Below are 57,671 nucleotides of genomic sequence, written 5' to 3'. Positions count from 1 at the left end.
TCGGTCGCAGCGTGCATATAGAACTTGATCTTCCCCTCGTCGAACCAGACCTCGAAGGAGTGGTGGTCGCTCGTGTTCTTCCCCCGGAAGTTCGTCGTCACGTCGTGAACTGACTGGAGCAGTCCGGCACCGTCGACGACTCCCTGATTCTCTTTGAACGGACGAATCCTGAGCAGGATACCCGGCGCACTCTCCGGGTGCTGGACGAACGGCTCTTCGAACTCCAGCTGTGTTGCGTCGTACTGCGGGTTGCCACCCAGGAGTTGACTAAACATCGTCGGTGCCCTCCTCATTGGACTGGACAGCGTCGTCTCCACCGTCAGCGAGGGCGGACGTCTCTACCGTACCGTTCCGCCGTGCGTTCGCGACGACCGCTTCGATGAGCTCGTCCTCGGTGAACCCCTCATCAAGAATGCGAGTGGCCTCTTCCTCGCAGAGGTCGTAACGGTTGGTGAGCGCGTTCATCTGCGCCTGATCCTCCACGAACCCCTCGAAGTCGACGAGGTCCTCGGGCTCAGCACTAATGGTCTGCTGGATGAACTCGCGATCGTCGGGTTCGTAGTCAATGACGCGCTTTTCGAACTCGTCAGCGACGACGTGCAGCGGGTACGTGCCGTGTTCTTCGACACGGACGAGTGCCTGACTGTATCCGAGGTCCTCCTTGCCTGCGTCGGCCCCACGGACGTACTGGCGCTGTTCGCGCGTGAGCCCGACCTTGTCGGCTGTCTCGTCGTCCAAGTCGGGCAGTTTGTGGAAGACTTTGATGGGGCACATACCGAGAATCTTCTCGGCCTGGTCGGTCTCGTAGAACTCCTGGGCAGTCTGGGACAGCAGTACCATCCGCAGGCCGGCGTGGCGCTGGTGGCGGAACGCCGTTTCGAGGAAATCGAGATTCGCCTGATCCTCGAACAGATAGTGGGCCTCGTCGATGGCGAGTTCGACGTTTCGATCGGTCTTTTTCGCCTGCTGGTAGACCGTCGACAAGAGCAGCTGCATCAGGAACGTCTGGCGGTCGATTCCCGACGCACTCCCCTCGATCTGCCCGAGATCGATGTAAACGACCTTGTTGTCGCCTTCGAGGATGTCGATCTCCGACCGTTCAGAGAGGTTGGCGTACGCGCCACCATCACGGAACGGCTGGAATGCAATGGCGAGCTCGTCGGCGTACTTTGCGGCGCGCTCGCGGGCAGATTCGGACGCTGCGATGTTGTGCTCGTCGGGATGGTCGGCAACATCCGCGAGGATACGATGGACGTCCGTCATCGTCGGCGAGTTCTCCGGGGTGTGAGTGCTGACGTCGTCCTCGACGACACCGGCCTGTCGGTACGCCTCGTCGATGACGTACGAGAGAACGCCCGTTTCGGTTCCGAGGTTGATATCGCGAGCGGTCAGGAAGTTCTCGAGGACGGCGTAGATCTCGTCTTTCTTCGCGGACAACGGTGAGATACCGTCCTCGGATTCGAGCACCTCCTGGGGCGTCTCACGGATCTCCAGGGGATTCAGCTGTGTGTCGCCCCCGACAGAGATCGTCTTCGCGTTCAGCGCGTCGGCGATGCCTTTGAACCCACCAACCGGGTCGATCATCACGAGCATCGTCTCCTGCTGGCGCTTCATCATCCGCAGGTGGCGCATGATATCCCCGAACGTCTTCCCCGCACCGGGCATTCCGACGACGAGTTCGCTATGGCCGGTTTCGAGCTCCCAGGGATTGATCTGGACGGGTGACCCGTTGTGGCCGTGGTAGCCGTACTCGACGCCCTCGTCCATCATCATGTAGTTCGATGAGAAGGGGAACATCGCGCCGACCGCCTGATTCGTGAGTGTCGACATCCGATCACGACCAAGCTCATTCCGACCGAGGGGTGAGACAGTCGCAAGGCCCTTCTCTTGCCAGCGGTTCGCCACCTTGAGCGTACAGTTCGCTGGCGCGTCCTTGACAATCGAGCGCAGGCGCGTCGATTGGTTATCGAGTTCCTGCTTGCTCTCGGCAGAAAGCCGGATGAAGACGCCGCCACGGTAGAACGACGCTTTGTTCGCCCGGACGAGTGACCGCATGAATTTCCCACGGTCGATGTCGTCTTGGAGGTCTTCGGCTTTGAGGCTGTTCGAGTCGTGCTGGTTGACCTTCAAATCCGAAATCCAGTCGGCCATCATGTCCTCGGCCGACTGGTTGTCAAACGGATCGAGATGGATGCTGATGTCCGTCTGTAGGTCAGTCTCCAGCAGCAATCGCTCGAGCATCCCGTCGGCAGGTTTCTCCGGGAACTGCTCGATCCAGAACGTCCGGACGTACGTTTCGCCGTTGATGACGGCGTAGGTCGTTTCCCAGTCGACTGTCGACGGCGCGATAATTGATTGGTGAATCGTCGACGTGTCGTCAAGCCGGTCCTCGTAGGCGATATCCGTCTCGTCATCCGTTTCTGACGCCTTGCTGTCCTCACCATCAAGGTCATCGACGGAGACGTCCCACTTGTCGCTCTCCTGGTCGTGACTGTTGGTCGTAGTGTCGCGTTTGCTGTACTGGCCGTTGTCAATTGCATCGACGACGTCATCCGGGTCGGGCGTCGACGGCACGTCATCGCTGATGCCGTGTGCGACGACCGGGAACGTGCCGATTGCGTCAGTGATATCGCCGTATTCCTCGGTGTGCCCCGTCCAGTATTCCTTGGTCACACGAGTGAGATCGTAGGCGTCGACCGGGCTGACTGAGCAGCGGTAGAGCGAGGACCCCCCGCGGCGAATCTGGCCGAGGCGGGACTCTAGCTTGTCTTCTTTGAGGCGGTCGCGTTCGGCCTCGGAGAGACCGTCGGACTGGAATCGACCAAACACGCGCCCCAGGACAGGGATGTCGGCGAGGTAGGCGAGGACGCTGTCACCGGTTTCGTCGAGCTGTTCGACGTCGGCGTCGCGAACGGCGGTGATGATGTAGTATTCGCGGATGGTCGTGCTTTCGGAGTCGATATCGCCGTTCTGGTCAGTGTTGGTGGTGATGTACTCTTCGAGTAGCCGTTTGAGGACGGGCCGCGAGCGGACGTCGGCGTCACCGAGGCGACGCTGGTGGTCGCGGACGACATCGTCCTGGTCGACTTCCCGGCTAGTGAGATAGAACTTCACGGGGAAGTCGATGGTCGCGTTGACAAACTCGGAGAGTGATTGGACGGCTTTCGCCCACGCCTCGTCGTCTTCGAGCGCCATATTCGCCGGTTCGACTTTCATTGCGCCGACGAGCGCGCCGTCTGACCGCTCGATGGCGTGCGGGAAGACCTGCCCAACGCGGGTCAAGTAGCGGACCTCGCTGTTATTCTCACCGTGCGTGTACTCCTTGTTCTTGACCGCCCAGCCGAGCCGGGCGGCCAGCCACTCGGTCAGCCAGAGGTAGGAGGGCTTCACCTTGTGGAGTAATCCCAGGAGGAGTCCGAGCATAATACCGAACCCGAGGATTGGGATCGTGAAGGTAGCCGGGACGAGTGCTGCGCCGATGAGCGTGACGAACGCCACGCCGACGAACAGCATGATCTCGCCGATGGTATACCCCTGGAAGAACGCGGTCGTCCCGCCGAGAGATTGATGAATTCGTCGTGCGCTGTACTCGTGATCGTCAGTGTTTGTACTCATGAATCGTCACCACCGCGAAACCTTGTTTTTCGTGTTCCTGAACGCCTGCTTCGACCGGGCCTTCGCCGCCTGTGTGGCCTGATTCACGTCTTCTTTCGTCTTATCGCGCATACGCCCCGTCCTCGATTTCCGGAGGTTGTTGTAGCGGCCTGCGTGGTCTTTCGTTGACTGCGCAGACGAGCCGAGTTTGTAGGCTTTTGAGTCACCGCTACCGAGCTGGGTCTGCCCGCTCTTTGTCACCGGCCCGTGGCCGTTCTGCGCGTACCCTCGATGGACGTTGCGGGCACCGCGAACCGATTTCCCGGTGCCTTTCTTCGCAGCTGAGGCGGCAGCCACGGGGTTCGTCTTTCCCGCTCCCTGTCGGGCGATTGTCTGGACCGCAGGGGCAGACCAGTAGACGGTCATTATCGAGGCGAGACAGGCCGCCGGGATGAGCACGAGCCCGAGGAATAGCGAGAAGATTCCGTCTGCACTCGCTGTGAGATTCATCTGCCAGCCGATTCGGAAGAGGACTGCAGCAGGAAGTCCCGCGAGAACGAGACCAGGATAGATGCCAGCAGCGCGGCGAGCGATCTCCGAGGCCGGACTGAGCGGCCACACGTCGAGGGCCCAGAAGACGCCGAGCAACGGCATCAACGGCGTCAGTACGAGGATTCCCAGCCAGCGAAGACCGTAGACGATGGCAGCGACAATGAGCAGAAAGTTCGAGATGATCACCATGGCGAGAACGACGAAGAGGCCACCGACTGCTGATTCGATGAGACTCCCGAATCCGGCCGACATACTGTCGATCGGGGCAAGCGTGAGTCCCAGTGCATCGACAAACTGGAGCGGGAGCGACACAAGCGGGAACCAGACAAACGTGCCCATGAACACGAGACCGATACGTCGGAGGAGCCGCTTGCGACGGTAGCTACTGATCGATCCCGACCGGAGGCCGATGTACGCGAGCCCGACGACCAGTAACATAATCGTCAACGGCAGGATGTACGATACGTAAAAGTCCGCGTACAGGCTCTGCCATGGATCATTATCCGGTGTGCCAACGACGATGTACCGGGAGCTGGATTCCGGCGCAGGGACACCGACAATCGGATTGAGAAGTGCCTCGAAGATGTCATTCGCGAACCCAAGGAGCGCTTCTTTAATGCTCGTGAGTACATTCTCGATGGCGTCCTCAACCTGCTCTTCCATCCACCCCATTCAGGTATCACTCTCGTTCGATGTCGTTTGGGACGATTCAGTCGGGCTGCCGTCCACGATGGTTAGTTCACACGAGTATTTCGCCCCACCATACTCGATTGTCTGTGAGTACGACGGATTCGTCCCGGCCTGGACGACTCCTGTGACGGTGAGCGTATCCGTTTCCAGGTTGCCACAATCGATGGCCCCGTGAACACCAGTAGGATCTTCCGTCTGATATATCGGAGCGGCAGAGTAGATAGTTGTCTCTCCAGGAGGTATGAGGGTAGTAGGATTGTGCGTCAGCGTCTCCGACGGAGATACCTTGGTATGCGGCGAATTTGCCCACTGAAGTGCCGTGAGATACGTCGGCGCATTCCCTGTGTTCTCGACAGTAAGAGCGGCGAATTGCCGCCACGTTGACCGGTCTTTATCCCAGTTTAGATCTGGGTGGTTCTGCGCCCACATGACATCTGTAATCGTGACCTCGGGCTGGAGGGAGATCGTCGTCTCGCCGATTGTCTCGTCATCAGCGACAGCGACGACGCGGTAGTCACCAGGCGTGTACCCGTCTTCAGCTTCACCGAGCAGCTGAAATGTGACCTGTGTCGCTCCCTCTTGGACCCGCTGAAGCGAATTCATCTCACCATTCGGGTTGATGAGATTCACCGAATCCACGTCGGTGTCGCTGGCGAGTTCAACGACGAGGTCGGTTTCGTTCATCGCGACGCTCGCAAAGGTATCGGTTTCACCTTCGGGAGGTGGCGATGTCCCGGAACTAGGGCTGTTAGTATCGGATGGCGAGGAGGAACAGCCAGCGAGCGCAACGAGGACTCCGCTGAGTCCACTAAGGACTGTTCGACGGTCGATACACCTCTCGTGACTGGATGAGCTTGTATTTTCGTTCATGTTCGGTTTGTGAGTCCAAGCAGCGCGCCTCCGGTCATATAGTCAAAGCCGAAGACCAGGACTACGACGGGGATGAACCAGAGAATTGTCACGACGACGAGCTGGATAAGGGTCTGGACGTCGGGGAAGTTCGCAGGGGTCTTCGCGACATCTTCCGACGCTGCATAGGGCTGGTCAGTCCGCCACCAAGCATCCGAGGTGTACTGGCCTCGAACGAGCAGGGACGGATTCGAGATGGTAACGACGGCCATTCCGCTGCTGTTGAGCGCCGCGGTCTGGTTCCGAATTGTCACGCGGCCAGTCGTGACAGCGTCATCGGTCGCGTTCTCCGTGACCATCGCCCGGACGACCGCGTGGGTAGCGTTGGCTTCGGTGACGGTCAAGGTGAGATTCGTCTCGCGGACGGTCTGTTGTTCGGAGAGCGAAACCGTTCGTGATTGCCCGCGGACGATGCCCTGGACCGTAACCTCGCTGAAGGCGCTCTTGTCGAGAGTTGTAGAACTCACAGCTATCGAATCTGCGTTCACGTACGGATTGGCAGACTCGAGGTCAATATTCGCCGGCAGCGATGGCCCTGACTGCTCTGTCCCCCACGTTTCCTCGATGGCGAGTGGTCGCTTCCCGGCGTCGGTCGGTTCAGTCGGCACGTACGGTGCTTGCTGGCTCGGGAATGCGTGAACTTGGACGGGACGTACCGACGACTCAGCACGCGACGTGTTGGTCGCGGTGCTTGTGACCATCGTCTGCCAGCCGGCTCGGCCGGCCGTGTAGAACCACCAATTGCTTCGGGCCCGAACGTTGCCGTCGACCGTAATCGTCGACCATTCAGTGTTTGGATGGACGACCGCGCCGACCTGGTTCTCGTGTGCCTCGAACTGGACGCGGTTCCCAGAAATACCGGAGAGCTGATTAACAACGACTGTCTGTGATGTCGACACCGTTTTCGATGCTTCAGGGGTTTCGACATCGCGATTCCAATTCCCGTCACAACTGGATATCGAGGAGTTCCAGTCTGGGCAATCCAGCGTGACGTGACGGAGTTGTACCGTGATATTGGCCTCGACGGTCAGCTGCGGCGAACCCGAGAGGCCGGTATACTGGAGCGTTGCCTGATGGCCGCTCCCAGTGTCGATGGTTCGTCCATCAGCGGAGAGCTCAACAGACTCGATACTAGTTTGGTCGATCGACCAGTGTTCTCGCTGTGACCCGTTCTGATCACCCTGGGGAACAGCAACGCGGTAGTCACTGAGTGCGCGGACCTGGCCGTCTGGGGCAACGTATTGCGTCGTCTCGTTCCCTTGGTGGAGGATCGTCGACGGTTGGGTGGCGAAGATGCTAACATACGCATCCTTTATGTACACACCGTCTTCGAGGGTTGCGCTTTCAGGATGGATAGATGAATCTCGGCTACCAGGACTGTAATCACCGAAATCTCCATTATTCCAGTCCTCAGCAGCCTGTGGTGGCTGATCGAACGGGATGTCCGTCGACCGAGCAAGTCGGTGTGCGAACTCGGCACGCGATGAAACGTTTGCACCGTCGAAATCGTCGGCTGAGAGATTGCCGTTGTCGGCATCCTCGGACCAGAGGCGCTGAAACGTACTGTTATTCACGCCGTAGTCGGGACCATCATCAGGAACAGCGGATCCGGAATCGGGTGTTGTGGCGGGAGCCATGCCTCCCGCAACGACAACTACAGCGCTGCTGCTCACGAGAAAGAGGGCAAGCACGGCAGCCATCGTGCGGAGGGAGTACATGATGTACGGGGCAAGGGACGCGGGGATAGTTCGCTGTCGATCTCAGATGGGCCTAAAATGGTTTGACGCAGTCTGAGAAGCCGAATCCCATCTGGCTACCGACCTTGTCGATGAGTTCTGGCGAGACGAGTGCGAGGGTGACGATGCCGAAGCCGATGCCGGACATGACGAGCTTTTCCTTGGCATCGTTTTTCTTCTCGGGGTTACCGCCGGCCCGCATGTACGAAAGGCCAGCCTTCCCGGTGTAGAAACCGGTTGCGGGAAGGCCGAGACCAGCGACCGCGCCGAACACGAGGTCAATCCCTGTCGCGACGCCAGTGTTACAGTACACGTCGCCGACCTGACTCTGTGCGGCAGCCGGGCCAACAGCGACGACGAGGAACGCGAGCCCCATCGTGAGGGAGACAAACCGCGGGGGCGCTCGGGCGAGGACTGTTTTGAGACGGTGGCTGATCGTCGACTCGGCGGTCTGGTCGTCAGTAGGGGCTGTTTCAGTTGACGGTGCATCGCTCGCGGGGTCAGAGGGTGCTTGACTCATAGACGTTTTCTGGGGAGCTAGTCGGTGGAAGGGTCTGCTTCGAGCAGGGCGTTCATATCCTCCATGCTGGAGGTCTGTTCGAGGAGATCATCGAGGTCTCGGTCAGTATCGGTGAGCGCCTCCTCGGTGAGCGTCGAGAGTTCGTCGCGGTCGATATCTCGGTAAGCCATCTGCTCGGCCAATGCCTCACGGAAGAGCCCGGATGCGTTGATGCCGGTTGCCCAGCTGAGGAATAACGCATCGGCGGGCATGATCGACACAGTGGTGTTGACGGTGTTCCGTGACATTCGTCAGTTTGTTATGTGCGATTGACCGATAATCTGTGATGTTGATTGGCCCTGTATATGCTTTCTGTACGAGAAAGACTTCGGTGAATAAATTTATTGAGGCTTATATAACAATCGTCTATTGTGTTCTCTCGAATAGCGGAATAGCAATACGGAAATACGATGTACGGGGTACCGAATCCTATAGCGGAGGTATTCTACACCGGAGGTTAAGACGCTCTAGAAGAAATGCGTCATACAATGGATAGATGCGGTGATTGTGGTGGTGGAATCTTCGACGGCTATCGCTGCGATAATTGCGGCGACTACACCTGTGAGGACTGTTTCGAATATCTTCCCTCGAAGGGTCTACTCGTCACCAAGCACAAATGCCCTCACTGTGATGAATGGGCACTGCTCGATCACTACGCGTAATACGGTAGTCGCGTTCAAATCACGGATCACCAAGGAAGTGCTCTGTTTAGTAGACTTCCAACGATCGGATCCCCGCTGGTATCATTCCAGCATCAGCCCACGTCCCGTCTGCATCGCGGCTGATGAGTCGACCGTCGTTCGTCCCCGCTAGCACGCGCCCGTCGACGGCAGTCCACGCGAGGATGACCTCGGCTGGTTCACCGGAGTAAGAGACGGTCTCAATCGTCTCGCCGAAATCCGTCGACTCCACCAGTATCGCGTCAGCACCATTTTCGCCGCTCCACGTCCCTGGTGAGTTTCGGGCTGCCGCAGCATAGAGGCGGCCGTCGAACGCGAACGCCTCGCGGAAGTACCGATGATCGAGGTCGGTGTCGAGTCGCGTCCACGACTGCCCGGCATCACGCGTTCGGTAGAACCCGTCGCCACACGAGGCAACGTACTCGTCTGGCCCGAGGACGAGCACGTGATGGACGTCGTCGTGGACGCCGTCGCGACGCTCTGTCCACGTCTCGCCCTGGTCCTCGCTGATGTGGACGCCACCGACCTCGACGCCGGCGATCACGCGGTCAGGCGTCTCCGGATGCACGCTGAGACTCCGCACGTGGGCTTCATTGCGGTGGCGCGGCGTATGCCACTCGTCCCGTGACGGAAGCTCCTGAAAGCCTTCAAGCTCGTCCCACGTCTCACCGCCATCGGTCGATACGTAGAGATGTGCAGGATGGGTGCCCGTATAGAGCCGCTCACCATCTGGACTGGCGACGACCGAGTAGACCTCCTCCTGCGGGACGCCGAGATCCGCCCACGTTTGTCCCTCATCCATCGATCGAAACAGCCCCGTCTTGGTGGCGGCGAACACGCCGTCGACTTCCGGAAACGTCCGGACTCTCGGGACGTCGCCGCTATCAAGTACCTGTTCGACGTCGTCGACGGGGATGGTCGTTGCGCGGAATACGCCATCACGAGTACCGATGAGTACTGCCATGGCTGGCTTACGTTCGCCGTCTGATTAACCTCCGGGGAGTTTTGTTGGGAGTCGTTCCTCGAATGTGGACCGAGTTACGGTGGTGTCAGATTAACCAACAACCGGCTCTGGAATTCGTTTGTGTTGGTTAACACAACCGCGAATTAGAGGATCACTCGTCCGCAAGTAGCGCTTCGATTGATTCACGGAATGCCGAGAAGGCTGCTTCAGCCGCAGCAATCTCTGGAGCGCCAGTGATCACTACTTTGCCAGTGGCAAAGACCAGTAGTACGCATGCGTGGTCGTGGGGTCGGTACACCAGGCCGGGGAACTGCTCAGGCTCGTATTCTGTCACCTCAAGCCCTAAACCGATCGCAAGGGCTGACAGATTGAACGATCGCTCCATATTCGCCATACACACGTAGTTCTGGACTGTGAACCATGCATCATCAGCATCCGATACGATCCCGTGGCGATTCAACAAGGCGAGGAATTCATTCCGGAATCTTCCAGCCTCGGCTTCCGATGACGCTCCGGTGATGATGTACTTCCCGGTGCGGTACAGTGTTATCAGCGGCGCGTCGTCATCGAACCGGAAGTAGGCGCCAGGGTATAGCTCGGGATCGTAGTTGACGATATCGACAAGGTCTCGGGCGACTACCTCCAGATCGAGTTCGACGTCTAAGGCCCCCGACGCAACGACGTTGACGACTTGTACCATTGTGAAAACCTTCGTGGTCGAGAATACTTCTATCGCCCTATATAATGTGTCAGTCGTTGGTTCACTCTATTCGGTCTTAAAACGTTCTGGCAGCCCAGTATAGAGCAGTTGAACTGCAAGCTCGTTCACATCGCAATCGTTCTCCGCCTCTGAGAGGTAGTTGAGGGAGGAAACAATACTCCCTGGAAGTGTCAACGTTAGCTCTTGCATCTCTGAAGCTTCGAATCCAAGTTCCGAATGGAGTGCTCTGACGACGAACTCCTCTGCTGTTTCCACTCTTGGCGTCGTTTCGACTGCCGTCTCGACCATTGCAAGCAGATTCTGCGGTAGTGATATATCGAGGGATTCCCTGTCGTTGAATTCGGCCATACGTAATGGTTCTCCGTCAATGACCTGTTTGAGAAGCCCTCGGGTTGAACGTTCAATTAACGAGTTTAGCTTTTCACCCTTGTTCTCGGCTTCGAATTTAGCGACCTGGAGGACAAGGGGTTCGATCTCGATAGTAAGTGTGCCAAGTTCATCGTCGGGTAACGTGGACTGAGCTGGCTTACTGGCTGTAACACCATCCACGTCGTCAAAGCGGCTCGGGAACAAACTGTAGAACTCGGCCTCGGTGAGAGTCGAGATATCGTGGTCATCGAGGAATTCGATTTTCTCAGTGCCTGGATTCTCCCCAACGACGAGAACGTCGCTCTGACGAGAGATGTTGTTCGTGACCTTTCCGCCGTGGTTTTCAACAAGGGTCTTCACTTCAGATCGAGTGACTTCTGAGAGTCGACCGGTGAATACGACCTTGCATCCCTCAAGTTCAGACGCACGATGAATGTCAGCACCACCAATATTGTCTGGTTCCTCAATGCTCGTCATCGATATATCTACTCAGATTTCTTGCACGGTTTTATAATTTTATCTCGTTGATGTCGGTTGACGTCCAGCGCAACCGTATGGAACCGATAAATCTCGGTGCGCGAAATAATATCGTCTTTGGGGTTTGTGAAAGTTGTAGAACAACCATAGGACGACATCCAGTTACTGAATCGGTGGCCGAATGTCACGCCACCGAATGTCAAGTATTTCTCCAGATTCTAAGCGCACCCGGTAGAGATGTGAATCTCGTGGGTCTCCTGTTTCACGTCCTGCATCATCAGTGAGCACGTCAACCACTGTGCCATGTTTTCCGTGATGTCCATGATCAGGATCTGTCTCATCGGGAATATCTATTCGGACGCAATCCTCTTTCTCGATATTCTCCATGACGTCCTTGTATTTCGGCTATTATGGTTTAAACCAGCTGAATACGCCTATCCACGCTCTGCTATCGAGATATAGAGTGCGTAGTTATCGGTCAAATTTCCAGTGTCCCGATCTTCTGTCTGCTGAAGATTGATCTCCACACGAGTTGTATCGTTCTCGAAATCAAGCAGTGGTTTGAGAAGGCTACCAGCAGCTTCAATAAATTCTGGTCCCCCTGTAATCCGAACAGTCGAGATCTCCGTTGGGTACTTACTCCCGGAGAATTCGGCAGGCTTCGGCACTACTGCAGCTTTGAACTCCTTCTCGCTTCGCTCTGTCAATCCTTCCAGCCACTGCATTGAGTGCCGTTTCACTACGTGTCCCGATTCTGTCGTGGGAAGCTGGCTCAGTTCGGTCACATCTAGGAGTTTGCTCCTATTGCTATTTGAACTTCAGCAAGAGTAGCGCAACAGCCAGTGCCAGCTGCTTAGTCAGCGCTTCCCTTGAGATACATCCCCGCCACGACGTGTGGTGGTTCCTCTTGTTCTTCGGCCCACTGTTGTCGCTCTTCATATCGCTCCTCGAGGTTGTACCGGGACATGATCTCTACAACTGCATCTACGAGTTCATCGCCAGTGACCCCTTCATCACGAAGCGTACCAAATTCATCGAGAATCTGGTCGGCTGAAACAGTCTCCACTATATCCTGATACCGTGCGAGAGTCCGCTGCTGATCAGGATTCTCGACCGATGCCGAGATTTCCCCGAGCTCTTCAATGACGTACTCACGGTCGACACTCGCTCCTCGTTGTGCCTCCTGTTGGAAACGACGTCGTTCACCCATGTCTTCGCCGAACTCCGTTCGAGCGACCTGGACAGCTTGCTCGTACCGTTCGTCAAAGGTCTCGGCATCTACGTCGGCAACCGGTTCGTCAACGGGACAAACAACTGTCTCAACGACAGCATCCTTCTCCTCTGATTCGAGGGACTTTCCACCCTCAGATGGGAAAGCCACCAAGTACGGCGTCGTATACTCACCCTGCCGATATACGATGACAACGCCATCGTAGTCTCGATTCCACTCCATCGCACTCCTGATGCCGTCGCGGTCTTCGAGCCAGGTCAGCAAGTCCGGGTGCTTTCGTTTAAGATCCTGGAGATTGGATGCTGGACCAATCAGGTCGTCGCTGCCAATGATCTCGTCCACGTCATCTTCGACCTTCTCGATGTCTTCCTCGGCATAGATATCTTCCATGTACGACCGGTTGATATTGTCCTCCGGACTCAGAATCGCCCCATCTTCCCCAAGGACACGGCCGATCTCTTGGACACGACCCTCGACTCGTTCGACAATCCCTAATTCCTCCTCGAGTTCGGTTTCGGGGAGGAAATTCAGCGCATAGATATGATCGTGGCCGCTCCCAAGGCGATCAACGCGACCGATACGTTGTATAAGACGAAGCGGGTTCCAGTGTAGATCGTAGTTGATGACGAGATTGGCATCCTGAAGGTTCACACCCTCGCCGGCGACGTCTGTTGCGAACAGGATATCGATCTCATCACCTGGGTCCACGCTGTCCCGAGCATCGTTCGCCTCAGGTGCGAACCGTTGTATGGTGTCTTCGACGTTCGAGGAATCGCCGCTCGCACTCGCAAATCGCACATCGCCAGGGAGCTGTCCGTTATCCTGAAACTGTTCGAATGCAGATTCCAGATACTCTACGGTATCAGTGAACTGTGTAAATACAATGAGTTTCTCGGCATTGTCACCGCGTTCCAGGATTTCGTGTGATCCGAAGCGAAGTTCGGTGAGCAGCTGCCGTAGTTGCTCTGCTTTGTCGTCCATCGAGAAATCGTGCTTGATCTCTTCGTGGAAGGGTTCGAGTGTCGACTGGAGATCGGAGAGGAGCTGAATGTCGGCTTCGAGATCGCGCTTTAAATCGTCGAGATGAAATGCATTAGTTTCGTACTCTGCATATTCCTCATCCTCTACCATTTGGTCGATTTCTTCGAGTATATAATCGATCTGCTCGCCACTGTTGATTAGCTCCGAGACATCGCTACCGACCGCTACTGTTCCCTCGTCTAGGAGATCACGGAATATCCGATAACTTTGGAGCATTCGGTTCAGCGAGGTATAGAACGCGTGGACGCTGCTCTCTAATCGCTTCAGTAGGTTGGACTTCATTAGTCCACGAATGCTCCGCCCCATCGACGAGAGATTTTGATACGGATCGCGATGAGCGAACTCGTTCTTCAGATAGTCCTCTTGGCCAAGCGAATACCGCGCGAACGTGAGCTCCTCGAGAGTATCCACAATGGGGACATAGAGCGAATTGCTGACTCCATCACCGGTTGAATAGGTGTCGTGCAGATTGTAGTTAACCGTCTGGAGGTGGCGATCTGGGAGGTATCGACGTTCGCCATCCATCTGAAGATACTCTCGTCCATCATCGTCTTCTTCACCGTATTGGTCGATGATGTCCTGGCGAGTCCGACGAACCATCACGTGGCTGAGCAGGTTCGACAGGTCCTTCTCACCATTCTCCGCCAGCTTCGTGAACTCCTGGAGGTTCGGCGGCGTAATCGGAATCGGTGTGATATCCTCAATGTGGAAGAGTTTAATCTGATTGTAGACGTCGAACGCGCTCTTCGTATACGGCGTCGCAGTCAGCAGGATGGTCTGGTTGACCGTCGGCAGGAAGGATTGGAGGTTATCGTACCGGTTTGTGTCGTCGTTTCGGAAGTGATGGGCCTCGTCGATAAGGCAGACTGTCGTATCGTCGTGTTCCTCCAAGAGGACCTCTTGGTAGTCCTCTTTCGAGACATGCCCGAGACTGATGACCTCGGCGTTGAAGTTGTAGCGCCGGTTGACCATCCGTTCCCACATCGGCTGGAGATGCTTTGGGGAGATAATCAGCATCTTCCCCTTCTCACCACGCAATCGATTGCGGGCATGGAAGTGTTCGAGGAGACCGAGCCCGACGAACGTCTTCCCCATCCCGACGACGTCGGAGACGACCACGCCGTCGTACTTGTTGACGATGCGGATGCCACGGTTCACGGCCCACTGCTGGAAGTCGTAGAGATCTTCGTAGACGTCGAACGACTGGAGGTAATCTTCGGCGGTTTCCAACGTCTCCTTATAGAGCTCGTACAGGATTTTGACGTACACGATGTACGGTGCCGGTAGGCCAGTCCCACTGCTGACCTCCTGAAGGGTTTCGGTGGTATCGTCCGGGAGTTCATCACCGGGAATTGCGGGAGTGTCGCCTTCGCTGGTCACATGGCCTGGGTTATTCGCTACCCACGAGTCCTCAAACACGTCCAGGAGTTCAGCATCGAACTCGACGGCGTCGTCCCATAGGTCGTCGAACCACTCCTTCAGCTGTCGGACCTTCTCGTTGTATACCGGGGCGTTGAGTTCCGTATTACTGTGAAGCCCACTGAGACTGAGATTCGATGACCCGACGACGCCGACGTCTTTTGGCTCGAAGATGTCACCCTCGTCCTTCTCGAAGAGGTAGGCTTTCGCGTGGAATCGCTCTTCTAGGTAGAGTTTGGGCTCAATGCGGCCCTGCTCCAGCCAGTCTACGAGTTTCGTGAAGAACGCTTGATTCTCCGCCGTCGGGTCCTCGTAGAGTAGCTGATGCGAATAGTTATCGGCAGTATTGGCGCGAATTTCGGGACGTTCACTCCATTGAACGTTACTCGCCTGTCGGAATTTCGTTTCCGTGAGACGTCGGTTCTGGTGGGCTTCGATAAGTTCGTCCAGCCCCTGCTGGTCTGGATTTCCCATTAGGATCTGAAGCGTGCCACCGTTATCGAGGAACTCGTCGAGTTCGGGTCGGAGGCGCTTGAGGCCGCTCATGTAGAGATACCCGACCGCTATTCGAACTCGATCTACGCTGTCGTTGTCCAGCCCCGTCTTTAGCACCTCATCGAGGTGTGAATAGCGACGGTTATCTATGATATTGAGATCACTCATGATTTGTTATCAGACGCTATCTGCTTTACTGAGTCGCTCGTCAACAAGTCTAAGCAGGCCTTTATAAATATCTAGCTGCGACTGTTCGGAGAGACCAATCACGTCAGCCATTACGTACCGATCGAGCTCCCGGCGGTCTTCCTTCACCCCCGCCAATTCAACCGCTTCGGGAGTTTCCGCTCCTAACTCCTCGAACACTGATTCGGGCTCTCGGTCGAGCATCGATAAGGCAGCGTCCGGAACGGATTCGCCTTCTGTGTCTGGTTCGATTACCGGTAATTTCCCGTAATCGCCAGTGTAGAGATCCAGTGCTCCCTGGCCTCGTGGATCTCCGTAGATTTCGAAGAAGAGACTCCCGAACGTGGAATTTAATATCAGGGATATGTACTCGCTATCTTCTGGATCCACACGGTAGAACCGACCGGTGATTACTTTCTCCGGATTGTAAAATGCCCGATGGTTGTCGTTGTGAGTACGTGGCAGAACAATGCTGGCCCCGTTCGCCGCCTTGGAAGGGGGCTTCCACCAAGGGCTACGGCGACTGGGACCCGACCGTTCACTGTAACCCTTCTCTTCGCCAAACTGGATGTAATCGTGGACTTCAAACGAATCAATATCCGTTTCTGGAGGGATTGATAGGATTCGAACGTCGCCGGGATCGTCGGTGGTGATACGAAGCGATGTCGTGTCTCTTGGGGATCCGAGGAACGGTTTCAGGAACTGATTCTCCACCACGAATTCTTCGTCGTATTCCCGATTCCGAATTCGGGACAAGCCGTCTCCTATCTCCTCAACACGCTCTACGACGTAGAACTTTTTCGCGCCACCTGTGTTAAGATAGCTCGTAACGCCGTAATTCTCCAGTGTCTGTACACGGTCGCCCTGCGTTTCTAAGATCTCGAAGACTGTGTCAGGTGCACGGATATACATACTCCCCCACTTATCACCGTCGTAGCTTCCCTGAGGAGTTACTTTCCCGGAACTGTCGATACCGTTTTCATTGATTTGACCACCACCGAGTTGCCATAGGCTCGCCGCATCGATAGAAACGACGCGTGCGTACGGCTGAGTGGAAAGATAGAGCGTTTCGGATCGATATTCCGCTTCCTTATTGTGGCTTCCATAGAGCAACGACGGGATGTTCTCCGTGGTAACAATCTGGCTATAAGGTTCTGAACAGGAAATGAATCTTGGCATCCCACCAAGCTGTCTGGCGTCTGAGTCGCGCTTCTCCACTGTCGTAATTGCCGTCGTAATGTCCGCTTCCTCGAAAGATCGCTTCGTCCGGTTTGCGAGGATTGATTTCAAATCGGTGTGGGTCAGGAAGACCTCCTGAAGATCAGAGCCGTATCCTCGATCCAACCATTTATCAGAAGTAATGTAGCTGAGGGTCCCATTTTGATCGAGAATCTCTAATCCTTTAAAGAAGAAATGGGCATAGTAATCGCTCTGCCCATCGGGTTCAAATCCATAGGTCTCTTCGACGTACTCACCTAGTTGCTGCTTGTATCTGTCTTGTATTTCTTCTCGCTGGTCGTCGTCCATCTGGTCAAGACGCTCTTGAGCGATTGACGGATCGGTTATGAATTCGTTCCCGATGTACGGAGGGTTGCCGATAACAATGTCGAATCCCCCGTTCAGCATAACCTCGGAAAAACTCAATTCCCAAAGGAAGAACGCTTCACTGCCAGACGAATCGAGTCGGTCCTTAACTTCAGTCAGCCGTTCGATCTCGACCTGCGTCTGTCGACCCGTCTCGGAATCGCTTACGTCCCCGGTTAGAGTCTGTTGTTCCCCCGAATCCTTACGTCGAATGACTTCCGAGATGTGCTGTTTCAGAAGCTCCGTTTGTCTTCGTTTGATCGCGTCCTCGTCACTCCGTTCTCCCTCGAAGTATCCTTGTTTCAGTTCCTCAACCTCACTGAGTCCTCTCTGTACGTCGTCACTCGGGGACTGAATAAGAGATCGAACAGAGATCCGGCGATCACCTACACGCTGAATGATGCTATCGCCGGTCTGAAGATTAAATGAGAAGTTTGGAAGCACGGGCTGTTCGTCTGGGACCGTATCCGAGGTCTCGATGAGCGACAACCAAAGACGGAATTCAGCAACGCGCACCGCCCAATCCTTGATATCGACTCCATAGATGTTTGAGTTGATGATACGCCGTTTCTCCTCGAATCCGAGGTCGGTGTCACATTTGCGATACAACTCTGATAGTACCTGTACCATGCCAACGAGGAAGGCACCTGAACCACATGCGGGATCGACGATATCCAGTCCCTCGAGGTACTGTTCGAGAGTTGACGTTTCCTCTACACCCCCTTCCCAAGCGTCCGGTTCGGAGAAGACAAAATCGGTGATTTTCTTTCGACCCGCATCTGACGAGATCTCTGCTTCCTCGGTCAGTTGCTCGTAAATTGCAAACCTACACATAAGGTCAACCTCGGTCCGAGGCGTGTAGAAGATACCAGAATCTCCCCGATCTTCTTCCGCGATGAGAGATTCATAGATTTTGCCAAGCATCGCCGGGTCAACAGCGACGTCAATATCGTACGCGCTTTCTTCTGTGACGGTGAAGTTGTATTGTTCGAGGAAGCCACGAATGACCGTGTTCAGAGCAGCGTCCGAGAGGAACGTATCGTTTTTATCGAGTCCTGTGGATTGGAACAGCCCACCGTTCATGTAAGGGATCCCCGAGATCGCTTCTTCGACAGGCTCTGGCAGATCAGCATCTATCGATTCGCCAGCCGGCTGATTCATCCCGTCGAAGAACAGGGTTGAAAGCCACTTTTCGTGTAATTCTTCCGAGTCAGCAGAGTCCTCGTACTGCTCGAGGAACCAGTGGACGAAGTCTTTCCGGTCACCGATCCAGCCCTTCTTCTGCAAATAATAGAAGAACATCAGCCGGTTCAGCGTGACGTGTGCGTACTGGTCCGCTTCCTCGATGTCAAGCCCCTTATTGCGAAGTTCATCACTAAGAGTATCGTAAACGCTCTTGTAGTCCTCGTAGAAGTCCTCAGTAACCGGCTTGACACTGAACGCCTCGTCAATCCGTTCTGCGAGCCGTCCTTGGCTCGCATCCATGCCCTGGAGCGCAGTAGCGATTGTCCGGTGTGTTTCTCCTTCGCCCAGTGTATACCGGCGGAGTACCGGTCGTCCGGTAGTAATGTCGTCAGTTCCTTCCTCATAGGGCGTCACAAGGTGCCAGGTTTCCTCGTCAGGTGCGTGGAAAACCGTGAGGAAGGACCCCTCAATAGCCCATCCTCCTCTTCGGTCGGAGCGCGTGAGACTCTGGATAGCATTTCGTTCGGCAGTACGGGTCAGCCTATCAAGTTCGACGTAGACAACGCGGAAGTTCCTCGCCTCAGCGAATAGACGTGCAGCGTTCGCCCGAGCACTATCACGCCATCTGTGTGCCGGTAGCTCGTGCCATGTATCCTGTCCAGTTGCTGAGACACTCATGTCGAAGTTGAGCAGTTGGACGAAGAGATCTTGGAAGAACTGCGTAGCGGCCTCTTCAGTATCCCGAGCATCATCTTCGAACTTCTCTAAGGAGAGTTCTTTATCGAGCTGGCGACGAATCTCGTCAAGTTGAGTGTCAGACATGGATAGTAATATGACCGTAGGTTGATTTGAAACCCGTATCGGAATACATAATCACCCATGCTTCGTCAACCCTCTTAAGAGTTAGAGATATACTCGTCGTATCCGGAACCCTCGCTCAATCCATGTTCGAAGGATCCAGAGATGTATAGCGTCCTGTTCATCCCGTCTCGACCTTCCTTCACCCTCTTGTAATATCGACGAATCCCGTTCTGAGTTATGAATTCTCTACTTACCGATGCAGTCCTCGTCTCCATTTTTATTTTTCCTCCAAAACTCAGGGCTATAGCTACCAGGTTACCACAACTAGATTCCTCAGATACAATCTCAAATCGTTAGAAATGGCGTGAACAATGGTAGCAGGAATGATAATACGATGATAACAATTGTGGCTGTTGCAGCCCGATTACTGAAATATTCGTAGCCTCTGTGGCCGAACGGTCCCTCCGTTGGTCCGAAGAAAAGAATTCCGAGCACTACCCCAGAAACAGCCAGTGCCAGAGATTGCGATTGGCCGAATGGATACGCAATCCCTGACCAGATAGCTAACCCGCTCCAAACAGTCAATAGTGCATAGAATACTCTTTGTAGCTGAGTTTGTGCACGTTTCCGCTGTTTCTTAGCTAAGGTCACGTATGCCGATTTTCGGTCCTCTAGATCCCCAAATTGGAAAAGATCCTTGTTGAACCTGCGTATGTGCTTCTCATAAAACTCGTAGTCGTTTTTGACTTCCGTGATTGTGTTATCCAAGTCCTCAATTCGTCCCTGAATAAGCGGAAGGTAGAACCCGACAATAACGATAAGAACAAAGAGAGAGAAGGGTGGCACGAGGCTTCGGTCACTCCATCGAAGAACAAGGAAGATATTTGCAACAATCGCTCCGAGAAGTGTGAACGTCAATCGCTGGATGTCTTGAGAAGTCTCATTTGCTGCCGATGATAGCCGGTCAGTTAATCCAGCCATCAATGTCTGCGTATCTTCCAGCACATCGCTAAGGGCCTCGAAATTCTCTTCAACGGCAGATACTTGGAGATCCTGGTAGCTCGATTTTATATCCTCGATGACCTCTGGGAGTATTTCGATACCTCGCTCCGTGCCACGACATTGTTCGGTGATCGCCAACTGCCAAAGATCCCGAAATGCATCTTTCTCCTCTTCACCTTGGAATGACTGGTAAAGATCTTGAATCGCTCTAATCCCATCCTCTCCCCATACTGCGCACTGCTCCTCCAGGTCAATCTTAGGCGCGAATTCAGGTTCATTAGAGAAATGAAATTGAATGTGAGGACTATTCCGGTCTACAGCAGCAGAGAGAACTCCCAGCAAGGCATACACATAGAGAGTATCGACCTCTTCACCTGTGCATTCATCCCATAATCCTTCTACTAGACAAGGATGGATCGGGGAGAGATCTCCACGCCAGTGTGTGTACTTCCGAGATGAAGTCATCGAATCAAGATACTGGTCAATTGCCTGCTCGATATCCTCTCTCGGTAGTGTATCAACGTCTGTGGCCGTCCACATCGGAATTGGAGAGAGGCTATCAGGAGCGCCTTGGAAGAATAAGAATATAGGAGCTGAATCATAGTCAAATAGCTCAGTTGCTACTTCATCAGGTTCTCGCGTTCCAATCCATTGGAATAACTCCGTCGGCGTCCACCACAGAATTGGGTTCAGATCCGAACTCACCGGGTCCGGAGTTTCCTCGGTGAGAAGATCAGAGGCAATTCGTTTCTTTTGTAGTCCGAATCCAATAGTGACCGTAATACCAGCGTTATCGAGTTCTGTTGCAAATTGGTAGAGTACGCGCGCAGTCTCGCTGATGTTGTCTGGATAGTACCTGTCGAATCCTCCTCGGTGATGTTGAACATCTACTGATGGTTCTATCTCTCTTTCTGCGAGCGCCGTTAGGCCTTCATCGTTTGCGCGTAGTTCTCTACCAGACAGTTCGAACAACCGTTGATCGTCGGCAATCAATCGAAAGCCGCTAAAATAGGATGGAAACGCATCCCAAGCCTCCAAGAGTTCGATAAACGTTTCCTCAGACAGAGTTGTCGCCTCGGCCTCGATGAAGAGATTCGATACCGCCTCATCGCTCACCGAGTCGCTATTGGCAGCGGCAAAGACTCTTTCAATAAACTCGGATGGTGTCATTTAGGACACTCAGAATAATTCTTGGATGTTCGGTACGCTAGAGAGATTATCTACGAGCGAACGCTTTGAGTTCCCACTTCCAACTGTGAGTTCAGGTTGGAGATCGGATAATAGCAGATAGAACTGGTCACCATCGCGTGCAAGCTGAACGCTATCGCTTTCACGCAATTCTTTTATAGATACTCGGATTGATTTTCCGGCAATTCGGACGCTCACACCGCCTTGGTCAATGTCCATTTGAGGTTCGCTCTCATCATCTAGAGTGATATCCGCCCCATCTGTGAACTCCCCGTATGTCGAATAGGCTGCCTCTGTCTCACTTTCGTTGGCACGCTGCTTGATAGCGGCCTCAACTAGTTCGTCAGGGTGGGGAGTTGCCTTGGAATTCAGAAAACCATGCCAATATTTAGCATAATGTTGTGCTCCTCCCTCCTGATACAGCTGCACACTATTATTGTCGAAAACGTCTTCATACTGATCGTATTTCGGGTAAACGGCACTCTTGTCGGTCTCCTCCTGGATGACGCGCTCATTCTCAGTGAACACCGCTTCTGTATCTTCGTGATCAAGGTCAATTTCGTGTGCCCCTTCCAAATAGGGTGTCTTGAGAATTCCAGCGAACGTCTCGTCATACTCTTCAAATTGAGTATAAATCAGAAGATCAGAGACAGAACGTGCCTCATTAAGATAGAGCTGTGAAAGGGATTCGCCAGCACGTTCCAGATCGGTCCCGTCTCGAACTGAATCTAGCAGTTCGATAGTCGTTCGGGTTTCGCTTTCAAGGTTGACAGATGCACTCTGCGCGGCGTCGGTAAACTCATGATTGCGAGCATTCTTGGTTTCGTCGCTGTCGTAACGCCTGCCGAGGGTATCCCGAAGCATACTTGCGACAATTCGCTCGGCTTCGGTACCCGCTTCTGTAGTTAAATCGTCTTCGTCAAGTGTACCGACTAGCTCTGGAGTCGGATCTTCGATATCTTCCTCCATTTCACAACTGAACACGGCTACTGTCTCGACATCGACCATATTATGCAACCCAATAGAATCCTTGACCAAGTGTTTATCGAATGGAGCGAGGGGATTGCTATATCGTGGCCTACAGTTTATACCTTCAACGTGTTTTATAGATGCTCTTTACGTGGGTATAGAGGGCTATCTTGATCAGCCACATATAGAGAAACGGCCGCCACCTGAGGCCAGTACTCGTACTAGTCTGATGCACAGGGTCCCTACTCAGCAGTAGAAGCGAGTCCACCGTCTACCTCTTCAAGCGCTTCAGCTGCGATATCTCCGAGTTCACCGGCCTCAATATGTGAATATCGTTCGCGGACCATTTCCTCGCTGTTATCGAGGTATCGTGCGGCGACGGTGTAGCCGAACGCTCGAACGAGGACTTCTCCCATCCCTCTCCGCCCACCATGCGGCGCAAGGTACTCGTGTTTCGGATGGTCGATATCGATGTCAGCGTCGGCAGTTATCCGTCTCAGAACGGTCCGTGCGCCATCAGTCGTGAGCGACGGCGGCTGGATATCCTCGTCAATGGCGAGGAGGAGGTCACGTGCATAGGTGCTTCGTTGATCATCGATCTCTGCAGGTTTCAGGCCTTGATCTGCCAGTTCTTCGCTGACGAGGGTAGCGAGCGTTCGCTGGTCGAACGTCGGAAAGACCGGCCACCGCTCAGTCGGGAGATCGAGGAGACGCTGATAGTTCCGAAGCGGCGAGATGACCGGGTCGGGAAGGCTCGCCGAGTCCCACTGCTGTTTCTTCCGGTAGACGTGCATACTCCCATCCTCGAGGTCGATCTCCTCCCACCGGACACCGCGCCGGCGTGGGTCGTCTGGATCACGAAGGAGTTCACCGACGCGGACAGCTGTATAGGCGAGAACGCAGACTAGCGCTCGGTCACGGGCTGCTCTGAGTGCCGCGTAGCGGGCTCGCTCGCGTTCGAGGTGGTCGACGTCGTCCGGTAGTCCTGTGAACTGTTCGATAGCGGTGCGCGCCTCCTCGTCGACGTACCTGGAGAGGGCGTGTCTCTGCTCAGAGGTCCACGCCTGCTGATCCCCTGGCTTCCGGCCATCGTCCTCAGGGAGCGGTGCAGTCGCGCTCGCCCGCTGGGCGTGGTGGGATTCGAGATAGCCCTCATTGACGCACCATCCACACCACGCAGAGATGTACGCGTAGTAGGTCTGCACCGTGTTCTGCTTGAGACCGCGATCGCCGGCGAGGTGTCGGGCGTACTCACGAAAGACTTGCTCGTCGAGAGCGGCGAACGTCGGTTCGCGGTCGACGTCGTCGGAACCGATTCCGGTCCAGCTGTCGTCGCCACGCTCACCAGCAGCCCATTCGCGGAAGCGTTCGAGTTCGCGCGTTGCGTTCCGTCGGTAGTTCCCACCCTCGCCGCCGCGACCCTTCCCCTTGTCCTGGAGGTAGCGCTCGAACGTCTCGTCGAGTGGTGCTGCTCGCGTGCGCTCAGACATCGAGTCTACCTCCGTACTCGTGCGAGTACCGTTTCTCGGGCTCTACCCCGGGGGAAGCGGCGTCATCAGGCGGGTGTAGCATTCGTGCTTACCCGACAGCGGCGGGGTACTTGAATGTGGTCGTGATTACTATACTAATCACGTCCAGTAGCTAATAACGGTATATTGGCCAAATTCAGCAAGTACAGCCTGTTATGCCGCCATACCCGCAGGCATAAACTACATACCACTATACTAATTGCTCGTGCCTGGAAAGTTGAGACTACAGCAGGTATAGCGGGCCTGTAATGCGTGGTATCGCCCGAATCGACAACCAGAATCTGCTTCAGGTCGGTTTCTGAACGACCGTTCTTGTTCTCCAATCGACTAATTTGGGGGGTTTCCGAGACTCTGGATAGTGTCGCCACTCAGACGCTGCGCTCTCACGGAGAGAGTTTCGTTACTATCCGATTCCGGTTTCCTTCTTCAACAGCGTCAGCGTATTGTCGGCTGTCACAATGGGCGAGTGTTCGTACTCGCCGGTCAACTGTACCTGCACAAGCAAATCAACAGCCCGCCAAATCGAGTACAGCAGACACGCGAACGCGAAGTAGAAGAACCGGAGGCCGAAGTGCTTCGAGGTTGTCGCGGCCATGAACCGCTTGATCGACTTGTACCCGCTCTCAATCTCCCATCTGTATCCGTACTCAGTAAGGAGCCCGCTATTTCGATTCGTCATGAACACCGAATACTGCTGATGATCGGTGTGTTCGGAGTTCTCTTTCCGTCGGTAGATCAGCGTCGTCGAGTGCCACTCGTTGTCGCCGAGGTGTAATTTCCGATCGGCCTCGTAGCGATCTTTTCCCTTCTTGAGCAGCCGTTTCGCTTGCGCTTTCTCACTCGTCTGCATCCGCTTCGGCACGACGTAGGACAGCCCGCGTTGACTCAGCATCTCCAGGATGTGCTGACTGTCGAACTCCCGGTCCATCAGCACGTTATCGACATGAACAGCCGCCTCTGCCGAATCCAAGAGGTCCGTGACGATCTCCTTGCGCGTGTCCCCCTTCCGGACTGGGCGCGCATCTAAGACGATTGGGACGGCATTCCCGACCAGTTGGACTGTCGCCCACTGGTAGGCATACTCATCGGTGTTCTCTTTCGTGCCGATAATCTCGTCTTCGTGACCCGCACGATTGCCAGTAAACGGGTCGGACTCTGTGATGTCGATCGCGACAATACCGGCTCGGAAGAACTCCTCGGTCTCTGCGACTCGATCTAAGAGACGACTCACGGCTTGGCGGTACATCTCGCGTATCTGCTCAATGGAGAGATCCCGCACATGCTCGCGATGGGCGTGGCCCAAAGGTGTTCGATCTCGGGTCGATTCGTGGATGAAACTCCGAGCCCCTTCGTTGACAGCTAAGTTCTCTCGAAGCCCCAGATAGGTCTGAAGGTCCCAGTAGGCATTCTCATGGATCTCACAGCCCTCACCACGGTCCAATGAGAACGCTGGGAACGGAACGTCGCTGACGCGGTTAGTGACGGCCTCGGCCTGCTCTAATATGGTCTGATCAGCGGGGTCCGATTCTTCATTCTCGTCATGGTGTCTGCGGCTCTGCCGTTCTGGTTCTCGTGGAACAGAGACACCCGCATTTTGGGCTTTGATGAGGATCGTTCGCGCTGTGGTTTCGACCGTGTTCCGGAGATCTGCAGTGAAGCGATGGTGCCAACTGCGCCACAGGGTTGACTGATCGGGGACCGACTCCAAGCCGATCTGTTCGCTGAAATCAGGGTGCTGGGTGAGGTATTCGACGAGGGCAGTCTCGTGGTTCCAGCCATGGCATTCTTTCAGCAGGAACAAGCGAAATAGTGTCTCCATCTCGTAGCTCGTCGATCCTGCATACCGGTCGTGGGGATCGAACTGGACGTATGCAAGCGGTAATGTGTGGACGAATGGTTCAACGCCCTCGTGTTCGTCTTGTTGGAACCACGTTTTTGCGACCACGCGGACATCCGACTCCAGTGCGGGAAGCGACGAACGATCGAACAGCGGGCTAGACCCATACGTTGGCCAATCGACATAGGAACAATGAGCGATTTGGCGAAAGACTGTTCGACGCGACTCGGGGGTCGTAGCCATGTGGGTACTGATAGCAAAACGTCCAAGACCAGTTGATCAAGATCTGATAGAAGTTGGATTCATCAGCGGAAGTGTTGTGGTTAGCTGGAGTAAGAGACACTCCCAAACTGTGTTTCTCGCCAGTATTTCCAGAGGTAGGATATATCACTAGGATACAACAGTTTTACAATTTCCCGCTTGCTCCCATCGTTAATATCTGAAAGGGTATCTCGAGAAAGCTTGTTCAGATCTTGCATGAGTCGGTCGTACCGTTCGTTTGGTGCAAGGTATAGCAACCTCGTCATCATCAATCGACGGTCTTGTCTGGGGGCAACTTGCTCGTTCCATAGGTCGTCGTAGACTCCCATCTCCTCAGCAGAGATGTTTTTCGTCCTCGTCAGACAGCGGTCGGCTGTCATTGCAGCTGCGCGAGCTGATTTCATACACTTGTAGATTCCCTCTCCCCAGACAGGATCAACCGATGGGACAGTATCACCGATCGCCATAAACGAATCAGTACTCATCGATCCGGGGGGCTGTACATGTGCTGATCCCCGAACTGGACTCTCTGCGATTTGTCTGGCGTTCTCGAACCGTGGGTCAGTATCAAGCCAATGTTCGAGATACCCGTCGACGGTGCGATCGTGAATGGCGTTTTCTTGATAGCGTTCATTCTGGATATAACAGATGCCGACTTTTGCTGTGTCGTCACCCGTATGGAAGATCCACGAATAACCTCCAGGGGCGTACTCGTGGTCCAACCGCAACATCATCGCGTCAGTGAGATCAGCAAACTCGGGATGATTGAGATCGACGCCTTCGAATAAGTATTCAATACCAATCGCGTGATTCTCCCGGTCAAGATTGGCTATCCCCAGATCTTTAGCCAGTGGCGCAGCCGGACCCGTAGCATCAATAACGATTTCGCCAAAGACCTCCTGATCACGATTATAACGGACACCAACGAGATCACCATCTTCGACGATCGGGTCACGAACACGAGCATCAAACCGATACTCAGCACCCTTGTGACGACCATCCTCGACAAGGAACTTCTTGAACGCCTCGAAGTCCAAGACAAAGCCCGGCTGGTCCTGGATAAAGTGTTCATTTGGAGATTCAAGAACGACTGATCCAGTCGCGTGCATAACGACGTCGTCCGGGATGCCGAAGGAGGTCATCATTGACGCAAACGTTCCGCCGGTAGATTTGTTACTTTGAGCTGGGAATTCATCTTCTGCTTCGGTTTCTAGGACGACAACATCGTACCCACGGCCAGCTAGATCTCGTGCACACTGCGCCCCCGCTGGACCTGCCCCAGCGATGATTACATCATACCTGTTTGACATCGTTGGAGAACAACTACTCAAGAGCGGACGAACAAGATGTTGGAACACAGTGCCACTTTTCGGTTGTTTCTACACAGGGGCAGTGCCCACCATCTTAGTGGGCAGACATCTGTGACACCACGTTGACGCAGTAGACGCCACCGATAATGAGGCCAATTCCGAGAAGGCCTGCCAGATCAACAGGTTCATCAAAAACAACGGCCCCGATACCTGCCACACCGACAATACCCAATGCTGCCCATGTCCCATAGACGACACCCATCGGTAATTCTTCTAACGTCAGGGATAGTAGATAGAACGCTGCCCCATATCCGAGGACAACCCCAATACTGGGAACCGGTTGTGAAAATCCATCGGAGAGTTTGAGGGCAGTTGTCCCGAATAATTCGGAGAGTATTGCACCAGCGAGCAGTACGTACGGATGCATATCGTTAGGTTTCGAAGCCCCCGAGATACGACTATTGAAACAAAACAGCACTTACAATTTGTTTGGAGGCACAATGACAAAGCATGACGGAATTGGGCGAGCTTGGACTCTCAAGTTACGAGGAGAAGGCCTATCGAACCCTTCTCGTAACAGGAGCAGTGACGGCAGCTGAACTCTCTGATACTAGTGGAGTCCCAAAAGGCCGTATCTACGACGTACTAAACGGCCTTGAAGCTCGCAAGTTGATCTGGAGACAGTCAAGCGACCCAAATCGGTACGTGGCCGTACAGCCAGAAACCGTCGTCGACAGGCTTCTGGCTGAACGAGCGTATGAACTGAAACAAGAGTGGGATCGTTATCGCGAGAAAGCAGAAACAGTTCGTTCGAACCTTTTGCCGACACCACCAACAGAGAGTAGTTTCTGGCTTGGATCGCTCGGGAGTGACGAAATGAGTACAGCGCTCCAGCAGCATATGCGAACCGCGGAGAATGTTGTCAAAGCAACTGTCGGGCCTCCCTACGAGGATGCGACGTGGGAGACACTCCAATCTGAAGTGGAAGGCTTTTTCGAGGGTGCTAATACGGATTTGTCTGTAGACCTCCTCTTCAGTGAAAAAGCAGTTACCGTACTCCCCGACCGATTCCCACATCTAATTGAAAACCAGCCCGCAGACATAACTGTCAGAACGACTCCTGAGATTGCGCTTTCGTTTGATATCGTGGACAATGTGGAGACGACGATCGATGTGCTACATCCAGTATCTGGTGAAGACAGAATCGGTGTGATCGGGATCAAAGATTCGCAAGTAGTCTCCGAGTTTGAGCAGTACTTCCAACGACTGTGGACCGATGCTGTTCCCCTCCTTGAGTGAGACAGTGATGATGGGAGGAAGACGTGGTGTGATGTAATTGACTCAAACCGATATTGCCTCTGTGCATTGAGAAGGCCAGTCTCAACTCCTGACTCTCCTCTGAAGTTGAGACTACGGCGGGTTTAGCGGGGCTGTAATGCGTGGTTTCGGGCGGATTTGTGAGTGGAAGATGCTTCGAATCCCCTCTCGATGGTCTTCTCGTATCGTACTGCCAACTAGATCGGGGGATTTCCTAGATTCCTGACAGCGTTGCCACTCAGGAATCCGCATTGCCTCGGACAGAGTACCGCCCTATCCAATTCCGGTTTCCTTCTTCAGCAGCGTCAGCGTATTATCGGCCGTCACGATCGGTGAATGTTCGTACTCGCCGGTTAGTTCGACCTGTACGAGTAGATCGGCCGCTCGCCAGATAGAGTACAACAGACAGTCGAACGCGAAGTAGAAGAACCGCAGTCCGAAATCCGTGGGCGTCGTCGCGGCCATGAACCGCTTAATCGACCGATAACCACTTTCGATCTCCCACCGGTAGCTGTACTCACTGAGAAAACCACCACCCCGGTTGGACATGAACACCGAGTACTGTCGGTGATCGTCATACTCAGAGTCTTCTTTCCGGCGGTAGATCAGCGTCGTCTCGTGCCACTCATTCTTGCCGAGATGGAGTTTGCGGTCGGTCTCGTACCGGTCTTGGCCACGGCGGAGTAATCGCTGCGCCTGGGCTTTTTCGCTGGTTTGCATCCGCTTTGGCACGACGTAGGAGAGTCCGCGCCGGCTTATCATTTCCAGGACGTGCTGGCTATCGAACTCCCGGTCCATCAGCACGTTATCGACATGAACGAGGTCCTCGGCGGAGTTGAACAGATCCTCGACAATCTCTTTGCGTGACTCGCCTCGCCGAACTGGCCGCGCATCAAGTACGAGTGGGATAGCGTTGCCGACCAGCTGGACTGTTGCCCACTGGTAGGCGTACTCGTCATTCTTCTCCTTCGTCCCGATGATCTCGTCCTCGTGGCCGGTGCGGTCGCCCGTAAAGGGGTCGTCCTCGGTGATGTCGATCGCGACAATACCTGCCCGGAAGAACTCTTCCGTCTCTGCGAGCTCGTTGATGAGCTGTCGGACCGCCTGTCGGTACATCTCGCGAATCTGCTCGATAGAGAGATCACGAATCTGGTCGCGATGACCATGCCCGAGTGGTGTTCGATCACGCGTCGACTCGTGGATGAAGCTCCGAGCGCCCTCGTTGGCGGCCAAGTTCTCACGGAGCCCTAAGTAGGTCTGTAAGCCCCAGTAGGCGTTCTCGGGAATCTCACAGCCCTCACCACGATCGAGCGAGAACGCGGGGTATACGACGCGACTGATGTGGTCGGTGACCCTCTCAGCCTTGTCGAGGATGGCCTGATCGTTTGGGACAGATTCGTCTGCGTCGTCGCCTTGATCCGGGAGGTTTCGTTCTGGGTCGCGTGGTACAGCGACACCCGCGTTCTGCGCTTTGATCAGGATTGTTCGAGCCGCTTCCTGGATCGTCTCACGGAAATCGCGCGTGAAGCGCTCGTTCCAGCCGCGCCACAATGTCGATTGATCGGGCACCGTCTCCAACTCGAGGCGTTCACAAAGTTCGGGGTGGCTATCGAGGTACTCGACGAGAGATGTTTCGTGCTGCCATCCGTGGAGTTCTTTCAGCAAGAACATGCGAAAGAGGGTGTCCATCTCGTAGCGTGTTGACCTTCCGTAGCAGTCGTGGGCCTCGAAGCGGAAGTAGGCCAGCGGAAGTTCGCAGACGCACTGTTCGAGTGAGTTATGATTTGGGTGCGTGAACCAGACACTCGAGACGACTCGAACGTCCGATTCTAACCCACCGAGTGAGGAGCGATCGTACAGCGGTGTCGAGTCATATGCGGGCCACTCGATATGTTGGTGTGCGATTCGTCGAAAGACGCTGCGCCGAGACTCGCGAGTCGCGACCACTACAGAAGAATAGCCCGGAGACGCTCAAGAGTTCGTCCAACCGACCAGTATAGAGAGTTCTGTGGCTCTGCTGGATTCCTCAATCGCGAGCAGGGGTGATGCAGCTAATCGTTAGATGTAGGGGATGTGTTTATCGGTCAAGTGCGGTGAGGAATCCGTAGAGAACGAATAGGCCCCCAAGGAGCACACCACCACCGAATCTGCCAATCGTAGTCGAGGAGACGACACCCAGCACCGCGAGACCGATTCCAACGAGTATCCAGAACAGACCAGTCCAGCGAGGCGAGAGACTCGTATACCACGGTAATACTCGGGGCGCAATGAGCTGTGCAACCCCAAGTGCGGCAAGGGCGACACTCGCTACAACGCCGCCAATGTTGATTGGGTCCGACGCGATCACGAACACGCCGACTGCCAGCACCGAGACGAGGATGGTGCTCAGTCCCTCCCAAATACCACCGAATTCGACTTCATCTTCCGTATGCATAGGAAGTAAACCCTCTACTGACAGCGGAGGCTACTCCAGATAATGGTTTACAACTAATGATTTTGAAACTGTGCGATAAGATGCTTATTGACCTGATGGTCGCTTACCCGTAAGGGAGAGGTAGGCCTCGCCAAGTAGGACAAAGGCAAGAATACCGACGGGGACGACCCATATTCCGCCAACATCTAATGTAGACAGTAGAACTACGACGGTAATTCCAGCGATAAAGAACAGAAGACGTGATTTGAGTGAATCGGGTTTGGAGGTTTTGTCGGGCATTGTGCTGGATATGGTGTTCAAGCATTAAAACGCTATGTCACATCGAAACCGAGGACCACATCCGAACTATACTTTCTGCGCTGACCGGGAACTACAGGGTCTGTACTGACGGTTCACTATGGAACCAAACGCTGTGACCGATTCTGTAACACGCTCCAGACTACAAGATGAGTACAGAACGCCCAAGGACGCCCGCCCCCGAGTATCCATATGGCCACGCCCTCCTCGCCCCCCGTGCTCGGCCTGTCGTTCGTCTTGTTGGCCGTGTTCGTCGCCTCCTGGCGCTACCAGTTCGGCGAACTCCCGCCGCTTCGCGCAACTGCGGTTGTCGGCCTCGGCGCACTCATAGTCGTCTACTCGCTGGCATCGGTTCCAGAGGTTCTCGCTGACCCTCTGCATTACGCGGTTGTCATCGCAGGCATGCTCGTTCTGAGTGCTGTGTGGTCCCGGGTGCGACGACTGATACGCACGTAGCGTCGTCACCGCCAATTCATGTTCGTTTATTGAATCGCTACATTTTCTGAGGGATGACCTCAACAAAGACTGGTGTTTCTTTTCACTCTGTCTCACTTTCGATGGTGAGAGTGGCAGTCAAGCGCCAGCACGATTCATAAGCTGCGAGAGACGTCAGCATCACTGCTGTTTCCCTCCAACTCAGACCTATCACCTAAATTTTGATTTGTAGAAATCCAAACTGCGAAGTTGGGTCGCCAGAGCACGAGGACGTGTTGCGAAGATAGGGAATAATGCACAGGTCTGACGACGATCACTCGCAGGACTGAGTGGCCTCGCGTACCCCTGCTCACAAGTGGATAGTCTGATTTTATCAGAATAATGGGAGAATTTGTTTCCGCTAGCAGGGCTCTGTTGAAATCCTCTTCTTTAGAGAATTGTTCCCGTGAATGGCTCTGTTGAAATCCCATTCTTCAGATAGATTCTCCCCTGAAACAGCCGTTCGCTGAAGAGTGCTTACTGACTGGATGACCGATTACCTGTAAGAGACAGGTAAGCCTCACCAAATAGGATGAGGGCGATAATACTGGCGGGGATAACCCATATTCCGTCAATGTCTAATGTAGACAGTAGAACTGCGACGGCTATTCCAGCGATGAAGAACAGAAGACGTGATTTGAGTAAATTGCTATTGGATGACTGGCCAGACATTATGCCCGATTTGGTGTTCAGGCATTAAAAGTCTATGTCAAGTCGAAGTCGTGGCCCACATCCGGGCTATACTTCCTGTACTGTTCGATAACTACACTTCCTGTATTGACCGCAACCAGGTCAAAATATATCACTTGCTGAGGATTTCAACAGAGCCCCGTGAATCTACTGCACACTACACGTGCGAACTGAACAACGATATAACGAGATTTTTATCGACGGACTGTAATTCATCAGTATGGTTGTCAGCTTAGCAGCCTATGTCCACGCTTCTGCTACCACGTCTGAACTCAAGTTTCAACCGTGGTTTGCATTCCTTCTCTTCGTTGCTGACGTATTCATTGCAGGCGCTATCGGCCCAGCTACACCTCTTGGGTGAACGTTATCTACTTGCCCTGTACTTATCGGTGTAACAGTATCGATAGAAGGGGAATGCGAACGGTTGGATGATACCCTCACTACCGGTAAGAGGTGTAGCGGATCAACGAATAGCGTACCCCCAGTAGGCGAATGCTTTTATGCCAAAACGCCAGAATTGACAGTAGTGTCACAGACGGCGCGTCCGCCCGCAAATTCCCGGTGGAAGTGGCTCGGTCCAACGAAGAATATCGAGAGTGCCAGCTACGAATCCACACCAAGAGATTACCCCGTAGACGGCCTCTACGGCTCTGACGACGGCACTCTCGTCCGCGCGGCCTCATTCGATATGACGTTCCGCGAGATGGTGGACGGCGCACTCAAAACCTACCCCCGCGAACAACAAGTCCGCCATAACCGCTCGGTCACGTTAGAGGACCTCGTCACTGAAGTGCCCGTCACGTACCTCCGGTTCTACGACGAGTACGACCACGATCAGGGCCACCCGAAACCCTGGGGTGCCGTCTTCCGCGCGCACGTCCTCCGATGCGTCAAAGGCTGGAAGAACGCGACCGCGCTCCATCGCTACCTGAAACAGCAGCCGTTTCTCTGCACGCAGTTGGGCTTCAAAGACATTCCCGACCAGTCCACACTCTACCGCGCGTGGGACGACCGTCTCGAAGATGTCCACGACGCAGTACGAGACGCCGCCGAGGTCGTCGTGGACATCGCCCGCTACCACGACATCCCCGCGCCCGAACCCGAGTTCCTCCCCGATCAGCCAACCGATACGGTGACGAACTCAAAGAGCAAGGACACGCTCGCCCGTGAGAAAGCCCGTGAGGTCTGGAAGGGCGCGAAGCCCATCGTCGAGGACGCCTTCCATCTGGACCGCAGCGACAACGCCTCGATTCCCGAGGGCGCGTTCTGGGAGCAACAGTCCTACCTCGGAATGCGAACGGATATGCACCCGAACGACGGCGCACAGTCCTTCGCTGCGGACTCCACCCGCAGAAAGACGCCATCAGGCGACTCCCACCGGTTGCAGACGAAGACGCTCGGCGTTGAGCGCATCCGGACGATGCTCCGGGAGACTGGCCGGACGCTTGTGGCGCGAGCGAAATCGAAGGACAAGATGGGGCGCAAGCAGATGACGGCCATCGACTTCACGAAGGGCAACCCGTGGAGCGGCCACGTGGAACGCGATAGTAGTGGACAGAATCAGGAGCCGTGGATTCTCGGCTACAAGGGCGATGACGGGCCGTTCTTCCAGTGGGCAGTCATCAAACTCGTCGGCCACGACGTCCCGCTGATCCTTGATGCCGTCCCGGTTGTTCGTGGTCGAAAGCGAGCGGATATCGTAAACGATCTCCTCGAAGGCGCAACCGACATCGTCCCTGGACTCGATTTGGTGATGATGGACCGCGAGTTCGCCCCGGACGGCGTCAAAGACGTCTGCGAGACGCACGACGTCCACTACCTCAACCCCGGTGTCGTCCGGTCCAGCAGCGACCACGAACACCAGATCGCTAAGCTTGCCAGTGAAGACAAAGACTTCGATGTCATCAAGCAGGAGCGATTGGACGACGGTCCGACGCGGAAGGCGGTTTACCTCCCGAAGCGCGAGTGGGAACGCGAGGACGAAGACAACGACGGGACGGATGTGACGATCCGACAGGAACTCATCGAGGACTTCAAGGACGTCGGCAACACGACGCCGCTCTCGGAGGACCGCGACGGCGACTCGCCGCTGAGCAACCTTCTCAATGAGGTCGCCGAAGAGGAGGAGATCGACGAGCCAGCGCGGGTCGAAGCGCCGACCCTGCCCTTTGAGACGAATCTCCCGTGGGTGGATGTCGATCCCGCCGACCAGCAGGAGATGAAACACCAGATTGGGCGACTGATGGCCCGATACAAGCGGCGTTGGGGTATCGAGAACGGCTTCAAGAAACTGAAGACGTTCCTCGCAGAGACGCAGTCGCCCGACCACCGGTTCCGGTACTTCAACTTCGCGTTCGCCTGCGTGCTGTACAACTGCTGGCGACTTGTGGACATCCTCGTGCAGTTGGAACTGTACGGCGAGATCGGCGATCAGCCGGCAGTGTCCTCGAACTCGTTCCTGACGTTCGCCAAGAAAAGCTACGGCCTCGACCCGCCCGACTAACTCTCTCATTCCTCTGGGCTTGCTCGGTCGTGAGCGGCAGCGCTGTCCTAAACGCCGATTTTCCACTGGATTTGTGAGCGCTATCCGACAGGTTCCTCAGAAGCGCGTTCCGAGATTTGCTCGGCTATTTCTTTCAAACATATATCAGTGAAGCCTATGCATCATGGACCTATCTTCGCAACATCAGGCACGAGCAGAAGATGAGACCGGCCTTCTCAATGCATACGGTTCTCGGACTGGTTTGTGGCTATGGACAAGGTGATCCTTCGACATTTTCGTCGATTTTACTTCTAATCACAGAAAGCCGGGAAGCTACCCATTCCAAGGCGACCAGTACATCGCGCTGACGTTGACATTAAAGTCGTAAACGTGCTAATACTGGTCTAACCGCCAAAATGCTCTCTACTCACTCCACGTGAGCTGGCCAACGGTTGGAAACTCAACCTTCGCTGTTTGGGGTGGGTTGTAGTATCGGGACTTGATATCGTAGTATCCGAATTCCGGAGGGATACGAGCGCACGCCTTTGCCAGATTTTCGTCCGCTGTGTGAGTGATCACACGGATTCGAGCATTCGCATCGAACAATCGAACTGCCAACGCGACCACCGCCGCGTCCTGCCAGTTGTTCGTCTCTGGATACTTGCTCTGCTGGTTGAGAAACTCATCTGCAACGAACCGTGCTTTCTCAACCGGTCCAGCACTACTCTCGAATCCCGCTGTACGATCACCTGGTAGCGGTGTGGCTACCCGAAGCCACCCTTCTTCGATAGCCGTATCGAGGTATGGATTCGTCGGTGAGTCGGCACTCCCGGTATCCGCCAGCTCGTGGTAGACCGCTGCTGGCACCCAAACTTCAGTTCCAGCTTCCTCTACGGCACTCTTGAGCGATTGTAGGTGTGGACTGGGGTGCTTCCCCAAGTTCCGAAACATCACCGTGTCCGCAATGTTCGCAGTATACATCCTCGCTCGGTTCACTTATCGGCGTATTCCTCGAGGAGATCGCCCCCCTCCGCATCGAACTCATCCGGTGTGTACGTCGTCGGGGTCGAATCGTCATCACCGAGGTCGAGAACCGAATAGAGCGCTTCGACGAGATCATACGTAGTTCCAGGAGAGAGATCTGTGAGGCTCGCGATTTGCCGGATTGTGACCTCGCCCTCACTGTGTGCGTTCACGAGATCGTATGCGAGCGCGAACGTGACGATGCCGTAGTCTTCGAGGACTCGTTCGATCGCTGGGTACTCGTTTTTCTGGGCGATTACCTCGATGATTTTGGGAGTGATCGAGACTTCCGTCTCACGGACCGTCAACGTTAGCTCGAACTCCTGAGCGGTGTATACGGCAGTCCCGGTCTCGTCGCCAACCTTGCTGATCAGGCCCGCCTGCTCCAGTTTATGCAAGTAGTCGTACACCGTCTTTTTGGAGACGGTCGTTGTTTCGACGAGTTCGGGACCTGTTGCAGTCTCTGCCTGTCTAATCGATGTATAGAGGTCCGCGAGGGACGGGTTCTCAAGTAATTCTGCGAACGTCGGAATTCCAGTGATGGTTCCTGGAGTGTCCCCCGCGTTTCGCACGTGTTCTGTATCGTAACTCATCTTGTGTAGAGTTACGAAACTGGAAACCATAAATGTTTGCCACGGAACCGGGTCACTGTAGTGTTTACAAACGGGCCCGACCGCAGAGGATAGCTTTGTTACGTGCCTTAATTACACACTACTCTCGCCCACAACGCCCATTAAGTAGAGACGCGAACTTATCACTGGTATCTCTGTCAATTTACGTCGTATAGCAGCGCAATGCTGAATACAGACACATAGCGACCCCTGAATATTATCATTTCAAGAATAGTTAGGATGGGGGAGAGTCGATACAACAGTATTGTTTTCCCATCTCTTGTACAAACCCGACTAATGACGGCGCAGGACTCCACGCAGACTGAAGACCGAAAAGACGACCACCTTCAAATCGTCCAAGAGCGGGACGTCGAAACGACAGGCACGGGCTTCGACGACGTCCACCTCGTCCACAACGCGCTTCCGGAACTCGATTACGACGCGATCGACCCCTCCATCGACTTCCTGGGTCACGACCTCTCTGCCCCAATCTTCATCGAGAGCATGACTGGCGGGCACCACAACACGACGGAGATCAATCGGGCGCTGGCCCGGGCCGCCAGCGAAACCGGTATCGCCATGGGTCTCGGTAGCCAGCGAGCAGGCCTCGAACTCGACGACGAACGCGTCCTCGAATCGTACACCGTCGTCCGCGATGCCGCACCCGATGCGTTCATCTACGGGAACCTCGGCGCTGCACAGCTCCGAGAGTACGACATCGAAATGGTCGAGCAGGCAGTCGAGATGATCGACGCCGACGCGCTCGCGGTCCACCTGAACTTCCTCCAGGAAGCCACCCAACCAGAAGGCGACGTCGATGGCCGGAACTGTGTAGCTGCGATCGAACGAGTGTCCGAGGCACTCTCGGTGCCGATTATCGTCAAGGAAACGGGCAACGGCATCTCCGGGGAGACTGCCCGAGAGCTAACTGCGGCAGGCGTTGACGCTCTCGACGTCGCTGGCAAAGGCGGAACGACGTGGTCCGGGATCGAAGCCTATCGCGCAGCAGCCGCGAACGCGCCGCGACAGAAACAAATCGGCACCCTGTTCCGAGAATGGGGCATTCCAACCGCTGCAAGCACGATCGAGTGTGTTGCCGAACACGACTGCGTCATTGCGAGTGGTGGTGTCCGAACGGGATTGGACGTGGCAAAAGCGATTGCCCTGGGTGCCCGCGCCGGCGGGTTGGCGAAACCATTCCTGAAACCAGCTACAGACGGGCCAGACGCTGTCATCGAACGCGTCGGGGACCTGATCGCCGAGCTGCGAACAGCGATGTTCGTCACCGGCTCGGGGTCGATCGACGAGCTCCAGCAGGTGGAGTACGTGTTGCACGGAAAGACGCGCGAGTACGTGGAACAACGAACCAGTAGCGAGTAGTCCCGGATTCCCCAGTCTCAGCAGGACGGATAGAACAACAGCGGGAAAGAGAGAGCCGACTCCGATATCTGTCCAACCTGTACTTACCGAACTACGCACCACAACGAGGCGGGTTCTCACCAGCGAATTCGTCGTGAAATAACCGTTCAGTAGGTGTGCGAATGTACCGGGTATACGGAAGCAAGAACACCAGAATTTGGTTGTCAGGAACGAAGGTAGTCCCCGAGGAAATTTGAGAGATTGTACACAGTGTAAAGACCGTACCCGATTACGAGGACGGCGACAACAAGGAGAAGTGCCCAGCTCAGGTCCATGTGTCACAGAAGAATTTCTTGTAGAATAAGATTTGTCCCCTGTGACACAACGAATTTTCACTAACCGATATACTGTTCCTCTGTACTTACCGAAGCAACTCACCACATCGAGAGGGGTTCTTACTAACTGATCTGATGTGAAACAGCCGCTCAGTATGTGTGCGAACTGAATAGCGGGTCACTCCGAGTCGTCTTCGTACACGTTGCCAGTTGGGTCCCAAAGAAGGTCAATAAGGCTCCCGACACCGAGAAAAATGAAGAAAATGGGAAGGTCTGTTGGTACCTCTATCGCATACGCAATAGCACCGACGACACCGAGCGGCAATGCAGCGAGTCGGTCGAACCGAGGAATACGCCGTTGGACTGCAGGCAGTGTGTTACCAAGTGTATACATCGTCATCACACCCAAGAGTAGTACCGTAACAAGGTCTTGGCCGTCTATGATAGCCCATCCAGTAATTGCAAAACAGATGATGGTAAAAAGACCGAAGAGTATCGACTGATCATCGTGTGAATTCGATTTGAGAGTAGAGGGCATACGTGTGTATTCGTTTTACCAAATAATAGTTTTTCTCTATATTGGACGATACAGCTTTCACCTGTACTGACCGATACCTGAGTCCCTTGTACTGAGCGATAGATGGAAGTTTGACCTACTGTCCCCGTTAAGAACCATGTGGATCTAATGAAATGAGCGATAGCTAGTGAACTCGTCCTCGTGCGGTCGACAAAGTCGTCGGTTTCTTGGCCGAACAGGTTCGGTGTGGACGCCGCAGGTGGAGTCGGCTCGCAGACCGGAATTGCGAGCGGGTATCCGAGTCGTTTACCGCCCCAAGGGTCGAATGTCGTAGATATGAAGAAGAAGCATAAGGAACTCGCTAATCGCTTCTCGCAGATGGCCACAGACTACGACGACAAGCAACATAACGACGAGTACAACGCATGCGCCTCGCTCGTTATCGACCACGCCGACCCACGTCCCGACGACGTGGTACTTGACCTCGGAACAGGCACGGGCCTGATTGCACTCGCGCTCGCCGAGAACGCTGAGCACGTCGTCGGACGCGACATCAGCGAGGGGATGTTAGAGAAGGCCCGCGCGAAGGCCGACGACGGCAGCATCGATAACGTGGAGTTCGGCGACGGCGAGTTCCGCGATCCGCAGTACGACGGCGAGGTAGACATCGTCGTCTCGAACTTCGCCATGCACCACCTTCCCGACGAGGAGAAACGCGAGGCCATCGAGGTCATTGCCAGTCTCAGCCCACGCCGGTTCGTCCTCGGCGACGCGATGTTCTTCGGCTCGCCCAACCCCGAGGAGCCGTTATTCGGTCACGGGGTTGACGCAACGACCGTCGGCATGCTCGTGGACGAGCTCACCGACGCCGGATTCGTGGTGACGGCGGTCGAACGCGTTCACGACCAGGTGGGCGTACTTGTTGCCGAGCGACTGGAAATTCCGCAGAAGTAGCAGATCCTGGAATGTCCACAACCGAGGAGAGAGATCGGCATCCCTCCGTCCCCCTCCCTAAAAGGGAAATAGAATGCTATTCAAGCTATTTTGAAATCGCATTCTTTCGTTCTTGCTCAAACCGTTCAGCAACCTCGTCAACCAAGTCTTCCTCTACAACCGTGCGCAGCAACGCGTCAGTCATCTCACGGACAACGATATTCTGATAGCCGCGGGTACTGAGCTCGCGCTCTAATTCGTAGTTCAACCAGGAATCGAAGTTCTCGATAGTCTCTTCGCGTGCGTAAAACGGCCGTTGATTGGCTGCCTCGTATGAAAAGGCAGTGTCTGTCATCGGGTCCAGTTCCTCAACGTCCCCCTCATCCGGTTCGTCGACGTGTTCGGTTGTCGTGTCTGAGGCGGGTGGCTCGCGCGATTCCTGTTCACTCTTCGTCTCGTCTTGCTCGTCAGCATCGTCATCCAGCGTCTGACTAAGATCTGCGAACGGGTCACCGTCGTCAGCCATGCCGGACCACCTCACCGGCCTCGACGATGTGCGCGAGTTCGTCGAAATTCTTCAGTTGATCACAGTTGGCGTCGTAGTCCAGCAGCGGTTTGCGTTCACCGTACGCTTTCGTGATACTCGTTCGGTCTCGGATACCTGGTGTCGGACTAATGTCGCCGCTGCCCACAGCCTCCCAATCCGTGATTCGAGCGAAGTTCGGAATACGGTCCTGCAAGCTGTTGTGGGAGTTCAGCCGTTCGAGGAGCTGGCGATCTTGCGTTTGCTGGTCGATACGCCCATCCAGCATATTCGGGACGAGTGCGAGGACGTCGACGTCCATGTGCTTTCGCAGCGGAGCAATCTGGCGCTCGATAGTGCGTTCCAGTCCGGACATCGCCTCGTTGCCGGGCGCTAGTGGAAGAACAAGATTAGACGTCGCGACGAGAGCGTTGTCGGTCAGTCGCGAGCGATATGCGGGCGAGTCCGTGACGATGAAGTCGTATTCGTCGCCCAGCAGCGGCTCAACGACTTCGCGCTTCAACAGAGCAGACGGCTGGAAGACGTCACCGACGACGATTTCTCGCTCGACTTGCTCGAGATCCTCGCTCGAGGGAAGGATATCGAATTCATATTCGGTATCGTAGACGACTGAGGTTGGATCTGCCTCATCGAAGAATACCTCACCGATGCCCTCGTCTGTATTGTGATAGTGGTCATCGAACCCGAGACCGACTGAAGCGTGTCCATTCGGATCGAGGTCAATGAGGAGGACATCATGGTCGTGGGTGGCGAGTTGACGCGCGAGATTCACTGCGATGGTTGACTTGCCAACGCCACCCTTCAGCATGCAGACTGAGACAGCCCGAGAATTCCCCGCTGTATCCACGGATTCGTACGGGCTATTTGGGCTATTCGTGCTATCTATGCTATTCCCGCTATTCGTTCCCGCCATGCTATTCTGGAATAGTGCTCTATCCCCTCTTATAACTAAGGGCAGTGAATAGCCCAAATCGCCAAGATGGCCTGAATAGATTGAATAGTAAGAATAGCATGAATAGTATGAGTAGCAAAGGTAGCCTGAATTGTTAGAATAGCATAAGTAGTATCGATAGAAAATCTCTATGAATAGGATGCTATCTTGGAATAGTATCCGATTTCAGAATACCCCTAATAGTGCAGGGCTAGTACGTGCCGCAGGCGAGAGGATTCGTACCTACTCCGTCCCTTTGTCAATGACGGCCTCGTCCAGTCTCTTCCAAACAGTATCGAACAGCGGTGGATCACCGGTCAGGTCTGGAAGTGAGGTTTCCCACTGGCGCTGAATGTCCTCGCGCTGGTCACCCGGCAGACCTGTGGTGAGATCGACGTCAAGGTCGTCGTGGTCGCACTTTGCTTCGAAGGCAGGCAGGACAACGTCGAACTCAATCTCAACAGATTCGGTCTCTAAGAGCTGATAAAGATCGTAGTAGTCTCTAGCAGCACCCCGTTGGAAGATCGCCCGAAGTTTCTCCGCGAAGATCTCTTCGACACTATACGCCTGCAGTTCGAACTCCGGGATATCCTCGTAGGAGTGCGTATGGTGAACCGAGTCGAATGCGACGTACTCGTCGACCATCACGTCAAGACTGGTCGTATTCGGATGGTCAAGCACCGCCCGATACTGGATGCTCATGTCGACGTAGTGTGTCGGATAGTGTTGCTGGCGGGACTCGTGGTGCTCGCTGATGGTGAACTCAATCCCGGAGCGCTCGGTAACTGTGTCAAGGACATCACGGAGGTCGTCTTCTGATCCGTTGTACTGACCTTCGACGCCGAAATCGAGATCCTCTGAAAATCGCCACGACTGGGGGAAGTACAGTTTGCTCAGCGCCGTTCCGCCTTTGAACATGAGGTTCTCGCCAAAGTCACTCGTGAAGATACCCCAGAGAATCCAGGAGTTGACGTAGTTCTTCTCAGCATAGCCCTGGCGGACACCTAGCTCACGGGCAAGGACACGGAGTCGGTTTTGACTGATCATTAGAATCAGGACTCCGTCGGACCGAGCGTGCCCGGGTCGACGTTAATTCGGAGGCCATACTCACTGTCGTATGATCCCTGCTCGCTCTGCGTTGGGTCGAGCAGCGAGTACCCGCTCGTGAACGACTCGACGAGCGTCTCACGCGTTGGGAGGTCGATACTCAGCTGGTCGGCCAAGTAGACGATTCGCTTGGTCGCCGCGCCGTTGTCAAGCCGCTGGAGGTACTCGCCGACCGTCGCCCACGAACAGTCTTGGTCGTCCGCCGCGACCATCGCCGTTGCGAGTTCGCGGATGCCACCGCAGTACTCGGGATGGTCGGCACAGTCGACGAGCGTCTTCTCCAAGTCGGCGACGTTCACGACAGTTCCCTCGATGGACGTCGGCTCGTAGCCGAAGAACTTCCGCTCGGTGACCGTCGCGACGCGATAGGGGACGCCGTGAATCTCGCGACTCTGGGCTCGCGTCGGGGTGATGACGTACACGGTTCGGGGAACCTGTTCGGTCAGCCCGTGATGGCTGAGGGCGCTGTAGTAGCCGATGTACATCGGCTCAGCGACGTGCGAGGCGATGAGATACTCGTGGGTCGTGTACACGGCCTCCTCGCCAGCAGCGAGTGGGATGATGAGATATCGGCCGGGGAGCAGCCGATCCAGCCACCCTTTCTCGGTGAGGCGGGAGGCGATCTCGCGGGCGGTATTCGGCGCGACCTCGAGGGTCGCCTCAACGTCGTCGATCGAGATGATTTGGTGGCCCTCAGCAGCGAGATGCGAGAGGAGTCGGCTCTCACGGGTCGAAAGTCCCTGCCGTATAGTTTGGGTCTCTTGTGTGGAACTCATACCTGCGTTTCGTGCATAGAATATGAAGCCCGGCAGGCATCAACGTTGCGCCTCCTCCACTCTGCCGGACAGACACCGGATTATGAACCTAGTTAGAGTGATTGAGGGCCGGTATCGACAACGCTGGCAAATGCGACGTTCTCTTGGACCTGATCGATTTCGATGGTCGGTTCGTCACCGGGCTGCGCACCTGGAATGATAACGACATAGCCGCGTTCGACCTTCGCGATTCCATCGCCTTGATCGCCGACTGTCTCGATCGTCACGTCACGGACTTCCCCTTCAGTGACCGGTGGGGTAGGTGGTCCAGAATTCCGTTCGGACGGAGCGGGCTGCTCCTGTGCTGTGTGTTCGTCAGCTGTCTTCGTCGAGGATTGTCGTTGCGTGAGTACGCCAATCCGATATGTTTCACCAGGAGAGATAGCGCCGTGTTCAACCTCGGTTTGCGGAACTTCGAGCGTATATGTCTCGCCTTGTTTTTCTACAGTTGCGCTAAACAGACTCTGGAGCGACTCCGGAACCTCAACCATACGCCGACCTACAGCCCCGAGTAGTTAATCGGTTATCTTCCGCGAAGATAGGTATCTATTCAGGAAGGCTCGTGTTTCCTGGAATTTCCGGAAAGCTATGAGGTGCAATTCCAGCAGAATCGCCTGCCAGCGTTACAGTATCCGGGTAGAGCCCAATTACAAGTGCTTCCTTTCCGGAAACGACCCGGTCACTCTTATATGACCTGCCGCAGAATCACTTTTGTACCGAATTTCATGATACGCGATGCTCGCGTTCTCCGCGCCGGGTTCGTCCCTCGAGAAGTCGAGCATCGTGACGCCGAAGTCAATCACCTTTCCAGCGTCCTTGAGCCCATCACAAACGGTGAGCCCGCCGACACCGCCATCGTCACTGGACCGAGCGGCACGGGGAAGACCTGCATCTCGCAGTTCGTCACCGAGCGCCTTCGCGAAGAGGTCCTCGACGTCGAAGCTACCTATGTCAACTGCTGGCGCAACTATACTCGCTATCGGACACTCTACCAGATTCTCGACGATTTCGGCGAAACCATCGATATCCACCGCCAGTCGACACCCCACGACGAACTCATCGATCGGCTCCAACAGTACGACGGGCCACGGACAGTCATCATCCTCGACGAGGTCGACCAGCTCGAAGATCCGGGCGTTATCTACGACCTGCATAGCCTGCCGCAGTTCGCTGTGATCTGTATCGCCAACAAGGAAGAAGACCTCTTCAGCCGCGTCGACGACCGCCTCGTGAGTCGACTTCGATCCAGCGAACACGTCCGCATGGACAAGTATCACGACGAGCAACTCCACGACATCCTCGCTGCTCGTGTGAAAGGAGGGCTCGACCAGGACGTCATTACGACTAACCAACTCGACCGTATTGCCGACGCCGCTGCTGGTGATGCTCGTCTCGCGATTGGCATCCTTCGGACCGCCGCGAGCAAAGCCGACCGCGAGAGCAGAGAGCGAATCACCGATGATATCCTCCTCAACGCTGCGGAAGACGCTCGCGCACAAATCAAGCAGAAGAATCTCGACTCACTCACGCCGCACCAGCGGATTGTCTACGACGTCGTCCAGGAACACGGGCCCCTTGGGCCGAGCGAGATTCACGACCACTACAAGCGGAAAGTCGATGATCCCCGGACGAAACGTACGATTCGCACGTATCTGTCGAAGATGACGCAATATAACGTCCTCACTGCCGAGGGCACGAGTCGTGACCGGGAATACGCGCTCGCCAATGCAGCCGTACCCTCCCCTGGGTGAATACTACTTTGCTGAGAGAGACATCTTCAGTGCGTCCAGTCTTCACCCAGATGTGAAGTCACCCAATCCGGATTGTTCGTGTCCCAGCGGTTCGATTACTGATGGACCGTCGTTGTCGGGGCTGTTGACGTGCGTCGAAATCTCGTACGCCTTGAGGTCGCCGTCTGGGTAGGGCTGGCACATATCTGCGCGTTCATCCGAGCCAGCAGTGAGCCACGTCTCCTCGGCGCCGTCGGGGAGGACTACCGGCATCCGGTCGTGAATCGGTTGCATCAGATCGTTCGGTTCGGTCGTCAGGATGGTCACGCACGGGATGGCTGATTCCTCTCCTTCCCAGACCTCCCAGAGGCCAGCCATCGCGAACGCCGGGGCGTCCTCGCGGTAGATTCGATACGGTTGTTTGGGCCCGCTGTCCCGCGTCTGCCACTCGTAGAACCCCGACGAGAGAACGAGACAGGGGCGCGAATCCCAGGCATCGCGGAAGGCTCGTTTCTCGGCTGCCGTTTCAGAGCGAGCGTTGATAATTCCCTCGCCGGGGTCGTCCGCCCACGACGGGAGGAGGCCCCAATGATACTGGTCGATCTCGTCGGCGGCCCGGTTGGTGATGACGTCCAGCTGCTCTCCAGGGGCGATATTGTATCTCGGGACGTATCCGCCATCCGTGACGACCTCCGCTTCAAGGTGCTTCTCGAGGTCCTCCTGGGTGGCGAACAGCGCGTTTCGCCCACACATATCTCCCTTCTCGAGGAGAGTGAGCATCAAAGTATGGTAGCTGTGCGGCGTAGAATGAGAGCAGGAAAGCCGTCAACAGTGTTAACCAACAGTTAGGAGTTACCCTACGGAGTGTTGGTTAATACAGGTGGCTGCCGTGTACCTAAATCCAGTTCCTGAACCGCTTCTAGACGGTACGTTCCGAGAGTCAGAATCTGAATATTGGAGAGCGTTTCTTCGGCCCCTAACCGAAGGTGGTTTAGTACTCTTCGCTAATGCAGCTGTTTATCCATTCGATAGCGACCTGGCCATCCATTTCGGTGAATCGATCGATTTCTCGATGATGAGCGATGGCGTTGCGGAATTCTGCGAAGTCCTCAAACCGGGTTTGAACCGCTGATTTCGATGGTAGATAATCCCCAAAAACGTCCCAGCGAGCGTTGATAATCTTTGCGTAGTCCATCACGTTACAGAAGTCAAGTTTGTCTCGATCAGAGTCGACAGTGAACTCGGGATTACTGTCTTGCTCCTCGCTAATACGCCGCTGAACGTTCGAGTTCACATCGTTCGGGACTTCACCCCAGAACGTGCCTCCATCGCTTGCTAGAGTGAGTTCTGTATCAATGAAGTCCCGAACCAAAACCTCCGTCTCTTTGACGGCGCTCTGAGGGTCATTTCGGAGATCAGACTCGAGAGCAGAATACTCCCCGATTAGTTCCATGAATTCGGAGTATACGAGTTCCGCCCGCTGTTCCTGGAACGTATCATAATCGTTGTCCCAGATACCCGAGTCCTCGTCATGGGGGATAAGGTGCGAATCCATGATTCGCTCAAACTCATTTACATCATTTGCGAGTCTTCCAAAGTACTCTTTTGCGGAGGTGTCCGAGAGACGGCGGTTAAGCTCGGCAGGAATGAAGGTAATGTCCATAATGCTCTTCCGCTCCTTTTTCGAGTAGTCTAACCCCCGAAGATAGGCGTTCGGAAAGATGTGATGCTTGTTGAGACGGAAGTCAGCGTACTCGTTTTCCGTTAGGTCGATTTCTGAGCCGTCCTCGAAGTGAAGAGGTCGGTTCCGTGCAAGGAGACAGAGGAATGCATTCCTGAGGCCTGAAGTGGACCGCTTGATATTGGTCGTTTTGAGGCGTTCTGTGCTAATCTGCGGCGTGAAGTTGATTTCAACATCTTCTCCTGCGATGATCCTGTCGATCAGTTTGCTATCTTCAGTCATTCTGGTCTGTGCAGAACTGCTGTACCGACCCGAGAGAGCGACCCGCCAGAACCAGCGGTCTATCTGTTCCTGGTGGTCTGGGTCGACATTCCTGCGATCTGTCTCATACATATAATATGCGAGCACAGGAATCATTCCTTCGTACGGAATGAACTCGGACCGTTTCACTCCGTGTTGTTTTCTGAGATAGCCAATCGCGGAGATCATAGCCTCCTTGGTATCCTCCCAGTTCTCTCTGACATCATCGGGATCGAGATTCTTCTGAGCGTCCGTGCTGCACGTTCCATCAATGTTGAGAGCCAGGGTCTGGGTCACGGTACCTCTGTCAATCTCCCCGAACCCGATCTGGTCTAAGTGCTCGAAAATATCCTCGTCGATGCGGCTACGAAGATTGAAATCCCTTGACCAGATGTTGGCGTTAACTATATCGAAGCGGCTGAGTCGCGTCCCTTTCTGATTGATCCGCTCGAAGATGTTTATGACGCTCTCAACTTCGTTCGTCTTGACGATGATAAGCGGGAGTTCGTATTTCGTCAGCGCATCGTTGCAATCAGTGAACGCCTCATATCGATCGCCCTCTAACTCGTCGCGAACCTCCCGTTTGTCGTCCCAGATGTCACAGACTCGTACAAGGTGGTCGGCTTTGCCTTCTGCAACTTTGAACGTCTCTTCGTCAAGGTCAAAGACGATGCGGCTGTAGTCCGTGTCCGCATATTTCATTCCGTTGAGCGTAACGTAGAGCGAGGTTAGCCGTTGTTGGCCGTCAAGCACGAAACTGATTTCGGGGAATTCGGACCGCTGGATTTCTTCAAGTGAGGGCTGCTGGAGTTCGTCGACATCTCGGAAGAAGTCCCACATATCGTGCGGGACTCGCCAGAAGAAGAAACTCCCAATGGGGTAACTCTTGTAGATACTGTCGAAGAGATCGACGACGTCGGTTCGGTCCCAAACGAATTCTCGCTGGAACTCTGGAATGCGGTATTTTCCTTTCCCGACCTGAGTAATTACGTCGTCAAGACGTCGGTCATCGACGTCCAAGCTCACATTCCGCATAGAGAATCACATTCGCAGTCGAGTTATAAATCTGTGTGGTTGACCCTTTTCCGCCCCGTCAGCCAGCGTATTCTTGAAACAACCCGGAAACGTGGGTTCAGAGAACTATAACCCGAATACTGCACGCCGTTTAGACTACCAGCTCTATCGTTCTATGAAACGTGGAAACGACACGCCACGCCTTATCGGACACTTCTCCGTCTAGTGAGGTATGTCCGAGGGATCTCCATCGAGGTCGCGATCAACGAAGAGCGAGCTGGCGGTGAACCAGCCGACGCGTGGCGCAGACCGCAATCAGCAGTCACTCACCGGGACGGCCGACCAGCCGCCTGACGAGTTCTTGTTTCCCTCACTCGATAACGGCATCACGCTCCTCGATATCGAGGGGGGGCGTGGCGTCCCCATTCTCCAGTCGCTTGTGCTCGACCACCTCCTGCTGAGCGACGGACCGGCCTTCTGGATCGACGCCCACGGCCACGCGACAACCACCTCACTCGCCCGCCTCACGCCCAGCCAGCGCTTACTCGACCGGATTCACGTCGCCCGCGGCTTCACCGCCTACCAGCACTACGGCGCGCTCTGTGACCTGCCCGACGCCGTCAACCAGCACGTCCAGCAAGCCACGGCCGCGGACGCTGTAGCAACGCACCGAGAACGGCAGAGCCACGAGCAGGAGACCTCGCCACACACGCCGTCGCTCATCGTTGTCCCGGCGCTCGATGCCCAGTACTGGGACGACGATACCCTGGGGGAAGAACACGCGCAGACGCTCCAGGCGCGAGCTCTCGCTCGTCTCAGTACCTATGCACGGGGCTACGATGTCCCCGTCCTCGTCACGCGCACGACTGCCAACGAGTTCACGGCGCCGATCGAAACGACCGCCGATCATCATCTGGAGTGTGAACAGACGCGGATGGGGCCACGTTTCGTTGGCGACGAGTTCGAGACGCTCGTCTATCCCGTCGACGGCGGCGCGTACTACCAGACCACATTCGCGTACTGGCGGAAGATGCTCACTGCCCGTGCCGACCAGGTGGGCCTCCAGCCGGCGTCACCCCCTACCCCAGGAGATTCCGGCGGAACTACCGATATCGGGACCGGCGTCATGGCCGACGGCACGAGTACGACACTCACCACGAACCCACTACTTGACGCGTGGGCCAACACAGGAGGTCGGTGACGGTGGGGCGGACGAATCCGACGTTCCGGGATGCGCTTCGCGCTATCGAAGAGCGGTGGGGAGAGTATCGCCGTGCGCTCCGGCGCCGCGACCAACCTCGGTTCGACCAGCTGTTCACGTACGCCCGCGAGCACGCCGACGCGAGCGGATTGTTGAACCACCAGAACCCCATGCTTCCGTCGCTTCTCAGCGTCGATCTCGAACAGGAGTCACGCCTCGACGCACATGACGAGCGCCTCGACGATATCGAGGATGCAATCGAGGCGCTACGAAAGCAGCACGACGAAATGGACGACAAGCCACAGCCAGCTGACGACTGATACCGATGCCGTTCAAAATCGACTTCCTCGACGACCGCGTCCTCGAATGGGAAGCGACGACCGACGGCGCCGTGGCCACTGAGCGCCGGGACTACACACCGCGGTTCCATGTCGCCGCTCGCTCGCCAGAGACTGACGTCGATCTCTCTGGACTTCAGGCGTTCTACGAGCGCCATCCGGACGTCGTCGCGACCGAGTACGTCGACCGACACCCTGGATTTCGTCGTGACCTGGAGCGGGTCCTTGCCGTCGACGTTTCACACATCGACCGGGTGACGGCGCTCGCCCGCCAGACGCGCCAACTCTCCGAATACCCCATCGGCGATATCGCCTGTTTCAACGTAGACTTCTCGCGGGAGTTCCGCTACTGTCTGGAGAACAACGTCAATCCGACGCCGGCGAACGAGCTGTCGACGCTCCACCTCAGTATCCCGGTGACCGAGACGAACAGTAAAACCTACACCGAACTCGGCGTCGACGGCGAGACCGTCACGGGCCCGCCGGAGGAACTCCTCGCTGCTGTGCAGGACGCGCTCGACGTACGCGACCCGGATGTCCTTGTGTGCTCGACGAGCGAGATCATCCCGACGCTCTACGCGATGGCTCGCGACGCCGGCGTCGACGGCTTCACGCTGAGTCGGTGGCCCAACGTCGACTACCAGCAGCTCGCCGGTCGGTCGACGTATTCGAGTTACGGCCGGGTGGGACACTCCCCTGCCCGCTACAACGTGCCGGGACGGGCTATCATCGATGAGTCGAACGCGTTCTTCTTCGGTGAGACGAACCTCGACGGCATCCTCGACCTCGTCACTCGGTCGAAAAAGCCAATCCAGGAACTCGCGTGGGCGTCGATTGGGAACGTCCTCACTGCCATCCAGATCTGTGAAGCACACAAGCGCGGTGTGCTGACGCCATGGAACTCCTGGCGACACGAGTTCTACAAGCCGATGACCACGCTTCACGACGCTGACCGCGGTGGCTTCATCTTCGCGCCCGAAGTCGGCCTCCACGAGGACGTCCACGAACTCGACTTTTCGAGTCTCTATCCGAATATCATCTGCACGCGGAACGTCTCGCCCGATGTCATCCGGTGTGACTGCCACAGCGACCGCGACGATGTGCCCGGCCTCGGCTACGCGATCTGTGACGACCGCGGCTACCTCGTCGACGTCCTCCAGCCAATCATCGATGCGCGCGACGAGATCAAGACCGCAATCCGTCGCGAAGAACAGCGGGAGAACCCCGACCAAGACTGTCTCGACGAACTCGAGGGGCGGTCGGCCGCGCTAAAGTGGATTCTCGTCGCGTGCTTTGGGTATCAGGGATTCAGTAACGCGAAATTCGGCCGAATCGAGTGCCACGAAGCAATTAACGCGTTCGCTCGGGAGATCCTGCTCATCGCGAAACAGCGGTTGGAAGCGGGCGGATGGCGCGTCGTTCACGGGATCGTCGACTCGATCTGGGTGACGCCCGACCCGGACGTCAGCGACGACGAACGAGGATCACTGGAGACGTTGGCCGCCGAGATTACGGACACCGTCGATATCCGTCTCGAATATGAAGCCGAGTACGAGTGGGTAGCGTTCGTGCCACAGCGCGAGAGCGACGCCGGCGCGCTGACGAAATATTTCGGGAAGGTTGCGGGCAAGGACGAGTTCAAGATACGCGGCATCGAAGCCCGGCAACGATCGACGCCCGGATTCATCGAAGACGTCCAGCGCGACTGTCTCGAGATTCTCGGTCAAACGCAATCTCCGGATGTGGTAATTAATCGCTTGGAACGGGCGATTTCGGAGCTTCACGCTGGCGATGTCGATTCCGACCGACTCGTCGAACGGAACCGTGTTTCCAAGCCTGTCGAGGCGTACACGCAGTACACCCAGAACGTGGCGGCACTCGAGCGTGCTCGGGACCAGGATCTCGCTGTCCATCCCGGTCAAGATGTCGAGTACGTGGTCGTCGACGACGAGAAGGCATCACGAGAACGTGTCGCCCTTGCTCACGAAGAGACGGACCAGTATGATCCATCGTACTATGAGACGCAGCTGGTCCGAGCTGTCGAGAGTATTATCTCACCCTTGGGATGGGATCGGTCGGATATCCGACGAAGGTTAGCAAAGACACGAACGACTAAGATCACCTCGTTCTGACCCTGCGGTTGCAACAAGATACAGCTGGAACCACACACCCCCCTCGTTCGGAATGAGATTATACCCTCCATACCACCTGATTAGAAGCTGAGTTTCCACCCGATGAGAAGGTTGCAGTAATGGATTCGTTGGGTATACGCCCTCGACGTATGGTCTACTGCTTCGATTCAAAGGATAGAATAGCTGTACTTCCAGTGTTAGGCGTATTCACGAATACTTCTAACTAGTGCCGTATTCTACTTAGTGGGCTCTTAGCGTAACTAGGTAATAAAGCTAGGGTAGTAACTAGACAAGTGATCCTTCGAAGTCTACGCTATCTTGCGGTTTGGAGAGAATGGCTCGTCCTAGTTAAGAACCGCCTAGTTGATTGATGGAAGATCGCGCCCATACGGTCAGTCTTACGGGATCTCATTCCGAATCAGGGGGGTGTGTCCCTCCAACTCCAATCTCCATCCATCCTGTTTAAGCTGGCATCAATATCGTCCATTAGTTCGGGGAACAGCTCACTCCGAATCAGGGGGGGTCTCTTTAGCATTCCCGATTCTTGGCTGATGGACCAACTCGTACTACCTCATTCCGAACGAGGGGGGTTGATCTGAACCCGCTGATCATTTGAGCTGCTGGCAATCCTCTCGTTCTAGGAAATAGCTCACTCCGAATTAGGAGGGTGAGGTCATCAGGAGACGCAGATTTGAACGACACCTCACTCTGAATCGGGTATCATCGGGTATGGCGGTGCCACCTATCGATCTTCCGCTGTTTAGCACCGATATCCAACGAATCTCATTCCGAACCAGGGGGGTAACGACTAAGTAGGTTCCTTCCCAGGATGAATCTATGACAGACAACGAGGAACCAGATGGTGGAGGTGACTCGTCTATCGCGGACCAACAGCTGGATGATTTCGATACAAACAGGGAGGGCAGTTCTGCTTCTGAAATCTCGTCGACCTCGGAGGAAATCCAACGACAAGACTCGAACGATCCGGCAAATGACCCGTTGTTCGTTCGGGAGGGCGATGAAGACGGTTCTTCAACTCATATCTGGGCAGATCGGGATTTACTCTCAATTGGAACAGTTCCTGGCCCTGATCGCATCGTCGGTCGTGACACGGAAATCCAATCGGTTGCTGGAGAAATCCGACATCTCATTCACGAATCACAACCAAACCACGTCGTCATTTATGGGGAAACCGGAACTGGAAAATCACTTGTCAGCCGACACGTGTCCGACCGTCTCGTTGATACTGCCACGGCACGTAACGTTCCCGCTGCTAGCGTCTACGTTGAGTGCAAGAAGAATAATACCGAAACACGAGTAGCCCGAACAATCGCTCGTGCGCTAAGCGACAAATCTGATTCTGATATAGATATCCCTCGTATCGGTTTAGGTTCCGCCGAGTACTACGATTACGCCTACGACATCATCGACGAGTACTACGATGGGCTCATTGTCATCCTTGACGAAATCGACATGGTTGATAACGCTGAGGGCCTCCTCCATGAACTCTCGCGGGCTCGAGAAGCTGGTCACACCGACGCCTATATCGGAATCATTGCTATCAGCAACGACATCGATTTTGGACAAAAACTCAACGCACGCGTTCAGAGTTCGATGCGGACAACGGACTTCGTCTTTGAACCATACCAAAGCGATCAGATCGAACAGATCCTGGAGTATCGACGAGACGCGTTCCATGATGGTGTCGTTCAAGACGGCGTCATAACCGAGACTGCCGACCGGTCGGCGGATGAACACGGTGATGCGAGAAAGGCAGTCGATGTTTTGCGGATTGCTGGTGATATCGCTGACGACGCCGATGCAGAGGTCGTTAGTCCAGAACATGTCGACAAAGCAGTCAAGCGAGCAGAGGTCAATCGAGTCAAGGAGACGATCGAGAGCACCTCACCCCAGTCTAAACTCGTTCTCTACACTCTCGGTCGCTTGACTGGCTCGAATAATCGCCGCTTCCGCACCTCTGGTATCTACAGTCAATACGAGACGACCTGTGGCGACGTCGGTGCTGATCCTCTCTCATATGATCGAGTGAGCCAAATTCTCAGCACGCTCGCGCTAATGGGGATTTCTGAGTCACATCAGGTCGGTGGCGGACACAAACAGGGTGTCTACCTGGAACACCAGCTTATCAAGGACAAAGATGTAGTGATGAAGGCAGTTGTAGAGAGTGATGAACGGCTTTCAGAACTTCACAACGGCACCTACGAGATTTGATTAAGCATCATGAGGGTTCATTCTACCTAGAACCCTTCTGCTGAAGCTCATTCCGAATCAGGGGTGTCAAATCTTCTGAGAAGTGAACAAGCTCACTTCGAATTAGGGGGGTTGTTCTCGAGAGAACCAAGTTAGCTAATCGTCTGGACTGACCGGTCCTTTGTACTGCGAGCGCACCTTCTCGCCTTCCCGCCACTGCCAGTAGTAGTAGCGGTTGTCGTTGATCTCCTTGATCGTGATTGTAGCCTTCGAGGGGACGTCGTCCGGAAGATCCTCCGGTCGCTCCTCGATCTGTTCTTCCTCGTCCTGTTCGGCTAGTCGGGCTTCGCGTTCGCGATGTTCGGCGAGCCCCTCGGCGTACTGGGCGATATGCTGGAGCACCTCCGGTGATTGCTCATTGAGCATCTCCACGACGTCGTCGGGGATTTCTTGCGGTGGGGTTGGTGACGAGAAAGACATGGATTACGGCGTGTTAACCAACACTGGCACTGGAATCTTAGTGCTGTTGGTTAACCTGGGTATTTATCGAATCGAGAGCTCTTCGAGAACCGCTACTGTTGCTTCGAGTTCCCTCCGCCGGGCTTCTCGTTCGTCGATTTCCTGCTCTAGTTCGAGAATCCGCTCCGAAAGCTGCTCCGTCACGTCTCCAGTCGCCGGAAGCCGTCCATCAGGACGTGGGGCGGTTCCGCTCCGAATCTCGATGTCGACCCGCCGTAGATGCTTACAGCCACCGCTCGGCCGGCGCTTCGTGAAGTCTGGACACGTACACGTCTTGCTCGCGACGTCGACCTCGTAGGTGTTCCCCGACGCCGACTGCACCTCGTACACACCACCTTTCCTGAGCAATGAGACGTCCATCTCCTCAGTTCGAGCGCGCTCGGTACGGGGTTGGCTGTCTTCCTGGTGGTCTTCATCGCTAATCGACGGCTGCTGCAAATCTCCTCCGGGAGTCGTGGTCGTGGAGGTGGCAGCAACAACGCCGCCATCGGCGGCTAATCCATCTCGTTCGTGTTCGTCTCGATCCATCTCTTCAGTCTCGCTTGTCTCATTTCGTCCGGACATGGATTGGTCTGGGTCTGTCCGGCGTGACGAACTCGGTCACGCCGCCACTCTTCGTCGGCGGAAAAACAACTCCTGAAACGCGCCAGCGCGGATACCTCCGCTACTTCGTCTGCCGGAGAGACACAGACTCGTTACCCATCGACGGTTTCGATGAGTTCCTTCGCAGTCGATCCGATTCGACCAAGCCGTTCTTGAACTGCGTCTGCGTCGTCGTCCTGCCACGCGGCCAGGTAGAACGCGGACCCGCTCGTATCCAGTTCGAAATACCGCCCGACGATGTAGGCGACTGCCTCGGCCTCAACCTCGCGTTTCGCCCGCTCGGTCTCGTCGGTGACGTCTGCGTGGAGGAGCGCGTGAGCGTACTCGTGGATGAGTGTCACGGCGAGATCAGCCTGATTCGTACGGGCTTTCGCCTCGACGACTGGTTGGAGATCACGCTTACTCCGGTATTTGCAGACGCCCTTGGCGTCGCTATGCTCCCAGTCGACAGCGTCGACGATGCGGACCGTCACGTCGATCTCAGCGGCTGCATCCTCGAGTGCGGGTACTAGGTCGTCGGCGTCGCCAGTCGCCTCAGTCTCCAGCTCAGGAAGCGGCTCACCCTCGGTCTGAGACACGTCGAAGACAGCAGTTGGCTTGAAGCCGACAAGCCCTTTCGACCACTCGTCAGGCGATGTCTCGTCGTACTCACAGTCGCTTTGTTCATGGTAGCTAGGCGAGTTCTCGCACTCGGGACACTGCTTGGTGATGATCGGGGCCCAAATCCAGATGGCCTGTTCGCCCTCCTGGACGTGCCGGTCGAACTCATTCCGCCAGGTGTTGTAGCCGGCGACCTTCGTCGCCTCGGGACACTGGAGATTGATGAGGAGCGTGTTTCGATGGGAATAGTCGTGGAAGCGACTCTGGACGTCGAGCCACTCCTGGAACTCCTCGCTCGCCTGCGCATCGTCAACGTGGTCGACGAGCTCGTCGATCCACGCTTCGATGGTACTGTGCATCTCGTCATGTCGAGTGTCGGTCTCCTCGAATGAGACCGACGGGTCACTGGTCGTAGCCATAGTGTTCACCGAATCGAATTCACGGCGATTGCGTCAGTTCAGGACGCGCCGCACCCCTTGGGGCGCATAAAAAACTCGCGGCGGCGGTCACCGCAAGGCTGCTTTCTCGTCAGCGAAGCCGACCGCCACGAGGTACTCGAGGAACTCATCGAACTGTTCCACGTCGCTGGGGGTGTCGGCCGCGAGGTGTCGTACCCACTCGATGGCCCACTGGAACGCGGGATCGGCTCCGCCCTTTCCGTGGATGTACCACCAGCGGGCGGCCTTCAACACGACTAGCGGATTCGTCGGTGGCTGCTCGCCGGCTAGCTCACGAGTAACCGATCGGATTTCCTCGGGCACCTCGCCGGAATCGACCTCGCCGGATTGGGTGTTCGCGACATCGACTGGAATCTCATCAATCGAGACGTCGTTCGTACTCTGTTGTTGACTCACAGGAGTTCACCTCAGTGTGAAGGCCTTTTTCGAGCCCTCGCCCACTCCGGGGGCACGAAAAACCGCTTGTGGCGTCATGCGGGCGGGAGGTACACGCTCTGCTCGCCGGCGAGCTCCTCGAGATTGTTCCGATGACGATGTGCGAAGTAGCAATCATAGCTGCAGTAGCCACAGATCTCGCCCGTGTCGTACTCAGCGATGTAGGGGCTGCGCCGGGTCATCCAGACGTTCGCCTCACATTCAGTACATGCAGCACCATCGAGATGGGTCGGTGACGGGCCATGATACTCGAGTTCAAGTCCATCCTCTTGGGGCGTCGACTCGGGCCAGACGCCGTGTGCCTGCCAGAACTCGCGAATCTGGGCAAGGCCATGGCGAACGGTCTTCCGAACTGTCATGTGCTCGGCGTCGCGACCGCTGTCGTCCCAGCCGTCCGACGTCCAGAACTCGCCGAACTGCGCCCCACGATGCAGCCCGTTCCAGTCGAGGCCGACGATGTCGGCAGGTGGGTCACCCGTCAGCGTCGGTCGGGTGAGCTGCTCGATCACATCGAGTTGCTTGGGTGGACTGCCACCGAGAATATGGACGCGCCGCCCGCGCCAATCAGCAGGATCAGAGAACTCGTGAGCGAGTCGATCAGCGTATCCCCGGGAGTACCCGACGACGAGGTCATCGGGGACAGCGTGGATCGCTGCCTGGCACTTCGGGACGATCACGGGGTCTGCGTCCGGGTAACTTCCCTGGATCTCGCAGGCAGCAGCAACGTATTCGTCGACCTCGTCGACGTCGTAGGCGTCGCCAATCACACCGACCTCCGGTTCGTATTCGAAGAAGCGCTCGATATACCGATCGAGGTCGGGATTTCGAAAATCGTTGTCGAGCATCCCGACCGGTAGGTCCAGGTCTGTGTACTGCTGTTGTTGGTAGGTACAGTCCTCGCGAAAGCCCGTGAGAAAGCCGAGCCGGAATGCGTCAAGCGCAAATGGAACCCGGTGGAGGAACGCCAGGTGGTCAGCCTGCCGAGCGGCTGTAATTTCAGTCGCGATGCTGCTGGTCGGACGTGCTGAGAGCGCCATCTCGAATCACCCAGAAGATGCAGGGTTGATCGCCCCGCGCTCGCTCTCGGGGCGAGAAAAAACCACGAGCAGACGCCAATCTTAACCAACAATAAGAGCTAGCCGCTTCTGATGTTGGTTAACTCATCGGTGGTATCGAGCCTCGAGTGGGTCGATCTCTCCGGCGTGGACGAGACTCGTCTCTGAGTCCGCCTCTTCGTGAAGAAGATCGACGAGTGCGAACTGCGCGCAGGCAGTGAACGAACACGCCTCGT

Annotated in this window: 48 protein-coding genes (1 of these 48 running past the window's edge); 10 read left to right on the top strand and 38 right to left on the bottom strand. The window is 55.5% G+C overall.

Annotated elements, in window-relative coordinates; all coding sequences use genetic code 11:
* The 20 genes from DPQ64_RS11720 to DPQ64_RS11625 form a co-directional block, all read right to left on the bottom strand.
* A protein-coding gene (locus DPQ64_RS11720) for a hypothetical protein (protein ID WP_115864516.1) crosses the window boundary here: on the bottom strand, positions 1 to 275 show its start. 853 nt of this gene lie to the left of the window's left edge; only the first 275 of its 1,128 coding nucleotides appear in the window; the start codon lies at positions 273 to 275; the stop codon falls past the left edge of the window.
* Positions 268 to 3,615: a VirB4 family type IV secretion system protein gene (locus tag DPQ64_RS11715; RefSeq protein WP_115864515.1), complete on the bottom strand. Its 3,348-nt coding sequence runs from the start codon at positions 3,613 to 3,615 to the stop codon at positions 268 to 270. Before DPQ64_RS11715 ends, DPQ64_RS11720 begins: the two co-directional genes overlap by 8 nt.
* A 6-nt stretch (positions 3,616 to 3,621) precedes the next feature.
* Positions 3,622 to 4,818: a hypothetical protein gene (locus DPQ64_RS11710; protein WP_115864514.1), complete on the bottom strand. Its 1,197-nt coding sequence runs from the start codon at positions 4,816 to 4,818 to the stop codon at positions 3,622 to 3,624.
* Positions 4,819 to 5,520 (bottom strand): hypothetical protein, encoded by a 702-nt coding sequence (locus tag DPQ64_RS11705; protein ID WP_198662108.1) that lies wholly within the window; start codon positions 5,518 to 5,520, stop codon positions 4,819 to 4,821.
* A gap of 182 nt (positions 5,521 to 5,702) precedes the next feature.
* Positions 5,703 to 7,463 (bottom strand): hypothetical protein, encoded by a 1,761-nt coding sequence (locus DPQ64_RS11700; protein ID WP_115864512.1) that lies wholly within the window; start codon positions 7,461 to 7,463, stop codon positions 5,703 to 5,705.
* Between the two features lie 52 nt (positions 7,464 to 7,515).
* Entirely contained in the window at positions 7,516 to 7,857 is a 342-nt protein-coding gene (locus tag DPQ64_RS11695) for a pilin (RefSeq protein WP_006187004.1), read from the bottom strand.
* 161 nt (positions 7,858 to 8,018) lie between these two features.
* Positions 8,019 to 8,288 (bottom strand): hypothetical protein, encoded by a 270-nt coding sequence (locus tag DPQ64_RS11690; RefSeq protein ID WP_115864511.1) that lies wholly within the window; start codon positions 8,286 to 8,288, stop codon positions 8,019 to 8,021.
* A 460-nt stretch (positions 8,289 to 8,748) separates the two neighbouring features.
* The gene (locus DPQ64_RS11685; RefSeq protein WP_115864510.1) at positions 8,749 to 9,684 is read right to left on the bottom strand and encodes a WD40/YVTN/BNR-like repeat-containing protein; all 936 of its coding nucleotides are present in this window, start codon (positions 9,682 to 9,684) and stop codon (positions 8,749 to 8,751) included.
* 151 nt (positions 9,685 to 9,835) lie between these two features.
* Positions 9,836 to 10,384: a TATA-box-binding protein gene (locus DPQ64_RS11680; protein ID WP_115864509.1), complete on the bottom strand. Its 549-nt coding sequence runs from the start codon at positions 10,382 to 10,384 to the stop codon at positions 9,836 to 9,838.
* A gap of 66 nt (positions 10,385 to 10,450) precedes the next feature.
* The gene (locus DPQ64_RS11675; RefSeq protein ID WP_115864508.1) at positions 10,451 to 11,251 is read right to left on the bottom strand and encodes a BRCT domain-containing protein; all 801 of its coding nucleotides are present in this window, start codon (positions 11,249 to 11,251) and stop codon (positions 10,451 to 10,453) included.
* Positions 11,252 to 11,413: 162 nt separating this feature from the next.
* A complete protein-coding gene (locus DPQ64_RS19985; protein ID WP_115864507.1) occupies positions 11,414 to 11,638 on the bottom strand; it encodes a hypothetical protein in 225 nt (74 codons plus the stop codon).
* Positions 11,639 to 11,685: 47 nt separating this feature from the next.
* The gene (locus tag DPQ64_RS11665; RefSeq protein WP_115864506.1) at positions 11,686 to 12,036 is read right to left on the bottom strand and encodes a hypothetical protein; all 351 of its coding nucleotides are present in this window, start codon (positions 12,034 to 12,036) and stop codon (positions 11,686 to 11,688) included.
* Positions 12,037 to 12,104: 68 nt separating this feature from the next.
* Positions 12,105 to 15,605: a helicase-related protein gene (locus DPQ64_RS11660; protein WP_115864505.1), complete on the bottom strand. Its 3,501-nt coding sequence runs from the start codon at positions 15,603 to 15,605 to the stop codon at positions 12,105 to 12,107.
* A 9-nt stretch (positions 15,606 to 15,614) separates the two neighbouring features.
* Positions 15,615 to 19,214, bottom strand: a complete 3,600-nt coding sequence (locus tag DPQ64_RS11655; protein WP_198662107.1) for an Eco57I restriction-modification methylase domain-containing protein — start codon at positions 19,212 to 19,214, stop codon at positions 15,615 to 15,617.
* 324 nt (positions 19,215 to 19,538) lie between these two features.
* A complete protein-coding gene (locus DPQ64_RS19260) occupies positions 19,539 to 21,365 on the bottom strand; it encodes a hypothetical protein (RefSeq protein WP_198662106.1) in 1,827 nt (608 codons plus the stop codon).
* A 9-nt stretch (positions 21,366 to 21,374) separates the two neighbouring features.
* Positions 21,375 to 22,391, bottom strand: coding sequence for a hypothetical protein (locus DPQ64_RS18815; RefSeq protein WP_157971681.1), 1,017 nt, complete (start codon positions 22,389 to 22,391; stop codon positions 21,375 to 21,377).
* A gap of 203 nt (positions 22,392 to 22,594) precedes the next feature.
* The gene (locus DPQ64_RS11640) at positions 22,595 to 23,842 is read right to left on the bottom strand and encodes a phage integrase SAM-like domain-containing protein (RefSeq protein WP_115864503.1); all 1,248 of its coding nucleotides are present in this window, start codon (positions 23,840 to 23,842) and stop codon (positions 22,595 to 22,597) included.
* A gap of 442 nt (positions 23,843 to 24,284) precedes the next feature.
* Positions 24,285 to 25,961 carry a transposase gene (locus DPQ64_RS11635; protein ID WP_115864502.1) on the bottom strand — a complete coding sequence of 559 codons (1,677 nt, stop codon included), beginning with the start codon at positions 25,959 to 25,961 and terminating at the stop codon, positions 24,285 to 24,287.
* Positions 25,962 to 26,041: 80 nt separating this feature from the next.
* Positions 26,042 to 27,289: a digeranylgeranylglycerophospholipid reductase gene (locus DPQ64_RS11630; protein ID WP_115864501.1), complete on the bottom strand. Its 1,248-nt coding sequence runs from the start codon at positions 27,287 to 27,289 to the stop codon at positions 26,042 to 26,044.
* Between the two features lie 94 nt (positions 27,290 to 27,383).
* Complete coding sequence (locus DPQ64_RS11625) at positions 27,384 to 27,716, bottom strand: DMT family transporter (RefSeq protein WP_115864500.1); 333 nt, start codon at positions 27,714 to 27,716, stop codon at positions 27,384 to 27,386.
* An 83-nt stretch (positions 27,717 to 27,799) separates the two neighbouring features.
* On the opposite strand from DPQ64_RS11625, the gene DPQ64_RS11620 reads away from it, so the two are divergent.
* Entirely contained in the window at positions 27,800 to 28,588 is a 789-nt protein-coding gene (locus DPQ64_RS11620) for a TrmB family transcriptional regulator (protein WP_050033928.1), read from the top strand.
* A gap of 291 nt (positions 28,589 to 28,879) precedes the next feature.
* Here the strand turns inward: DPQ64_RS11620 and DPQ64_RS11615 are convergent, their stop codons facing one another.
* The 3 genes from DPQ64_RS11615 to DPQ64_RS19615 form a co-directional block, all read right to left on the bottom strand.
* Positions 28,880 to 30,553, bottom strand: a complete 1,674-nt coding sequence (locus DPQ64_RS11615; protein ID WP_115864499.1) for a transposase — start codon at positions 30,551 to 30,553, stop codon at positions 28,880 to 28,882.
* Between the two features lie 130 nt (positions 30,554 to 30,683).
* Complete coding sequence (locus DPQ64_RS11610) at positions 30,684 to 31,040, bottom strand: hypothetical protein (protein WP_115864498.1); 357 nt, start codon at positions 31,038 to 31,040, stop codon at positions 30,684 to 30,686.
* Between the two features lie 84 nt (positions 31,041 to 31,124).
* Entirely contained in the window at positions 31,125 to 31,319 is a 195-nt protein-coding gene (locus DPQ64_RS19615; RefSeq protein ID WP_157971680.1) for a hypothetical protein, read from the bottom strand.
* A gap of 210 nt (positions 31,320 to 31,529) precedes the next feature.
* Between DPQ64_RS19615 and DPQ64_RS11605 the strand changes: the two genes are divergently transcribed.
* Both DPQ64_RS11605 and DPQ64_RS11600 read left to right on the top strand, forming a co-directional pair.
* Positions 31,530 to 31,793 carry a hypothetical protein gene (locus DPQ64_RS11605; RefSeq protein ID WP_115864497.1) on the top strand — a complete coding sequence of 88 codons (264 nt, stop codon included), beginning with the start codon at positions 31,530 to 31,532 and terminating at the stop codon, positions 31,791 to 31,793.
* Positions 31,794 to 33,189: 1,396 nt separating this feature from the next.
* Positions 33,190 to 35,004, top strand: a complete 1,815-nt coding sequence (locus tag DPQ64_RS11600; protein WP_115864496.1) for an ISNCY-like element ISH7A family transposase — start codon at positions 33,190 to 33,192, stop codon at positions 35,002 to 35,004.
* A 402-nt stretch (positions 35,005 to 35,406) separates the two neighbouring features.
* Here the strand turns inward: DPQ64_RS11600 and DPQ64_RS11595 are convergent, their stop codons facing one another.
* Both DPQ64_RS11595 and DPQ64_RS11590 read right to left on the bottom strand, forming a co-directional pair.
* Positions 35,407 to 35,964 (bottom strand): hypothetical protein, encoded by a 558-nt coding sequence (locus DPQ64_RS11595; RefSeq protein WP_010890435.1) that lies wholly within the window; start codon positions 35,962 to 35,964, stop codon positions 35,407 to 35,409.
* A gap of 11 nt (positions 35,965 to 35,975) precedes the next feature.
* Positions 35,976 to 36,629, bottom strand: a complete 654-nt coding sequence (locus DPQ64_RS11590; protein ID WP_010890434.1) for a winged helix-turn-helix domain-containing protein — start codon at positions 36,627 to 36,629, stop codon at positions 35,976 to 35,978.
* A gap of 285 nt (positions 36,630 to 36,914) precedes the next feature.
* Here DPQ64_RS11590 and fni point away from each other — a divergent pair, with 285 nt between their 5' ends.
* Positions 36,915 to 37,997, top strand: coding sequence for a type 2 isopentenyl-diphosphate Delta-isomerase (gene fni / locus DPQ64_RS11585; RefSeq protein ID WP_010904022.1), 1,083 nt, complete (start codon positions 36,915 to 36,917; stop codon positions 37,995 to 37,997).
* 492 nt (positions 37,998 to 38,489) lie between these two features.
* Here fni and DPQ64_RS11580 read toward each other — a convergent pair whose 3' ends face one another.
* On the bottom strand, positions 38,490 to 38,849 hold the full coding sequence (locus DPQ64_RS11580; RefSeq protein ID WP_198662105.1) for a hypothetical protein: 360 nt from the start codon (positions 38,847 to 38,849) through the stop codon (positions 38,490 to 38,492).
* A 315-nt stretch (positions 38,850 to 39,164) separates the two neighbouring features.
* Here DPQ64_RS11580 and DPQ64_RS11575 point away from each other — a divergent pair, with 315 nt between their 5' ends.
* Positions 39,165 to 39,782: a class I SAM-dependent methyltransferase gene (locus tag DPQ64_RS11575; protein WP_115864495.1), complete on the top strand. Its 618-nt coding sequence runs from the start codon at positions 39,165 to 39,167 to the stop codon at positions 39,780 to 39,782.
* 85 nt (positions 39,783 to 39,867) lie between these two features.
* Here DPQ64_RS11575 and DPQ64_RS11570 read toward each other — a convergent pair whose 3' ends face one another.
* From DPQ64_RS11570 to DPQ64_RS11550, 5 genes are all read right to left on the bottom strand, one after another.
* A complete protein-coding gene (locus DPQ64_RS11570) occupies positions 39,868 to 40,287 on the bottom strand; it encodes a hypothetical protein (RefSeq protein WP_115864536.1) in 420 nt (139 codons plus the stop codon).
* Positions 40,280 to 41,218 (bottom strand): ParA family protein, encoded by a 939-nt coding sequence (locus tag DPQ64_RS11565; protein WP_115864494.1) that lies wholly within the window; start codon positions 41,216 to 41,218, stop codon positions 40,280 to 40,282. Before DPQ64_RS11565 ends, DPQ64_RS11570 begins: the two co-directional genes overlap by 8 nt.
* A gap of 261 nt (positions 41,219 to 41,479) precedes the next feature.
* Positions 41,480 to 42,283 (bottom strand): nucleotidyl transferase AbiEii/AbiGii toxin family protein, encoded by an 804-nt coding sequence (locus DPQ64_RS11560; RefSeq protein WP_010890439.1) that lies wholly within the window; start codon positions 42,281 to 42,283, stop codon positions 41,480 to 41,482.
* 5 nt (positions 42,284 to 42,288) lie between these two features.
* Entirely contained in the window at positions 42,289 to 43,119 is an 831-nt protein-coding gene (locus DPQ64_RS11555; protein WP_115864493.1) for a type IV toxin-antitoxin system AbiEi family antitoxin domain-containing protein, read from the bottom strand.
* Positions 43,120 to 43,211: 92 nt separating this feature from the next.
* Complete coding sequence (locus DPQ64_RS11550; RefSeq protein ID WP_115864492.1) at positions 43,212 to 43,649, bottom strand: TRAM domain-containing protein; 438 nt, start codon at positions 43,647 to 43,649, stop codon at positions 43,212 to 43,214.
* 234 nt (positions 43,650 to 43,883) lie between these two features.
* On the opposite strand from DPQ64_RS11550, the gene DPQ64_RS11545 reads away from it, so the two are divergent.
* On the top strand, positions 43,884 to 44,909 hold the full coding sequence (locus DPQ64_RS11545; protein WP_115864491.1) for a Cdc6/Cdc18 family protein: 1,026 nt from the start codon (positions 43,884 to 43,886) through the stop codon (positions 44,907 to 44,909).
* Between the two features lie 42 nt (positions 44,910 to 44,951).
* Here the strand turns inward: DPQ64_RS11545 and DPQ64_RS11540 are convergent, their stop codons facing one another.
* On the bottom strand, positions 44,952 to 45,641 hold the full coding sequence (locus tag DPQ64_RS11540; RefSeq protein ID WP_115864535.1) for an SOS response-associated peptidase: 690 nt from the start codon (positions 45,639 to 45,641) through the stop codon (positions 44,952 to 44,954).
* Between the two features lie 238 nt (positions 45,642 to 45,879).
* Entirely contained in the window at positions 45,880 to 47,904 is a 2,025-nt protein-coding gene (locus tag DPQ64_RS11535; RefSeq protein WP_115864490.1) for a GmrSD restriction endonuclease domain-containing protein, read from the bottom strand.
* 211 nt (positions 47,905 to 48,115) lie between these two features.
* Here DPQ64_RS11535 and DPQ64_RS11530 point away from each other — a divergent pair, with 211 nt between their 5' ends.
* From DPQ64_RS11530 to DPQ64_RS11515, 4 genes are all read left to right on the top strand, one after another.
* Positions 48,116 to 49,084: a hypothetical protein gene (locus tag DPQ64_RS11530; protein ID WP_012289555.1), complete on the top strand. Its 969-nt coding sequence runs from the start codon at positions 48,116 to 48,118 to the stop codon at positions 49,082 to 49,084.
* 2 nt (positions 49,085 to 49,086) lie between these two features.
* Positions 49,087 to 49,404 carry a hypothetical protein gene (locus DPQ64_RS11525; protein WP_049892647.1) on the top strand — a complete coding sequence of 106 codons (318 nt, stop codon included), beginning with the start codon at positions 49,087 to 49,089 and terminating at the stop codon, positions 49,402 to 49,404.
* 5 nt (positions 49,405 to 49,409) lie between these two features.
* Positions 49,410 to 51,554, top strand: coding sequence for a type B DNA-directed DNA polymerase (locus DPQ64_RS11520; RefSeq protein WP_012289557.1), 2,145 nt, complete (start codon positions 49,410 to 49,412; stop codon positions 51,552 to 51,554).
* An 837-nt stretch (positions 51,555 to 52,391) separates the two neighbouring features.
* Positions 52,392 to 53,786 carry a Cdc6/Cdc18 family protein gene (locus DPQ64_RS11515; protein ID WP_012289558.1) on the top strand — a complete coding sequence of 465 codons (1,395 nt, stop codon included), beginning with the start codon at positions 52,392 to 52,394 and terminating at the stop codon, positions 53,784 to 53,786.
* Between the two features lie 135 nt (positions 53,787 to 53,921).
* Here the strand turns inward: DPQ64_RS11515 and DPQ64_RS11510 are convergent, their stop codons facing one another.
* From DPQ64_RS11510 to DPQ64_RS11490, 5 genes are all read right to left on the bottom strand, one after another.
* A complete protein-coding gene (locus DPQ64_RS11510) occupies positions 53,922 to 54,245 on the bottom strand; it encodes a hypothetical protein (RefSeq protein ID WP_012289559.1) in 324 nt (107 codons plus the stop codon).
* A 63-nt stretch (positions 54,246 to 54,308) separates the two neighbouring features.
* On the bottom strand, positions 54,309 to 54,848 hold the full coding sequence (locus DPQ64_RS11505; protein ID WP_049892637.1) for a hypothetical protein: 540 nt from the start codon (positions 54,846 to 54,848) through the stop codon (positions 54,309 to 54,311).
* A gap of 131 nt (positions 54,849 to 54,979) precedes the next feature.
* Positions 54,980 to 55,906, bottom strand: a complete 927-nt coding sequence (locus DPQ64_RS11500; RefSeq protein WP_049892639.1) for an ArdC-like ssDNA-binding domain-containing protein — start codon at positions 55,904 to 55,906, stop codon at positions 54,980 to 54,982.
* Positions 55,907 to 55,993: 87 nt separating this feature from the next.
* On the bottom strand, positions 55,994 to 56,341 hold the full coding sequence (locus DPQ64_RS11495; protein WP_012289562.1) for a hypothetical protein: 348 nt from the start codon (positions 56,339 to 56,341) through the stop codon (positions 55,994 to 55,996).
* A gap of 74 nt (positions 56,342 to 56,415) precedes the next feature.
* Positions 56,416 to 57,417 (bottom strand): DUF6610 family protein, encoded by a 1,002-nt coding sequence (locus DPQ64_RS11490; protein WP_012289563.1) that lies wholly within the window; start codon positions 57,415 to 57,417, stop codon positions 56,416 to 56,418.
* Positions 57,418 to 57,671: the final 254 nt, after the last annotated feature.

Origin of the sequence: Halorussus litoreus (assembly GCF_003382685.1) — an archaeon.
In the GTDB taxonomy this organism is placed as follows: domain Archaea; phylum Halobacteriota; class Halobacteria; order Halobacteriales; family Haladaptataceae; genus Halorussus; species Halorussus litoreus.
The sequence above is the reverse complement of the archived record's forward strand: the minus strand, read 5'-3'. Positions and strand labels throughout refer to the sequence as shown.

Excerpts from the sequence above, each read along its gene's own strand:
- DPQ64_RS11590 (WP_010890434.1), bottom strand. The coding sequence starts at position 36,629 with ATGGTTTCCAGTTTCGTAACTCTACACAAGATGAGTTACGATACAGAA.
- DPQ64_RS11565 (WP_115864494.1), bottom strand. The coding sequence starts at position 41,218 with ATGGCGGGAACGAATAGCGGGAATAGCATAGATAGCACGAATAGCCCA.
- DPQ64_RS11660 (WP_115864505.1), bottom strand. The coding sequence starts at position 15,605 with ATGAGTGATCTCAATATCATAGATAACCGTCGCTATTCACACCTCGAT.
- DPQ64_RS11655 (WP_198662107.1), bottom strand. The coding sequence starts at position 19,214 with ATGTCTGACACTCAACTTGACGAGATTCGTCGCCAGCTCGATAAAGAA.
- DPQ64_RS11600 (WP_115864496.1), top strand. The coding sequence starts at position 33,190 with ATGACGTTCCGCGAGATGGTGGACGGCGCACTCAAAACCTACCCCCGC.
- DPQ64_RS11580 (WP_198662105.1), bottom strand. The coding sequence starts at position 38,849 with ATGCCCTCTACTCTCAAATCGAATTCACACGATGATCAGTCGATACTC.
- DPQ64_RS11560 (WP_010890439.1), bottom strand. The coding sequence starts at position 42,283 with ATGATCAGTCAAAACCGACTCCGTGTCCTTGCCCGTGAGCTAGGTGTC.
- DPQ64_RS11680 (WP_115864509.1), bottom strand. The coding sequence starts at position 10,384 with ATGGTACAAGTCGTCAACGTCGTTGCGTCGGGGGCCTTAGACGTCGAA.
- DPQ64_RS11540 (WP_115864535.1), bottom strand. The coding sequence starts at position 45,641 with ATGTGTGGGCGAAACGCGCTGTTCGCCACCCAGGAGGACCTCGAGAAG.
- DPQ64_RS11510 (WP_012289559.1), bottom strand. The coding sequence starts at position 54,245 with ATGTCTTTCTCGTCACCAACCCCACCGCAAGAAATCCCCGACGACGTC.
- DPQ64_RS18815 (WP_157971681.1), bottom strand. The coding sequence starts at position 22,391 with ATGGTCGATGTCGAGACAGTAGCCGTGTTCAGTTGTGAAATGGAGGAA.
- DPQ64_RS11635 (WP_115864502.1), bottom strand. The coding sequence starts at position 25,961 with ATGGCTACGACCCCCGAGTCGCGTCGAACAGTCTTTCGCCAAATCGCT.
- DPQ64_RS11535 (WP_115864490.1), bottom strand. The coding sequence starts at position 47,904 with ATGCGGAATGTGAGCTTGGACGTCGATGACCGACGTCTTGACGACGTA.
- DPQ64_RS11625 (WP_115864500.1), bottom strand. The coding sequence starts at position 27,716 with ATGCATCCGTACGTACTGCTCGCTGGTGCAATACTCTCCGAATTATTC.
- DPQ64_RS11715 (WP_115864515.1), bottom strand. The coding sequence starts at position 3,615 with ATGAGTACAAACACTGACGATCACGAGTACAGCGCACGACGAATTCAT.
- DPQ64_RS11515 (WP_012289558.1), top strand. The coding sequence starts at position 52,392 with ATGACAGACAACGAGGAACCAGATGGTGGAGGTGACTCGTCTATCGCG.
- DPQ64_RS11710 (WP_115864514.1), bottom strand. The coding sequence starts at position 4,818 with ATGGGGTGGATGGAAGAGCAGGTTGAGGACGCCATCGAGAATGTACTC.
- DPQ64_RS11630 (WP_115864501.1), bottom strand. The coding sequence starts at position 27,289 with ATGTCAAACAGGTATGATGTAATCATCGCTGGGGCAGGTCCAGCGGGG.
- DPQ64_RS11690 (WP_115864511.1), bottom strand. The coding sequence starts at position 8,288 with ATGTCACGGAACACCGTCAACACCACTGTGTCGATCATGCCCGCCGAT.
- DPQ64_RS11530 (WP_012289555.1), top strand. The coding sequence starts at position 48,116 with ATGTCCGAGGGATCTCCATCGAGGTCGCGATCAACGAAGAGCGAGCTG.
- DPQ64_RS11555 (WP_115864493.1), bottom strand. The coding sequence starts at position 43,119 with ATGAGTTCCACACAAGAGACCCAAACTATACGGCAGGGACTTTCGACC.
- DPQ64_RS11605 (WP_115864497.1), top strand. The coding sequence starts at position 31,530 with ATGGCCACGCCCTCCTCGCCCCCCGTGCTCGGCCTGTCGTTCGTCTTG.
- fni (WP_010904022.1), top strand. The coding sequence starts at position 36,915 with ATGACGGCGCAGGACTCCACGCAGACTGAAGACCGAAAAGACGACCAC.
- DPQ64_RS11520 (WP_012289557.1), top strand. The coding sequence starts at position 49,410 with ATGCCGTTCAAAATCGACTTCCTCGACGACCGCGTCCTCGAATGGGAA.
- DPQ64_RS11705 (WP_198662108.1), bottom strand. The coding sequence starts at position 5,520 with ATGAACGAAACCGACCTCGTCGTTGAACTCGCCAGCGACACCGACGTG.
- DPQ64_RS11500 (WP_049892639.1), bottom strand. The coding sequence starts at position 55,906 with ATGGCTACGACCAGTGACCCGTCGGTCTCATTCGAGGAGACCGACACT.
- DPQ64_RS11675 (WP_115864508.1), bottom strand. The coding sequence starts at position 11,251 with ATGACGAGCATTGAGGAACCAGACAATATTGGTGGTGCTGACATTCAT.
- DPQ64_RS11550 (WP_115864492.1), bottom strand. The coding sequence starts at position 43,649 with ATGGTTGAGGTTCCGGAGTCGCTCCAGAGTCTGTTTAGCGCAACTGTA.
- DPQ64_RS11695 (WP_006187004.1), bottom strand. The coding sequence starts at position 7,857 with ATGGGGCTCGCGTTCCTCGTCGTCGCTGTTGGCCCGGCTGCCGCACAG.
- DPQ64_RS11505 (WP_049892637.1), bottom strand. The coding sequence starts at position 54,848 with ATGTCCGGACGAAATGAGACAAGCGAGACTGAAGAGATGGATCGAGAC.
- DPQ64_RS11570 (WP_115864536.1), bottom strand. The coding sequence starts at position 40,287 with ATGGCTGACGACGGTGACCCGTTCGCAGATCTTAGTCAGACGCTGGAT.
- DPQ64_RS19615 (WP_157971680.1), bottom strand. The coding sequence starts at position 31,319 with ATGCCCGACAAAACCTCCAAACCCGATTCACTCAAATCACGTCTTCTG.
- DPQ64_RS19260 (WP_198662106.1), bottom strand. The coding sequence starts at position 21,365 with ATGACACCATCCGAGTTTATTGAAAGAGTCTTTGCCGCTGCCAATAGC.
- DPQ64_RS11685 (WP_115864510.1), bottom strand. The coding sequence starts at position 9,684 with ATGGCAGTACTCATCGGTACTCGTGATGGCGTATTCCGCGCAACGACC.
- DPQ64_RS11490 (WP_012289563.1), bottom strand. The coding sequence starts at position 57,417 with ATGGCGCTCTCAGCACGTCCGACCAGCAGCATCGCGACTGAAATTACA.
- DPQ64_RS11620 (WP_050033928.1), top strand. The coding sequence starts at position 27,800 with ATGACGGAATTGGGCGAGCTTGGACTCTCAAGTTACGAGGAGAAGGCC.
- DPQ64_RS11640 (WP_115864503.1), bottom strand. The coding sequence starts at position 23,842 with ATGTCTGAGCGCACGCGAGCAGCACCACTCGACGAGACGTTCGAGCGC.
- DPQ64_RS11700 (WP_115864512.1), bottom strand. The coding sequence starts at position 7,463 with ATGTACTCCCTCCGCACGATGGCTGCCGTGCTTGCCCTCTTTCTCGTG.
- DPQ64_RS11610 (WP_115864498.1), bottom strand. The coding sequence starts at position 31,040 with ATGCATACGGAAGATGAAGTCGAATTCGGTGGTATTTGGGAGGGACTG.
- DPQ64_RS19985 (WP_115864507.1), bottom strand. The coding sequence starts at position 11,638 with ATGGAGAATATCGAGAAAGAGGATTGCGTCCGAATAGATATTCCCGAT.
- DPQ64_RS11595 (WP_010890435.1), bottom strand. The coding sequence starts at position 35,964 with ATGTATACTGCGAACATTGCGGACACGGTGATGTTTCGGAACTTGGGG.
- DPQ64_RS11575 (WP_115864495.1), top strand. The coding sequence starts at position 39,165 with ATGAAGAAGAAGCATAAGGAACTCGCTAATCGCTTCTCGCAGATGGCC.
- DPQ64_RS11545 (WP_115864491.1), top strand. The coding sequence starts at position 43,884 with ATGATACGCGATGCTCGCGTTCTCCGCGCCGGGTTCGTCCCTCGAGAA.